Raw genomic sequence first — 42,728 nt, 5'->3', positions numbered from 1 at the left:
AGCGCGTTGTGGCCCGCGACGATCATGCAGATGCACCCGCACGCGACGGTGCTGGTCGACGACGCCGCGGCCTCGCGTCTGCAGCTCGCGGACTACTACCGCCAGACGTACGCGTCCAAGCCCGACTGGCAAGGCCTGTAGCCGATCTCTCGATGAACTCTCGCGGGCCGTCGCCCGCGAGGCACAGCCGCCCGTCGGCGCGCGGTCCACGCCCCTGGACCGCAGCGCCGGCGGGCTTCGTCGTCGTACGCCCCCATCCTTGGAGAATCGGCGGGAGGCGATCTGTAAGATCCGCTGACAATGTCTTGCATCTTGGTCGCGAGCCTGCCAAGGTCTCAGGTGGCACCAACGCCGGTGCCGTCCGATGTGGGGGTATGTCGATGAAGAAGAAGCTTGCCGGGCTCATGCTCGGCGCAGGTCTCGTCCTCGGTCTCGCGGTCGCCCCGGTGGGCGCGGCATACGCCAACGGTGGCGTGTCCTGCCCGTCCGGGCGGACGGTGTACTTCACGTCCTCGTCACCGTTCAAGGTCAGGGTGTACCCGCCCCAGGGTGGGCAGCTCTACTCGAGCACCAAGGTGGGCACGCAGTACCGGGTGTACACGGGCCGCCAGAGCATCCTCGAGTGGCACGCGGTGAGCGGCAATCCCTCGGTGGGCTGCGCGGTCTGAGGTCGTCGTCCGTGGGGCGGGAGGCCTGCCCCACGGACTCGCCCTCGGCAGCTGGTCGACACGCCCCCGTTGCATCTCTCCGGTCTCGCCCGGAGTCCGGTAGGGACTCGCGGCGGACAAACGGTCACGGGATGTCCAGGCTCGACTGTCGCCCCCACGCCGTAGACTTCGTCCATGATCGAACTCCGCGCGAGCACGCCCCCCGGGGGTCCCGAGGACCCGTTCCGGAACCCTGCGACCGAGCCGACCACCGGCACGTCGACCGGGGTGCTCGAGCGCGAGGAGACGCGCGAGCAGACCGAGCCGGGCGACCACGAGCGCTTCGCGCACTACGTGCGCAAGGAGAAGATCATGGAGTCGGCGCTGTCCGGCAAGCCCGTGATCGCGCTGTGCGGCAAGGTCTGGGTCCCGGGTCGCGACCCGAACAAGTTCCCCGTGTGCCCCACGTGCAAGGAGATCTACGACGGTCTGCGGGACCCGCAGGACGGCGAGGGTGACTCCGGCAAGTGAGCGGGGAGCACCACTCGACGTCCACCGGTCACTCCGCCCCCGACTCCCGTAGCAGGACCAGCCCGCCCGCGCCGCAGAGCCCCTCGTCGGCTGCGGCGTCGCACCTGTCGCCCGCGTTCCCGCGCCGTGCCCCGTGGGGCTCGGCGTCGAAGCTGCGCGCCTGGCAGGCGGAGGCGCTGGAGCTGTACCGCACGCGCGCGCCGCGCGACTTCCTCGCTGTGGCGACGCCAGGTGCCGGCAAGACGACGTTCGCGCTGCGGGTCGCGACCGAGCTGCTGGAGCAGGGCGTGGTGCGGCGTGTGACGGTCGTCGCGCCGACCGAGCACCTCAAGCACCAGTGGGCGGACGCGGCGGCGCGCGTCGGCATCCGGATCGACCCGAACTTCCGCAACAGCCAGGGCCGGCACGGCGCGCACTACGACGGCGTCGCGCTCACCTACGCGCAGATCGCCGCGAAGCCGGCGCTGCACGCGGCGCGCACGACCGCCGACCGCACGCTCGTCATCCTCGACGAGGTCCACCACGGCGGTGACGCGCTGTCGTGGGGCGACGCCGTGCGCGAGGCGTTCGAGGACGCGACCCGGCGCCTGGCGCTCACCGGCACACCCTTCCGCTCGGACACGGCCGCGATCCCGTTCGTCGAGTACGAGCGCGGGCCGGACGGCATCCGGCGGTCGCGCGCCGACTACACGTACGGCTACGGCGACGCGCTGCGCGACCACGTCGTGCGCCCGGTCCTGTTCCTGTCCTACTCCGGGAACATGCGCTGGCGCACGAAGTCGGGCGACGAGGTGAGCGCGCGCCTCGGCGAGGCGCTCACGAAGGACATGACGGGGCAGGCGTGGCGGACCGCGCTCGACCCGAACGGCGAGTGGATCCCGTCGGTGCTCGCGGCGGCGGACAAGCGACTCACGGAGGTGCGGCGCGCCATCCCGGACGCGGGCGGCCTCGTCATCGCGACCGACCAGACGGACGCGCGCGCCTACGCCGGCCACCTCGCGCGCATCACCGGTGAGTCGCCCACGGTCGTGCTCTCCGACGACGACGGCGCGAGCAGCCGCATCGAGGAGTTCTCCGACGGCCACGGGCGCTGGATGGTCGCGGTCCGCATGGTGTCGGAGGGCGTCGACGTCCCGCGGCTCGCGGTCGGCGTGTACGCGACCTCGACGGCGACGCCGCTGTTCTTCGCGCAGGCCGTCGGGCGCTTCGTCCGTGCGCGCCGCCGGGGCGAGACGGCGTCGGTCTTCCTGCCGAGCGTGCCGCACCTGCTGGAGCTCGCGAACGGCCTCGAGATCGAGCGCGACCACGCGCTCGACCGGCCGCTCACCGCCGAGGAGCAGGGCGAGGGGTTCAACCCCGAGGACGCGCTCATGGCGGAGGCGAACCGCGAGGAGAAGGCGTCGGGGGAGCTCGTCCAGGGCTCGTTCGAGGCGCTCGAGGCGCAGGCGTCGTTCGACCGCGTCCTCTTCGACGGCGGCGAGTTCGGCACGGGGGCGGACGTCGGCTCGGACGAGGAGCTCGACTTCCTCGGGCTCCCGGGGCTGCTCGACGCCGACCAGGTGACCACGCTGCTGCGCCAGCGCCAGGCGGACCAGATGAGCCAGCGCTCGAGGAGCGCACGGTCGGCGGAGCAGGAGCGTGCGGAGATGGACCACCGCCGCGCGGCCGAGCTGCGCAAGGAGCTCCAGCAGCTCGTCTCGGCGTGGGCGCGGCGCAGCGGGCAGCCGCACGGCTCGGTGCACAACGAGCTGCGACGCCGGTGCGGCGGCCCTGAGGTGCCGCTCGCGACGGTCGAGCAGCTCGACGCGCGCGTCGCGACCGTGCGCGGCTGGTTCGTCGGCAAGCGCTAGACGCCGCACCGCCCGGTGCGGCGGCACCACGGGGCGCGACGGACGCGGGTGAGCCCGGGCCCGACCGACGCCGCGGGGCCCCGAGCGAGCCCTCGCGAGCCGCTCAGGGGAGCGTGTGCACGACCGTGGGGATGGCCGGGTCGCCGGCGGAGAGACGCCGCGCGCCGCGCGGGAGCTCCGCACGGGCCTCGCGGTGGCGGTGCGCGGCGTTCTGCACGCCGTACGAGCCGACCCACCGCGAGTCGACGGCACCGTCGACGACGAGCGGCACCTGGAGGCGGCGCAGGTCGCCGTCGTCGGGCTCCCACTCCTGGACGGCGAGGTCGTCGCCGGTCACGACGACCTCCTCGACCGCGCGCCCGTCCACGTCGTAGCGGCGGGCGGCGCACTTGCGGCCGCCCGTGCTCGTCTTGGCGGTCGACGCCTTGGCGACCGGCTGGAGCACTCCTGAGGAGTCGGCGCGCGCGACGAGCTTGTAGACCATCCCGCACGTGGGAGCGCCCGAGCCGGTGACGAGCGACGTGCCGACGCCGTACGAGTCGACGGGCGCGGCGGCCAGCGACGCGATGGCGTACTCGTCGAGGTCTGATGTCACGGTGATCTTCGTGTCGTGGGCGCCGAGCGAGTCGAGCTGGCGGCGCACCTCGACGGCGAGGACGCCCAGGTCGCCCGAGTCGAGGCGCACGGCGCCGAGCCGTCCGCCGGCGGCGCGGACCGCGTTCTGCACGCCCTTGCGCACGTCGTAGGTGTCGACGAGGAGCGTGGTCCCGGGCCCGAGCGAGGCGACCTGCGACGCGAACGCCGACTCCTCGTCGTCGTGCAGGAGCGTGAAGGCGTGGGCTGCGGTGCCGATCGTCGTCAGGCCGTAGCGGCGGCCCGCCTCCAGGTTCGACGTCCCCGCGAACCCGCCCACGACGGCCGCACGGGCCGCGGCGACGGCCGCCTGCTCGTGCGCGCGGCGCGCGCCCATCTCCAGGCACGGCCGCTCGACGGCGGCGCTCGTCATGCGCGACGCGGCGGACGCGACCGCGGAGTCGTAGTTGAGGATCGACAGCACGAGCGTCTCGAGCAGCACGGCCTCGGCGAACGTGCCCTCGACGGTCATGACGGGGGACTGCGGGAAGAAGACCTCGCCCTCGGGGTACCCGGTGATCGAGCCCGTGAACCGGTAGTCGGCGAGGAACTCGAGCGTTCGCTCGTCCACGACGTCCTGCGACCGCAGCCAGTCGAGCTCCTCGGTCGAGAAGCGGAACGACGCGAGCGCCTCGAGGACGCGGCCCGTGCCGGCGAGGACCCCGTACCGCCGGCCCGGGGGCAGGCGGCGCGTGAAGACCTCGAACAGGCAGTGCCGCTCGGCGGTGCCGTCCGCGAGCGCGGCCTGGAGCATCGTCAGCTCGTACCGGTCCGTGAGGAGCGCGGTCGACGCCGACGGCCAGTAGGGCGGGCGCGGGGGCGAGGTGAGGCGGGCAGCGCTGTCGGCGGCGAGAGGGGCGACGCTGCCCGGGTCGGCGATGCTCATGCGGACCACGGTAGGGCAGCGGCGCCTGCCGTGGGTGCTGAGAACGCCCCGAATACAGTGGTGACGTGAGACCTCAGCCGATCTTCACCCGCGCCGGTGGCGCGCGGGCGTCCGTGACCGTGCCCGAGGAGGCGACGCGCGCCGACGAGGCGACCCGGCTCGACAGCCCGTGGGCGACCGTCGTGTGGAACGACCCGGTGAACCTCATGAGCTACGTCGCCTACGTGTTCGAGTCCTACTTCGGCTACCCGGCGGCGCGCGCGCACGAGCTCATGCTCCAGGTGCACCGGGAGGGGCGCGCCGTCGTCTCGACCGGCGACCGCGAGCGCATGGAGGTCGACGTGCAGGCGATGCACTCGTTCGGTCTGTGGGCCACGCTGCAGAAGGACGGCGAGCAGTGAGGCCGTTCCGCGCCGAGGCGCACGGGTACGTCGCGGAGCTCGAGCCGTCGGAGCGGATCGTGCTCGCGCAGCTCGCGGGCGACGTCGCGCAGATGCTCCAGGAGGGCGTGCCGGGTCGCGGCCCGGGAGGGGCCGGCCCGGGGGCGGGCGAGCCCGACGACGCGTGGTCGCCGCCCGGGTGGACCGGCCCGGTGCCGGGCAGGCCTGGTGATGGTGGGGGAGCGGCGACGCCCCCGCCCGACCCCGCGGTGCGGCGTCTGCTCCCGGACGCCTCCGACGACGCCGAGGTGGCCGCGGAGTTCCGGCGCTTCACGCAGGACGACCTCGCGGCGCGGAAGGTGGGCCGGCTCGTGCTGCTCGCGCGCAGCCTCGTGGACCACGAGCCGGCGGGGGCGGCGCCGTACGTCGTGGGCCGGGACGAGGCCGAGGACGTCGCGGGGGCGCTGACCGACGTGCGGCTCGTGCTCGCCGAGCGGCTGGGGCTGCGGACCGACGAGCAGGTCGAGGGGCTCTACGACGAGCTGGACCGGGAGGGGGACGACGGCCCGGACGACGGCGAGGTCGGCGGTGCGCCGCGCCGGTTCCTCGTGAGCGTGTTCCTCCTCACGGGGCTGCTGCAGGAGTCGCTCGTCGACGGGATGCTCGCGGACCTGCGTGCGGGGCGCGGGCGTCCCTGAGCAGCGCGGACCGTCGTCGGGCGCCCGTGCGTCGCGTCGCGGCTGCGGCACCCTGTGGGCGCTGCCACAGCGGTGCGGCGCGTCCGGGCGCGCCGCGCGCGCGGACCCGCCAGTAGGCTCGGGCGGGTGAACGACGCTCCCATCGGGATCTTCGACTCGGGCGTGGGCGGCCTGACCGTGGCACGCTCGATCCTCGACCAGCTCCCGAACGAGGCCCTCCACTACATCGGGGACACCGCGAACGGGCCCTACGGTCCCAAGCCGCTCGCGGCCGTCCGGGCGATGGCGCTGGCGATCATGGACCAGCTCGTCGACGACGGCGTGAAGATGCTCGTGATCGCGTGCAACTCGGCGTCGTCGGCGGTGCTGCGCGACGCGCGCGAGCGGTACACGCAGCGCCACGGGCTCCCCGTGGTCGAGGTGATCCTGCCGGCCGCGCGGCGCGCGGTCGCGGCGACGCGCACAGGCCGGATCGGGGTCATCGGGACGCGCGCGACGATCACGTCGCGCAGCTACGAGGACGCGTTCGCCGTGACGCCCGGGCTCAGCCTGACGACGCAGGCGTGCCCCGAGTTCGTGCCGCTCGTCGAGCAGGGCGTCACGTCCGGCCCGGAGGTCCTGGAGGTCGCGCACCGCTACCTCGACCCGGTGAGGGCGGCGGGCGTGGACACGCTCGTGCTCGGCTGCACGCACTACCCGCTGCTGACGGGCGCGATCTCCTACGTCATGGGCGAGGAGGTCACGCTCGTGTCGAGCGCGGAGGAGACGGCCAAGGACGTGTACCGCACGCTCGTCGCGCACGACCTCGAGCGGTCGCGCGACGCGGGGCCGCCGCAGCACCGGTTCCTCGCGACGGGGAGCGCGGAGCCCTTCGAGCACCTCGCGCGGCGGTTCCTCGGGCCCGAGGTGCTCAGCGTGGAGGCCCTCTGATGCGCCTCGTCACGGTCGGCTGCTCCGGGTCGTTCGCGGGCCCGGACTCGCCCGCGTCGTCGTACCTCGTCCAGGTCCCCGCCGCCGAGGCGGCCGCGGCGGGCGCCGAGGCGCGCGACTGGAACGTCGTGCTCGACCTCGGCAACGGCGCGCTGGGCGCGCTGCAGCGCTTCGTCGACCCGCTCGACGTGGACGCCGTCGCGCTGTCCCACCTGCACCCGGACCACTTCGTCGACGTGTGCGGGCTGTACGTCTACCTGCGGTACCACCCGGAGCGCGGGTCGGTGCGCACGGGCGTCCCGAGCCGCCTGCGGGTGCTGGGCCCCACCGGGACGGCGGCCCGGCTCGAGGCCGCGTACGGCGCGGAGCCCGGGGACGGCATGGGCGAGGAGCTCGACGTGCGCACGTGGGAGCCGGGCGCCCCGGTGCGGGTCGGGCCGCTCACGCTCGAGCCGTTCCGCGTGTTCCACCCGGTGGAGGCGTACGGCGTGCGCGTCACGGGCCCGTCGTCGCTGCGCCCGGGCGAGCAGGCCGTGCTCGCGTACACGGGGGACACCGACGCGTGCGACGGCGTCGTGGACCTCGCGCGCGACGCCGACCTGCTGCTCTCGGAGGCCGCGTTCCACGAGGGCCGGGACGACGGCGTCGAGCGGGGCATCCACCTCACGGGCCGCCGGGCGGGCGAGGTCGCGACGGCCGCGGGGGCGCGCCGCCTCGTCCTCACCCACCTGCCGGCGTGGAACGACCCGCAGCGCTCGCTCGCCGAGGCGCGCGAGGTCTACGACGGCCCGCTCGACGTCGCGAGCACGGGCGCGGTCTTCGACGTCTGACGCGCCCGGCGGGCGGGGGTGGTCGGTAGGGTTGGCGGCATGACCACCCCCGATCCCTCCGGCACGCCCGCGCCCGTCGTGCGCGCCGACGGCCGCGCGCCCGACCAGCTCCGCCCCGTGACCATCACCCGCCACTGGCTCGACCAGGCCGAGGGCAGCGTGCTCGTCGAGTTCGGGCGCACGCGCGTGCTGTGCGCGGCGTCGTTCACGGAGGGCGTGCCGCGCTGGCGCAAGGGGTCGGGCGAGGGCTGGGTCACGGCCGAGTACGCGATGCTGCCGCGCGCGACGAACGAGCGCAGCCAGCGCGAGTCCGTCAAGGGCAAGATCGGCGGGCGCACGCACGAGATCTCGCGCCTCATCGGCCGGTCCCTGCGCGCGATCATCGACGTCTCCGCGCTCGGCGAGAACACCATCGTGCTCGACTGCGACGTCCTGCAGGCCGACGGCGGCACGCGCACCGCCGCGATCACGGGCGCCTACGTGGCGCTCGCGGACGCCGTCGCGTGGGGCCAGCGGCACGGGCACGTCAAGGGCGGCAAGCCCGTCCTCACGGACTCGGTCGCGGCCGTGAGCGTCGGGATCATCGACGGCACCCCGATGCTCGACCTCCCGTACGTCGAGGACGTGCGGGCCGAGACGGACATGAACGTCGTGGTCACCGGGTCGGGCACGTTCGTCGAGGTGCAGGGCACGGCCGAGCACGCGCCGTTCGACCGCGCCGAGCTCGACGCGCTGCTCGACCTCGCGGTCGCGGGCACTGCCGACCTCACCGCGATCCAGCGCGCCGCGCTCGCGCAGGACGCCCGGTGAGCGACGCCGTCGCGGGCGCCGGCGGGAGCGGCGTCGTCGTGCCCGACGGCGCGCGCCTCGTCCTCGCGACGCACAACCGGGGCAAGATCGCCGAGCTGCGCGCGATCCTCGCGGCCGAGCTCGACGCGCACCCGGGTCTCGAGCTCGCGCCCGGGGCGATCGTCGGCGCCGGCGACGTGGGTGCGCCCGAGCCCGTGGAGGACGGCGTGACGTTCGCCGAGAACGCGCTCCTCAAGGCGCGCGCGCTCGTCGCCGCGACCGGGCTGCCCGCCGTGGCGGACGACTCCGGTCTCGCCGTCGACGTGCTGGGCGGCGCGCCGGGCATCTTCTCCGCGCGCTGGGCGGGGCGCCACGGCGACGACGCCGCGAACCTCGAGCTCCTGCTGGCCCAGCTCGCGGACGTGCGCGCCGAGCACCGCGCGGCCGGGTTCGTGTGCGCGGCGGCGCTCGTCGCGCCGGACGGCACCGAGGTCGTGCGCACGGGCGAGATGCGCGGGACGCTGCTCACCGCGCCGCGCGGCACGAACGGGTTCGGCTACGACCCGATCCTGCTGCCCGACGAGCAGCCGGGCGACGGGGCGGGCCGGTCCGCCGCAGAGCTGAGCCCGGCCGAGAAGAACGCCATCAGTCACCGCGGCAAGGCGTTCCGCGCGCTCGCGCCCGACGTCGTGGCCGTCCTCGGCGCACGCTAGGGGACGCGCGACAGGGGAGCGGGGCGGTGACGCGCGCGCCCGCCCGGTCCCGTCAGCGGGACGGGCGGGCGCCGTCGCGCGGGGCGCGGCCCGCGAGCTCCGCGGCCCGGCGGCGCCGCTCGGCGGGCCGGAGCACGCCGACGAGCGCGACGACGCCCCGCCAGCCGAGCATCGTCACGGCGAGGAAGCCGAACGACACGACCTGGAAGGCCGGCGCGACGCCCTGCCCCGTGAGGACCCGCAGGAGCACCCCGAGCGCCCACGCGCAGCCCCACACCACGACGCCCGTCGGCCACGGCCGTGCGGGGTGCCGCCACGCACGCGTGACGAGCCAGCCGACCGCGGCTCCCGCCGCGAACGGCCACGCGACGACGAGCAGCCGCGCCGCACCCTCGTCGGCCGCGTGCGTCGCGAGACCGCCGCTCGCGAGCGCGAGGACGCACGCGACGTCGGCGAGGGCGGCGAGGGCGACGACCGCGGGACGCGCGCGGCCCGCAGGAGCGGTGCTCATGCCGTCGACGCTACCGCCTGCCGAGGCCCGCCACGGCCGCGCCGACGTGGCGTGCGACACCCCCGCGAACACCCCTCACAGGGGGAGCAGCCCCGGGACCTGCCACGCGCCGTCGAGCACCTCGGGGCGCGGCCGGTAGAGCCGGACGAGGAAGTTCCAGCCGTCGGGCACGGGGATCGCGTTCGGCTCGTCCGCCGGGTCGTCCGGCGGGACGAACCGCACCGTGACCGCGCCGTCGGCGTCGCGGACGCCCGTGATGTTGTTGACGGAGTAGCGGCCCTGCGGGTTGGGCGCGAAGAAGCCCTGCGCGTCGTACACGGACACCGACCAGAACGCGTCGACCGGGACGTCGCGCAGCGTCAGCGCGTACCGCCCGACGGGCAGCCCCGGGTCGACCCCGACGTACGACGCCTCGCTCGTCGGCAGCCCGCCCCAGCCCGCGGCGGTCCCGACGAGATGCCGCACGGGGTCCACCTGCTCGCGCGTGCCGAACATGCGGTCGAACCCGCGCAGCCCCGCGGCGAGCCGCAGGAGCGCGCCCCGCGTCGCGTCGAGGCTCGCGGCGTCCCAGTCCGGCGCGACGAACGGCTCGGCCGATCCCGCGGTGAGGGTCAGCGCGTCCTGGAGCGCGGTCACGGCCGCGACGTCGCCCGGGTCCTGAGGGTCGACGAGGACGCGGACCGCCACGACCGCGTACCGCGTGCCGACCCGGGCGGCGTCGAGCGGGTACGTGCCCGGGTCGTGCAGCACGTCGCGCACGAGGTGGTCGTTGTCCAGCACCATCGCGGACAGGTAGCGCCCGCCCGCGTCCGGCAGCGTGAGGGTCGCGCCGCCGGCGAGGTCCACGACGGCGAAGCTGTAGAGCGTGTCCCGGTTGAGGCGCACCACGGTCTGGCGGTCCACCGGCGCGGGCTCGCGGTTGTGCCGGAACCGGTTGACCCCGCCCGCGTCGCGCTGCAGGTCGGCAAACATGCGGTCGGTCTCGGCGCGGACGAACGTGTCCACGTCGACGTGGTGGGACATGGCGCCTCCTGGGCGGACGGTGCGGGCGGGAGAAGCGAAGCACACGGGCCGTCGTCGTGCGCGCCGAGGACGGCACCTAGGGTGGTCCCCGTGCACCTCGCGGCCGACGACCTCGCCTTCTCCTACCCCGGACGCCCCGTCCTCGACGGCGTGGGGCTGCGCGTCGCGCCCGGGACCCGGCTCGGCGTCGTGGGCGAGAACGGCACGGGCAAGTCGACGCTCCTGCACGTGCTCGCGGGCGACCTCGTGCCGAGCCGCGGCGAGGTGCGCCGCGCGGGCTCGCTCGCGCTCGTCGAGCAGGAGCTCGCGATCGAGCCCGGGCAGACCGTGGGCACGCTCGTCGCCGGGACCCTCGCGGGGCTGCGCGCCGTCGCCGCCGAGCTGGAGGCCGCGGCCCGCGAGTTCGACCACGAGGCGGGCGACCTCGCCGAGCTCACCGAGATCCTCGCCCGCGCCGAGCACCTCGCCGTGTGGGACGCCGACCGCCGGGTCGACGTCGCGCTCTCGCGCCTCGGCGCGTGCCGCGACCGCGACCGCGAGCTCGCCACGCTGTCCGTGGGCGAGCGCTACCGCGTGCGCCTCGCGTGCCGGCTCGCCGGGCGCGCCGACCTGCTGCTCCTCGACGAGCCCACCAACCACCTCGACGCCGGCGGCATCGACTTCCTCACGGGCGAGCTCGTCGCGTGGCGCGGCGGCGTGGTCATGGTCACGCACGACCGGCAGCTGCTCGACGACGTCGCGACCGAGATCCTCGACCTCGACCCGTCGATGGACGGCAGGCCCGTGCTCTACGGGCAGCCGGGCTACCTCTCCTACCGCTTCGCGAAGAACCAGGCGCTGCACCGCTGGCGCCAGCGGTTCCGGGCCGAGCAGAAGCGCGCCGAGAAGCTCGCCGCCGTGCTCGACGCGTCGTACGAGGGGCTGTCGGACGAGTGGCGCCCGCCCAAGGGCAGCCAGAAGCACCGCCGCGCGACGCGCGCGCGGATCCACGTCAAGGCCGCCGACCGGCGCCTGCAGCAGCTCGAGGCCGAGGCCGTCGAGGTGCCCGTGCCGCCGCTCCAGCTCGTGTTCCCCGAGCTGCCCGCGATGTCTCCGGGCTGGGACCCGGGCGACCCGGTGCTCGAGCTGCGCAGCCCGCGCGTCGGGCCCGACGGCGCTGCGCGCCTCGACCTGCCCGGCACCCGGGTCGCGCTCCCGCCCTCCGGGCGCCTGCTCGTGACGGGCCCCAACGGGAGCGGGAAGTCGACGTTCCTCGCGGCGCTCGCGGGCCTCGTGCCGCTCGACCGCGGGACGCGCACCGTGGTGGACGGCGCGCGGCTCGGCGTCGTCGCGCAGGAGGGCCCGTCGCTGCCCCCGGACGCGGAGGCGCGCACGGGCTTCGACGAGTACGCGCGCGAGGCGCTCGACCTGCTCGACGCGGGCCGCCTCGACCCCGACCACCTCGTGCCCGTCGCGTTCCTCGGCCTGCTCACCGAGGAGGACCTCGATCGCCCGCTGCGTGAGCTGTCCGCGGGCCAGCGCCGCCGGTTCGACCTCGCGCGCGCCCTGCTCGCGGCGCCGCACGTGCTCCTGCTCGACGAGCCGACGAACCACCTGTCGATCGACCTCGTCGACGAGCTCACGCAGGCGCTGCGGGTGACGCCCGCGGCCGTCGTCGTCGCGACGCACGACCGCCGCATGCGCGACGACCTCGAGGACTGGCCCCGGCTCGAGCTCGGCGGCTGACAGGGCCGGCGCCGTGGATCAGCGGCCCGCCGGGGCGCTCCCCGCGGGGACCAGCACGTGGCCCAGCGCACGGCCCCACGCGCGCGCCCGGTCGAGCTCGCCCTCGTCGAGCGGCCCCTCGACGTCGCCGACGTAGAACGACGCGGGCGGCACGACGAGCCGGAAGCCCGCCCGACGCAGCACCTTCGCCGCGCCGCGCGCGGCCGACCCGGGCAGCGGCTTGACCTTCGTGACGCGCGTGTCGAACGTCGCGGCGAGCCGCGGCTCGCTCTGGCGGGGGACGGACTCGACCCACTCGCGCAGCCCGGTCTCGCGGTCGGACACGGCGCCGCTCGCGCGCTGCACCGCCTCCGCGCGGGTCGACGGCCGGCTCATCCCGAACGCGTGCGTCGGCCCGCCGACGACGAGCAGCCGGACGTGGCGCAGCGCCTGCGGAGTCGCGGCAGCCTCCTCGACGTCGAGCACGGTGACGCGCACGGCGTCGCACAACCCCTCCGCGACCGCTCGCGCGACCTGCTCGCTGTTGCCGTACATCGACTCGTAGACCACTGCGGCGTCCATGGCGTCCCCTTCGTCACCACGCCGCCCCGACCCGGCGGCGCCTCTCCCTCCAGCGTCGGCCAGGGCCGGCCGCCGGACCCAGGGCCCGACGGGCCGGGGGCGGGGGCCGTTGGTCCCGTCCGGGCGCGAGCGTCAGGGAGCGGCGCGCAGGCGCGCGTCGACGACGCGCACGAGCCACGCGAGGCCGACGAGGACGACCGCCACGACCGCGGTGTTGAGGAGCGCCGGGCCGAGGCCGAGCGTCGTGACGTCGAGGAACGGGTACGGGTACCAGCCGACGACGGCGCCGCGCACGAACGTGTACGCGATCCACGCCAGCGGGTACGCGAGCGACCACCACACGGTCGCGGCGTCCACCCGCGGCCTCGGGCCGACCAGCACCCACGCGACGAGCGCGAGCAGCGGTGCGAGCAGGTGCAGGAGCAGGTCGGACACCTGGCCCGCGGCGCTGAGCTCCGCGATCCCTCGCAGCACCGTCTGGTAGACGACGCCCGTCACCGCGATGCACAGGAGCGCGTCGAGGCGCGCGACCCGGAAGACGGCGCCGTCGCGCGCGGGCCGCACCACGAGCAGCACGGACACGACCCCGACGAGGAGGTTCGACTGGACCGTGAAGTAGGAGAACAGGCGCACGAGCCGCTCGGCCTGGCTCGGCGCGGTGCCCGGGCCGTCGACGAGCGCGATGACGAGCTCCATGACCACGCCCGTGAGCGCCGCGAGCGCGACGAGCGCGTTCAGCACGCGCGCGACGACGAGCCGGCGACCGGGCGCGGCGACGCGCGGGGCGGGCGTCACGGGAGACGGCCGACGTACGCCATCGCCTGGCGCAGCAGCACGCCCTGCCCGCCGCGCATCTCGAGCTGGACCTCGTCGCTGCACGCCTGCTCGGGCGTGAGCCACGCGAGCTCCAGCGCGTTCTGCTGCGGGCGGCAGTCGCCCGTCACCGGCACGACGTACGCGAGGGACACCGCGTGCTGGCGCGGGTCGTGGTACGACGTGATGCCCGGCGTCGGGAAGTACTCGGCCACGGTGAACGGCTGCGGCGAGGCGGGCACCTGGGGGAGGGCGACGGGCCCGAGGTCCTTCTCGATGTGCCGCAGGAGCGCGTCGCGGATGCGCTCGTGGTACATGACGCGGCCCGAGACGAGCGCGCGCGTCATCATGCCGTCGGGCGTGACGCGCAGCAGGAGCCCGACGGCGACGACGTCGCCCGAGTCGTCGACCCGCACGGGCACGGCGTCGACGTAGACGAGCGGGAGCTGGGCGCGCGCGACCGCGATCTCCTCCGGGCTGAGCCAGCCCGCGGGTCGCGGGTTCTCGTGGGAGAAGTCGTCGGGCGGGAAGTCGGCGGTGTCGGTCACGCGACTGTTCTACCCCGAGCGGTGCGGCGGGGCGAGTCCGCTCAGCGCGGGGCGCCGTCCGGGGGCGGCTCGGCGACGCGCGCGACGATCTCGAGGAGGGCGCGCTCGGCGACCGGTCCGGGCAGCACCTCCAGGAGGGCCATGAGCGGGGCCAGGCTGTCGGGCAGCACGCCCACGCCGGGGTCGGCGTCGTCGCCGGCGGCGAGCAGCGGGCCGAGCGCCGCCCAGACCTCGTCGGAGGTCGGCGCGCCCGCGGCGGCCCCCGGCGCCGCGGCGAGCGAGCCGGCGACCGCGGCCAGCGCGGCGCCGACGTCGGGCCGGGGCGCGCCGCGCACGGCGTCGGCCCCGTCGACGAGCGCGGGGACGAGGCCGTCGAGCCCGGCCTCGGTCACGGGGGTCACGGTGAGGTGCGTCGTGTGCGGCAGGCGCGCGCCGTCCTCCTGGACGAGCCCGGGCTGCGGCTGGAGGACCCACCCGCGGGACCGGACGGCGTCGGCCCACAGGTGGGGGTCGACGCGGCGCTCGGGCGCCACGGACTCGTCGGTCGCGACGGCGACGAGCGGCCCCGTGGGGCGCCCGACCACGCGCAGTCCCTCGATCCCGTCGACGGCCGCGTGCAGGGCGCGCGTCGCACGCACGCAGCGCGCCGTCAGCGCCGTGTACCCGGCGGTGCCGAGGGCCTGGCTCACCGCCCACGCCGCGGCGAGCGGGGCCGCCGACCGCGAGCCGGAGATCGTGGGGTTGACGACGGGGTAGCCGGGCCAGCCCGTCGTCGCGAAGAACTGGCGGCGCTGCCGGTCGCGGCCGCGCACGAGCAGGACGGACGTGCCCTTGGGGGCGTAGCCGTACTTGTGCACGTCCGCGGAGATGCTCGTCACGCCCGGGACCGCGAAGTCGAACGGCGGCGGGGTGTCGCCGCCCGCGGCCGCCCAGAACGGCAGGACCCAGCCGCCGACGCACGCGTCGACGTGCACTGGGACGCCGCGCGCGTGCGCCGCCGCCGCCACGTCGGCCACCGGGTCGACCACGCCGTGCGGGTACGAGGGCGCGGACACCACGACGAGCGCGACGTCGTCGCCGAGCGCGGCGACGAGGTCGGCGGTGGCGGGCGTCCCCGTCCCCGGGTCGACGGGGACGAGCGTGAGGTCGACGTCGAGGTACCGGGCGGCCTTGCGGAACGCGGCGTGCACGCTCACGGGGGCCACCACGCGCGGGCGCGCACCCGGGTGCGCCTCGCGGAACGCGTCGCGCGCGATCTTCACGGCGAGCAGGCAGCTCTCGGTGCCGCCCGACGTCACGGAGCCCACGACGGCGTCCGGCCCGTCCGCGGGCCCGGACAGCATCTCGCGCGCGAGCGCGACCAGCTCGCCCTCCATGACCGCGACCGACGTGAACGTCGTCGGGTCGAGGCCGTTGACGGGCTGGACGGCGCGCGCCGCGGCGGCCGCGAGCTCGTCGAGCTCGGGGAGCCCCGGGTCGTAGACGTAGGACAGGACGCGGCCGCCGTGCGTCGGCGCGTCGGCCTCACGGAGCGCGGCGAGCCGGTCGAGGATCCCGTCGGTGCGCAGCGGGACGTCGCCGCCCGTCGCGGCCGCGGGGTGCGGTGCGTCGGCCGACGGGTCAGTCGCGGGATCGGTCGGTCCGTGCGGGGTGGTCACGCGGCAGCTCCGGTGCTGTGTCGTCGATGTCCCCCTTGCGAAGACCGTACCGTACGAGCGGGACCAGGCTCAGCAGCACGAGGACCGCCGGGACGACCGAGAACGCGAGCGCGATCCCGTCGACGGCGGCGGCGGGCTGCGTCGCGACCTCGTCCGCGCGCGTCGAGACGTAGCCCGTCACGCCGAGGACGAGCGACAGCACGGCTGCGCCGAGCGCCATGCCCGTGGTCTCGCCCGCCGTCCACACGCCGCTGAACGCCCCGCCGCGGCCCTCGCCGTGCGTCCGCGCGTCGTGCGCGATGACGTCGGGGAGCATCGCGAGGGGGAGCGCCTGCATGCCCGCGTACGCGACGCCGGCGAGCGCCGTGGGCACGTAGACCCACGCCCCGGGGACCCACAGGAGGGGGATCATCCCGAGCGCGGCGACGGCGAACAGGACGGTCGCGACGACGAAGCCGCGCTCCTTGCCGTCGCGGCGCGCGAGGCGGGTCCACAGCGGCATGCACAGCAGTGCGGGCGCGATGAGGGCGGCGAAGAGGTAGCTCACCGCGGCCTCGTCCTGCAGCACGTAGCGCGCGACGTACGCCGCGCCCGCGAGCATGAGGCCCGTGGCGACGGCCTGGAGGAAGAACGCGACGAGCAGCGTCCGGAAGGGCCGGGACCGGCGCAGGGCGTCGGCCGACTCGCGGACCGCGAGCGCCCACGCGCGCGAGGCGGTCGTCGAGGGCGGGGGAGTCGCGGGCGCGGCTGCCTCGCCGCGCGGCCGCCGGGGCGCGACGCGCGAGGCGACGAGCATGCCCGCTCCGATGACGACGCCGGACACGACGCCCATGACGAGGTAGCCCGTGGTCGAGTCGCCGCCGCCGCGCAGGGCGGGCCCGCCCGCGCCGAACAGGAGGATCGCGAACGCGAGCGCCGCGACGCGCCACGCGAGGAGCCGGGTGCGGCCGTCGTAGGTGGCGTCGAGCTCGGCGGGGAGCGCGATGTACGGGACCTGGAAGAGCGAGAAGGCCGTGGCGGCGAGGAGGAACGCGACGAGCACCCAGATCGCCGCGGCGGTGGGGCCCGCCCCCGCGGGCGCGGCGAACGTGAGCGCGAAGAGCACGGGGAGCGCGAGGGCGCCGACGGTCATGAACCGCCGTCGCGACCCGGTGCGCGCGAGGTCGCGGTCGGACCCGTACCCGATGAACGGGTCGATGAGGACGTCCCACACCTTGGCCCCGGTGACGATGAGCCCGGCGACGGCGGCGGGCACGGCGAGCGCGTCGGTGAGGTACACGAGGAGGACGAGGCCGGGCAGGGTGCCGAAGCCGCCGGTGCCGACGGAGCCCGCGGCGTAGCCCGCGATCGTGGCGCGCGAGAGTCGGGTCGTGGTGGTGGTCGTCACAGGGGCAGCGTAGAGGCTGGTGGGGCGCGCGGCCGGGCGTGCGCCCGTGCCTGCGGGGAATAGGTGGGGGACGATCGTTGCTCTACGAGGCAGAAACCCCACCGTCCAGGAGGATCCCCCATGGCCACGCAGGCACTGACCGAGTCCACGTTCGAGCAGACCATCACCGAGAACGACATCGTCCTCGTCGACTTCTGGGCGGACTGGTGCGGGCCGTGCAAGATGTTCGCGCCGGTGTTCGAGGCGTCGTCGGAGGAGAACCCCGACGTCGTGCACGCCAAGATCGACACGGAGGCGGAGCGCGGCCTGGCCGCGGCGGCGAACATCACGTCGATCCCCACGCTCATGGCCTTCCGCGAGGGCATCCTCGTCTTCTCGCAGCCGGGCGCGCTCCCGGCTCCCGCGCTCAAGCAGGTCGTGGACGCGGTGAAGGGTCTCGACATGGACGACGTGCGCCGGCAGATCGCCGCGGCGAGCGACGGGACGCCCGCGCAGGACGCCTGACGCGACCCGGGGCGCACCGCGCGCCCCAGCACGAACACGCACGGCCCGGCACCCTCGAGGGTGCCGGGCCGTGCGTCGTCTCGGTCAGAGCCGCCACGCGCGCGCAGGGTGCGTGTGGCAGAGAACCGGTGCCCGCACCGGCAGGGGGCAATGGTGCGGGCACCGGCTCTGCCGTCACGCTAGACGGTCAGTTGGACGGTCGTCCAGGTGAGGAGCGGGTGAAGTTTCCCGTTCAACTTTCTGAGAGAGCGCTTACCACCGACACTGGCGTCATGGGGCTGCACTGGAAGCACAAGGACGACGGTACGTACGAGGCGCAGGCGCGTGAGGGCGTCTACCGGATCGCGGCGCGGCGCGAGGAGTGGTGCCTCGAGAAGCCGCACCCGGTGCCGGGACGCATCGGCGGCTTCCGCTCACCCGCGGAGGCGATGGCGTGGGGCGAGGACCTGCACCTCGCCGCGACCGGTCCGCGCGTGCGCACGCCGCAGCCGGCGTGGCCGACGGTCGACGAGTTCGCGCGCGTCGTGGACGTGCAGCCGACCGTCCTGCGTGCGTGGATCGCCGTCCACGCGGGCGGCTCGACGAGCCCCCGCCGTCGGCTCGACCCGACCACGCAGGAGCGGATCAAGGCCTTCTTCGAGGTCAGCGTCGTCCGCTAGGGGTGCCGCGCCGCCCGCCGGGATCCGGCGGACCGACGCCCCGCCCGGCGTCGACAGGACGAGGCGCCGGCGTGCGGTTCCGGCGAGGTGCCGGCCTCAGGACCCCTGGAGGATCTCGTCGAGGGGCCCGACGTCGCGGGTCCCGCTCCGTGCGGCCTGGTCGACGATCACCCGGGCCACGTCCCGCAGGGGGACGTTGCGGTTGTTCGAGCAGTGGCGGATCCGGGCGAACGCCTCGTCCGCGTCGATCCCGTAGGCGCCCATGAGGACGCCCTTCGCCTGCTCGATCCCGCCGCGTGACCGGGCGGACGCCTCGATGTCGTGCCGCGCCCGCTCGTTCGCGAGCGCCGCGACCCGGGCGGTCACGTCGACGACGTAGCCCAGGAGCTCGACGACCTCGCCGCTCTCGCGCTCGCGGCGGCCCTGGCCGAGGAGGACGAGGTGCTTCTCGCGGCCGTGCGCGTCCATGATGCGGTGCATGCTCGCGAACGCCTCGCCGGTCTCCTGCGCCCTGCGGAGCATCGCGCGGACCCGGTCGCGGTCGTCGGGGTGCTTGTGGGCCAGGACCAGCTCGGTCGTCGGCACGACCTCGCCCGGCTCGAAGCCGTGCACCCGGTACGTCCCCGACGACCACCACCAGGTGCCGGTACCCAGGTCGAGGCGGTACTGGCCGATCTGCTGACCCGTGACGGGTGTCAGGAGGTGGTCGGTGGCATGGTCGTCCACGGACATGTCGTTGCTCCGGCTTCTGCAGAGAGATGAGGAGCCAGGTCCAGACTCGACCCTTCGACCGTACGCCCCTTCGGGGAGAAGCGACAGGCGAGACGCCGGCGTCCGTCGGGTTGCGCGGGGCGCCGCGGACCGCGGCGGAGGCTGCGTCGCAGGTGGGGGCGTCGGGCGACGTCCACGCGGTGCGCGAGGCGGGACTCGAACCCGCACGTCCGAGGACACCAGGACCTAAACCTGGCGCGGCTGCCAGTTACGCCACTCGCGCGCGGGGGTCAGTCTACGGCGCGAGCGCCGCGCCCCGGCCCGGTCGCTCCGCCCCGGGGGGCGGCGACCGGACGGCGGCGCGGCGCCCGCGCGGTGGGACTACTTCGGGTCGATGCCCAGGTCGCGGCGCAGCTTCGCGACGTGACCGGTGGCCTTGACGTTGTACTGCGCGAGCTCGACCGCGCCCTCGGGGTCGACGACGACCGTCGAGCGGATCACGCCCACGACCGTCTTGCCGTAGAGCTTCTTCTCGCCCCACGCCCCGTACGCCTCGAGCACCGTCCTGTCCACGTCGGAGACGAGCGGGAACGTCAGGTGCTCGGCCTCGGCGAACGCGGCGAGCTTGTCCACCGGGTCGGGGGAGACGCCGACGACCGCGTACCCGGCACCCTGGAGCGAGGCGAGGCTGTCGCGGAAGTCGCAGGCCTCGGTCGTGCAGCCGGGTGTGCCCGCCGCCGGGTAGAAGTAGACGACGACGTGCTTGCCGCGCAGGTCGGACAGCGTCACGGTGCTGCCGTCGGCGGCGGGCAGGGTGAAGTCGGGAGCGGTGTCGCCGACGGTGAGGCGCGTGGACATGGATCTCCTTCGGTCCGGCCAAGGGTGTGCTTCGAGCGTAGGTGAGGCTCCGCGGCACCGGTAGCGTTGTTGCTGTGAGCAAGACGACGTCCGCCCCCTCGACCACCGCGCGCCCGGCCCGCACGGCCGCGCGCGACCTGCCGATCCGCATGCTGCACGACCGCCTCCTCGTCGAGCCCGAGGTCGACGCGAGCGAGCGTCAGAGCTCGGCGGGCCTCGTGATCCCCGCGACCGCCGTGGGCCCGAAGCGGCTCGCGTGGGCCGTCGTCGTCGCAGCAGGTGAGCACGTGCGTCAGGTCGCGGTGGGCGACCGCGTCCTGTTCGACCCGGACGACCGTGCCGAGGTGGAGCTCGGCGGCAAGGACCTCGTGCTGCTGCGCGAGCGCGACGTGCACGCGGTGTCCCAGGACGTCGAGGAGGACGGGCCGACGGGCCTGTACCTGTAGTCCCGCGCCTGGTCCGGGCGTCGCGGCCGGTGTCGCCGACGTCACACGGGCCGGGGCGGAACGAATTTTCCCGGCGCGCCCGCGGCTGCTAGTGTTTTCTCTCGCGCGCCATTAGCTCAATTGGCAGAGCAGCTGACTCTTAATCAGCGGGTTCGGGGTTCGAGTCCCTGATGGCGCACCACCACCGACCGGGCCGTCCGCACGCGGGCGGCCCGAGCCGCGCCGGTCGAGAGCCGGTGCGGGCGGCGGTCCGGATCCCTCGCGGGACACGGGCCGGCCGCTGGTAGGGTTCCCTCTCGCGCGCCATTAGCTCAATTGGCAGAGCAGCTGACTCTTAATCAGCGGGTTCGGGGTTCGAGTCCCTGATGGCGCACCACCACCGACCGGGCCGTCCGCACGCGGGCGGCCCGAGCCGCGCCGGTCGAGAGCCGGTGCGGGCGGCGGTCCGGATCCCTCGCGGGACACGGGCCGGCCGCTGGTAGGGTTCCCTCTCGCGCGCCATTAGCTCAATTGGCAGAGCAGCTGACTCTTAATCAGCGGGTTCGGGGTTCGAGTCCCTGATGGCGCACCCCTCCTGACCAGGCCGTCCACCCTCGCGGTGGGCGGCCTTCGTCGTCGGTGCCGCCGTCGCCCTTCCCTCGTCCTGCGTGCCCGCCGCAACCGTCGCCGTCCGTTTCGCCGGAGTTCGCCCGGCACCGACCTCGCGTTCACCCCCGCCGGGAAGGGTCCGGTGCGGGCGTCGTCGCCGCTCGGCAGCGCCGCCCGTCGACCCGTTCGCCACGGAAGGGAACCACGATGGACACGTCCGTGCCCACGCACAGGACTTCGAGACGGACCGCGGGACGGACCGGCGGCGGGGCGCGGCGTCGCGCCGCGCTCGCGGGAGCGATCGGGACGGTGCTCGCCGCCGGGCTGATCGCGCCCGGAGCGACCGCCGCCTCGCCCACTCCCCGGACGGCCGCCGGCGGCACCGCCGTGACGGCCACGCAGGAACGACCCGCGCTGACCCCCACGACCGGCACCTACCTCGACGGCACCGTGCGCGTCGCGGGCGACCCGGTGCGCGCGGGCGATCCGGTCACGGCGCTCGCGGTCGACGGCACGGCGCTCGACGCGAGCGCGACGCCCGCGACCGCACGCCTGCTGTTCGACGTCGGCAGCAACTCGGTCGAGAAGCGGTACGGCAGCCACGTGCTCGTCAACGGCGAGCGCCTCGAGCTCGACCGCGACATGGTGTCCGAGCGCGTCGCGCTCGACGTCCCGGCGCAGTGGCTCGTGCAGGGCGAGAACCGGGTGCGGTTCGTCGTCGGCGCGGTGACGACGTCGTGCGGGACGAACTACGACGACTACGACCTCACGGACGTGTCGCTCGAGCTGCTCGGCGAGGTCGCCGACGGCTCCGCCAACGCCTTCTCCTACGCGTTCGGCGACGGCTCGTGCGGCACGAACACCGCCCGCGTGCTCAGCGCCGACCTCACGTTCGACCTCGACCAGGACCCGGCCGCGACGACCGGCCTCGCCGCGGACCTCGACACCACCACCCTCGAGAACGGCGCGCACACGCTCACCGCGACCACGCTCTCCGGTGCGGTCGCCACGAGCGCCGTCACCGTGAACAACGGCGCCCCGGGCGCCCCGGCGATCGTGCCCGCGGACGGCGCGCTCCTCACGGGGGAGCAGACCGTCCTGGCGACGCCGCCCGCGGGCGGCGACGCGCCCACCGGGATCGCGCTCGACGGGAACCCTCTCGAGACGGTCGCGACCCACGGCGCGGGCTCGTCCGCGTTCGTCTTCACGGTCGGGTCGAACTCGATCGAGGCCCGCTACACGAACCACCTGCTCGTCAACGGGCAGCGCATCGACCTCGTCGACCGGGACTACGTGAGCGAGACGGTCCGGGTCGACGTGCCCAACGCGTACCTGTCCCCGGGGCGCAACACGATCCGGTTCGTCACGGGCACGTACCCGACGTCGTGCGGCGACAACCGCGACGACTTCGCGATCTCCGGGATCGCGCTCGACCTCACCGACGGCACGGCGACGGGCGTGGGCGTCGCACCGTCGTACTCGCTGGGCGACGGCGACTGCGGCACGAGCACGACGAAGCCGCGCGAGGTCGACCTCGCGTTCGACGTCGTGCGCGACGCCGACGCGCCCGCGACCGGGCTGCGGGCCGACGTCGACACCGCGACGCTGGCCGACGGCGAGCACACGATCACGGCGGCGACGGCCGCCGGCGCGGCCGCGCGCCGTACCGTGACGACCGACAACACCGGACCCGCGGTCGTCTCCAGCACCCCGGCCGCGGGCGCCGAGCTCGCGAGCGCGACGAGCCTCGCGGTCGAGCTCGCGGACGCCGCGGGCGTCCTGTCCGGCCCCGACGTGACGCTCGACGGCGAGCCGGTCGCGCTCGGCGCTCCCGTCGGCCCCGGGCTCGCCCCGGGCGCGCACACGCTCGTCGTCACCGCGACGGACGTGCTCGGCAACGCGAGCACGCACGAGATCGGGTTCACGAGCCTCGGCGTGCCGGACGTCCCGACCGACCTCGCGCCCGCGCACGGCACGCGCGACGTCGCGGGGAGCGTCGACCTGTCCGCGCGCGTCGCGGCGCCCGGCGGCGGCGACGTCACCGCCACGTTCTCCCGCGCCGACGTCACCGCCCCCGTGCTCGTCGCGCAGGGCGAGTCGGCCGAGGTCCCGACGACGCTCCCCGTCGAGGGCGAGCAGCCCGCCGGGGCCGACGCGCTCGCCCCGGGCGACGACCTGACGCTCGACTCCCCGCAGAGCCGCGACGTCACCTACCAGCGCTTCGAGCTGCCCGCCGACGGCACGACCGCCGGCCAGGTCGTGCGCTGGGAGGGCGTCGTCGACCCGCAGCGGCTCGCGACCCTGCACGTGTGGGACGGCGAGCGGTGGGAGCCGCTCGCGTCCGCGCGCGGCGCGGTGGAGGGTGCGACGTCGCTGAGCACCGTGCTCCGCGACGGTGCCGCGGTCGACGGGACCGTCCACGTCCTCGTCACGGGCACCGACCCCTTCGCCGACGACATCGTGGCGGGAGGGTCGCGCGAGGAGACCGAGTTCGCGCCGCGCGACGCCTACGACTTCTCGCTCGTGCACCTCACCGACACGCAGTACCTCTCCGAGGGCGCGGTCGAGCAGGAGACGGCCGAGGAGCGCGCCGTGTGGGCCCGGGCGTACACCGACGTCACGCAGTGGGTCGTCGACAACGCCGAGGAGCGGGGCATCGCGTACGTCGCCCACACGGGTGACGTGAACGAGAACTACACCCGCGTGCCCGCCGACGACGCGGCGGTGGAGCAGATCCGCGGCGAGTACGCGTTCTCCTCGTCCGCGCAGCGGATCCTCGACGACGCGAACATCCCCAACGGCGTGCTCGCGGGCAACCACGACAACCTCACCGGCCAGGACAACGGGCCCGGGGCGCTGTTCAACGAGTTCTACGGCCCCGAGCGCTACGAGGCCCTGTCCGCGGGGTGGGAGGACGCCTCCTACGGCGGCCCGTGGCGCGAGGGCGACAACCAGAACCACTACGACCTGTTCAGCGCGGGCGGGCTCGACTTCGTCGCCGTGTACCTGTCGTACGGCGTGACGGACGAGGAGGCGGCGTGGGCGGACGGCGTCCTCAAGCAGTTCCCCGACCGCAACGCGATCGTGCTCACGCACGACTACCTCGTGCCGAGCACGAACCCCGACGGTCGTGACTCCGAGATCTCGACGCCCGACGGCCGCCTCGTGCACGCGAAGGTCGTCGAGCCCAACCCGAACGTGTTCCTCGTCCTCGCGGGGCACCGGCACGGCGTGGGCATCAACGTGCGGCAGGACGTCGGCACGCCGGGCAGCGGCGCCGTCGAGCTGCTCGCCGACTACCAGTTCTACGAGGTCACGGCCGAGGAGGCGGGGCTCACCGAGATCGGCGGCTACGCGCCCGACGAGGGCCTGCGGCTCGGCGCGAGCTTCCTGCGGCTGCTGCAGTTCGACGTCGACCGCTCCGAGATGATCGTCGACACCTACTCGCCGTGGCTCGCGAACTTCGGCGCCACCGAGTACGACGACGAGCAGCGCTACGACGGTCGCGAGGACGACTTCACCGTCCCCGTCGACCTCACGACGCGCGTGACGAGCCTCGCGACCGACGCCGTGTCGCTCTACGCGCCGGGCGAGGAGATCGGCAGCGTGACCGTCCCGTCGGGCGAGGTCGCGACCGTCCCGTGGGACGGGCTGGTGCCGGGAGCGCTGCACGCGTGGACCGTCACCGCCACGAGCGCGGGCGGCGGCACGGCCGTGTCGCCGGTGAGCACGTTCACCACCGCGCCCGTCGAGGGCGGCCTCGTCGTCGAGACGACGGCGCGCGCCCAGTGCCTGGCCGGCACGGCGTACGTCGCGGTGCGCGCGACCAACGCGGACACCGTCCCCGTGGACGTCACGCTCAGCACGCCGTTCGGCGAGCGCACCGTCCCGGGCGTGCGGCCCGGTGCGTCGGCGTACCAGGCGTTCTCCGTCCGGGCGTCCGACGTCGTGGCGGGCACCGCGCACGTCACCGCGAGCGGGGACGGCCGGTCCTTCGCCGCGGACGTCGCGTACGACGCGCTCGGGTGCGGCTGACACGTCGCTGACCCGTCGCCCGCGCACCGCCGACCCGGTGCCGACGGCATGACGGCGGCCCCCGGACCTCACGGTCCGGGGGCCGCTGCGTCGCTCGCCCGGTCCGGGGGCCGGTGGTCCGGACCGCGACCGGGCGGTAGGGTCTGCCCCGTGACGCACCCGTCCGTGACCTCCTGGTGGCCGACCGCCTGACGGCCGGTGACCTCCTCCGGCCGTGCCCCGACGACGTGGGCGGCCTCGGCAGACCCCGGTGCGCACGTCGTCGGCCCAGCGGCCGTCCCCCGAGCTGGAGCCCCCCATGACGACACAGCAGACCACGCCGACCTCCCTGCCCGTCCGGTCCCTCGAGCCGACCGGCGCCGAGGTGCCCTCGACCGTCCCGACGCACTGGTACAACCTCGCGGCGGACCTGCCCGAGCCGGTGCCGCCGCACCTGCACCCGGGCACGCGCGAGCCGCTGACGCCCGACGACCTCGCGCCGCTGTTCCCGCTCTCGCTCGTGCAACAGGAGGTGACGACCGAGCGCTACGTCGAGATCCCGCAGACCGTCCGCGAGATCTACGCGCTGTGGAGGCCGTCGCCGCTCGTGCGCGCGCGCCGCCTCGAGCGGGCCCTGGGCACCCCGGCCCGCGTGTACTACAAGTACGAGGGCGTGAGCCCGGTCGGCTCGCACAAGCCGAACACGGCCGTCGCGCAGGCGTACTACAACGCCCTCGAGGGCACGACGAAGCTCACGACGGAGACCGGGGCGGGTCAGTGGGGCGCGTCGCTGTCGTTCGCGGGCGCGCTGCTCGGGCTCGAGGTCGAGGTGTGGCAGGTGCGGGCGTCGTACGACGCGAAGCCGTACCGGCGCGCGCAGATGGAGGTCTACGGCGGGGTGTGCCACCCGTCGCCGTCGGATCTCACCGAGGCCGGGCGCGCGATGCTCGCCGCGGACCCGGACACCACCGGCTCGCTCGGCATGGCGATCAGCGAGGCCGTCGAGACGGCCGCGAAGGACCCCGCGGCCCACTACGCGCTCGGCAGCGTGCTCAACCACGTCATGCTGCACCAGAGCGTCATCGGCCAGGAGGCGCTCGTGCAGCTCGACGAGGCGGGCGAGGGCGCGCCGGACGTCGTGTTCGGGTGCGCGGGCGGCGGGTCGAACCTCGCGGGCCTGACGTTCCCGTTCCTCGGCCGCAACCTGCGCGAGGGCACGACGACGCGCCTCGTGGCGTGCGAGCCGGCGGCCTGCCCGTCGCTCACGCAGGGCGAGTACCGCTACGACTTCGGCGACGTCGCGGGCCTGACGCCGCTGCTCAAGATGCACACGCTCGGCAAGGACTTCGTGCCGCCGGCGATCCACGCAGGCGGGCTGCGCTACCACGGCATGTCGCCGATGGTGTCGCACGCGGTGAACCTCGGCCTCATGGAGGCGACCGCCGTCGAGCAGGACGACGCCTTCGCCGCGGGGACGCTGTTCGCGCGCGCCGAGGGCATCATCCCGGCGCCGGAGTCGACGCACGCCGTGGCCGCCGCGATCGCGCACGCGCGCGCCGCGACGGAGCCCGAGGTGATCGTGCTCGGCCTGTCCGGCAACGGCGTGCTCGACCTGCCCGCGTACGCCGCGTACGTGTGACGGACGGGGCGCCCCGCGCACGGCGCGCGCGGGGCGCCCCGTACCCTGGTGCGGTGCCCGAGCCGACCCCCGAGACCCTCGACGACGTCCCGACCGACGTGACCGCGCCCGATCCTGGCGCGAGCGACCCGACCGGCCCCGCCCGGCCGCGATACCGCACGCAGCCCGTGTCGTTCGTGCGGCGCAGCGGCCGCCTCGCGCCGCGCCAGCAGCGCGCGTGGGACGCGCACCGCGACCGCTACGTCGTCGACGTGCCGCGCGACGTCGCGCGCACGTCCGTCGACCCGGCGTGGGTGCTCGACGTGCCCGGCACGTTCGGTCGCTCCGCACGGCTCGTCGTCGAGATCGGCTCCGGCCAGGGCGAGGCCGTGGTCGCGGCCGCCGAGCGCGAGCCCGACACCGACTTCCTCGCCGTCGAGGTGTACACGCCCGGCCTCGCCCAGACCGTGCTCCGCGCGTCGCAGCGCGGCCTCACCAACCTCCGGCTCCTGCAGGCCAACGCGGCCGAGGTGCTCGCCACGACCCTCCCCGAGGGCAGCGTCGACGAGCTCTGGGTGTTCTTCCCCGACCCGTGGCACAAGTCCCGGCACCGCAAGCGGCGCCTCGTGACGCCGTCGTTCGCGGCGCTCGCGGAGCGCGTCCTGCGCGCCCCGGACGCCGACGGCGAGCGGCCGGGCGGGGTCCTGCGCCTCGCCACGGACTGGGCCGAGTACGCCGAGCAGATGCTCGAGGTGCTCGACGCCGCACCGGGCCTGCGCAACGTGCACGGCCCCGGGGGCGTGGCGCCGCGCTTCGAGGGGCGCGTCCTCACCGGCTTCGAGCGCAAGGGCGAGCGTGCCGGTCGTGCGATCACCGACCTGGAGTACGTGCGCGTCTGACGCGCGCCGCGCTCGGTCCTTGCGGGCAGAAGTGATCTACGGCACATTGTGCCGGGGGTGAAACGTCGCCCCGGGCACGCAGTGTCGCGTGCGGTCGTTCCCGAGGCGGCCGTCGGGGCCTCGCGAGTCCTCCATGAGCCAACGGAGGCGTCATGACCGACGTATCGGCCGTCCCCGGACCGGGACCCGCCGAAGAGACCGACTACCAGCGCGTGCAACGCTCGCCCGAGTTCCAGGACCTGCGCAGACGCTTCCGGAACTTCGTGTTCCCGATGACGGCGCTGTTCCTCGTGTGGTACTTCCTCTACGTCCTGCTCGCGAACTACGCGCACGACCTCATGAGCACCAAGGTCTGGGGGAACATCACCGTCGGGCTGCTCCTCGGCCTGGGGCAGTTCGTGTCCACGTTCGCGATCACGATGATCTACGCGCGCTGGGCCAACAGGCGCTTCGACGCCGCGGCGGACGAGCTGCGCCGCGAGATCGAGGAGGACGAGCTGTGAGCCCCCACCTGACGGCCGCGGAGGCCACCGACGTCGGGAACCCGGTCGTCAACATCGCGATCTTCGGCGTCTTCGTCGCCGTGACGCTCGTGATCGTGCTGCGCGCGTCGCGGCAGAACAAGTCGGCCGCGGACTACTACGCGGGCGGGCGCTCGTTCACCGGGCCGCAGAACGGCACGGCGATCGCGGGCGACTACCTGTCCGCCGCGAGCTTCCTCGGCATCTGCGGCGCGATCGCGATCAACGGCTACGACGGCTTCCTCTACTCGATCGGCTTCCTCGTCGCGTGGCTCGTCGCGCTCCTGCTCGTGGCCGAGCTCCTGCGCAACACGGGCAAGTTCACGATGGCCGACGTGCTGTCGTTCCGGCTCAAGCAGCGCCCCGTGCGCATGGCGGCGGCGCTCGCGACGCTCGCCGTCGTGTTCTTCTACCTGCTCGCGCAGATGGCGGGCGCCGGTGGGCTCGTGGCGCTCCTGCTCGGCATCGACTCGACCGCGGGCCAGAGCCTCGTCGTCGCCGTCGTGGGAGCGCTCATGATCCTCTACGTGCTCGTCGGTGGCATGAAGGGCACCACGTGGGTGCAGATCATCAAGGCCGTGCTGCTCATCGCGGGCGCCGCCGTCATGACGCTGTGGGTGCTCGCGAAGTTCGGGTTCAACCTCTCCGAGCTGCTGCAGGGGGCGATCGACACGGCGGGCGCGGGCGGCGAGGCGCTCATCGAGCCCGGCAAGCAGTACGGCGCGACGGGCACCACGAAGCTCGACTTCCTCTCGCTCGCCCTCGCGCTCGTGCTCGGCACGGCGGGCCTGCCGCACGTGCTCATGCGCTTCTACACCGTGCCGTCGGCCAAGGAGGCCCGCCGGTCGGTCGTGTGGGCGATCTGGCTCATCGGCATCTTCTACCTGTTCACGCTCGTGCTCGGGTACGGCGCCGGAGCCCTCGTCGGGCCGGAGACGATCAGCTCGGCGCCGGGGGGCGTGAACTCCGCCGCACCGCTGCTCGCGTTCGCGCTCGGCGGCGAGATCCTCCTCGGGTTCATCTCGGCGGTCGCGTTCGCCACGATCCTCGCGGTCGTCGCGGGCCTGACCATCACCGCCGCGGCGAGCTTCGCGCACGACATCTACGCCAACGTCATCAAGAAGGGCGAGGTCAAGCCCGACGGCGAGGTCAAGGTCGCGCGGATCACGGTCGTCGTCATCGGCGTGCTCGCGATCCTCGGCGGTATCTTCGCGCAGGGCCAGAACGTCGCGTTCCTCGTGGCGCTCGCGTTCGCCGTCGCGGCGAGCGCGAACCTGCCGACGATCCTCTACTCGCTGTTCTGGAAGCGGTTCAACACGTCCGGCGCGCTGTGGAGCATGTACGGCGGGCTGATCTCGTGCGTCGTGCTCATCGCGTTCTCGCCCGTGGTGTCCGGCAAGGTGGACCCGGTCACGGGCGCGAGCCTGTCGATGATCAAGGACACGAGCATCGACTTCGCGATCTTCCCGCTGAGCAACCCGGGCATCGTCTCGATCCCGCTCGCGTTCCTGCTCGGTATCGTCGGGACGCTCCTGAGCAAGGAGAAGCCGCACCCCGAGAAGTTCGCCGAGATGGAGGTCCGCTCGCTCACCGGTGCCGGCGCCGAGAAGGCGGTCGTGCACTAGCGGTGGACCCCGCGCCGTGCGGCGTCCCGACCCTGCCGGGCCGGGGCGCCGCGCGTCGTCCGGCCCGGAGACAAGCGACGCCCGCCGCGCCCGGCACGACGTACCGTCCTGTGCTTGCCCACCCCCGCCGTGCCCGACGCCGTCGCCGCGCCGAGGGGCGCCGATCGCCGCCGCGCGTGAGGATGGGCCCATGACGAACGACACGGAGCAGGAGACGGCTGCCGACGAGACGTTCGACGTGATCGTGATCGGCGGCGGCCCCGTCGGCGAGAACGTGGCCGACCGCGCGGGCCGCACCGGGCTGAGCGTCGCGCTGGTCGAGGCCGAGCTCGTGGGCGGCGAGTGCTCGTACTGGGCGTGCATCCCGTCGAAGACCCTGCTGCGCCCGGGCGCGGTGCGCGCCGAGGCGCGCGGCGTGCCGGGCGCGGACGTCGCCGACGGGCTCGACGTCCCCGCGATCCTCGCGCGCCGCGACACGATGGTCGCCGACTGGGACGACGCCGGGCAGGTCTCGTGGGTCGAGGGCGCGGGCATCACGCTCGTGCGAGGGCTCGGGCGGATCGTCGGGCCGCGCCTCGTCGAGGTCGTCCCCGAGGACGCCGACGCCGACCCGGACGGGCTTCCGCGGGCCCGCCGGCTCGCGGCGCGGCACGCGGTGGTCGTCGCGACGGGCAGCGTCCCGGTGCTGCCCGACGTCCCCGGGCTCGCCGACGTCAACCCGTGGACGAGCCGCGAGGCGACCTCCGTCGAGGAGGTGCCGGAGTCGATCGCGATCGTCGGCGGCGGGGTCGTCGCCGCGGAGATGGCGTTCGCGTTCACGGACCTCGGGTCGCGCGTCACCGTGCTCTCGCGCGGGGGGATGCTCGGGCGCACCGAGCCGTGGGCGGGCGAGGCCGTCACGGCGTCGCTGCGCGACCTGGGCGTCGACGTGCGGCTCGGCGTCACCACCGAGTCCGTCGAGCCGCTGCCCGACGGCGGCGCGCGCCTCACGCTCGCCGCGGCACGCTCGCGCGGGGACGACGCGCCGGACCTCTCGCCCGTCTCCGCCGCGCGCGTGCTCGTCGCGACGGGGCGCGTCCCGCGCACGCACGACCTCGGCGTCGACGCCGTCGGGCTCGCCCCCGGGCGCGCGCTCACGGTCGACGACACGATGCTCGTCCAGGGGCTCGCCGAGGACGCCGGGACCGGGTGGCTCTACGCGGCGGGCGACGTCACCGGGCGCGTCGCGACGACCCACCAGGGCAAGTACCAGGGCCGCGTCGTCGGCGACGTCGTCGCGGCGCGCTTCGGCGACGCCGGCACCGAGGGAGCCCCGACCGCGGGGGAGGAGCCGCCCGCCGTCGGCGCCGCGCCCGAGCCGTGGTCACGCTTCGCCGCGACGGCCGACGCCGTGGCCTCGCCCCAGGTCGTCTTCACGCGGCCCGAGGTCGCCGCCGTCGGGCACACCGAGGCGTCGGCGCGCGACGCCGGGATCGACGTGCGCGTCGTGCGCTACGACCTCGCGAACGTCGCGGGCGCGTCGGTGCGCGCCGCGGACTACGCGGGGAGCGCCCAGCTCGTCGTGGACGCCGCGCGCGAGGTCGTCGTCGGGGCGACGTTCGTGGGCCCGGACGCCGCGGAGATGCTGCACGCCGCGACGGTCGCCGTCGTCGGCGAGGTCCCGCTGCGGCGCCTGTGGCACGCGGTGCCGTCGTACCCGACCGTGAGCGAGGTCTGGCTGCGCTTCCTCGAGGAGTACGGGCTGTAGCCGCCGGACGACGTCCGTGGGCCGGTCGCCCGCGCGCGCCCGCGGTCGCCTAGGCTCGGGTGCGTGACGACCGAGACCTCCGCCCCGCGCGTCGCCCTCGCGACGTGCTCCGTCCTCCCGCACCTCGACCCCGACGACGCCCCGCTCGTGCGCGCGCTCGACGCGCGCGGGGTCGCCGCCGAGCCCGCGGTGTGGGACGACCCCGACGTCGACTGGTCGGCGTTCGACGCCGTCGTCGTGCGCTCGACGTGGGACTACTCCGCCCGTCGCGACGAGTTCGTCGCGTGGGCGGCGCGCGTCCCGCGCATCCTCAACACCGAGGCCGTGCTGCGCTGGAACACCGACAAGGGGTACCTGCGCGAGCTCGAGGCCGCGGGTGTGCCCGTCATCCCGACGCTCTGGCTCGACCCGGCGCGCAACCTGTCCTCGCGCGCGATCCACACGCGCCTGCCCGCGCAGGGCGACTTCGTCATCAAGCCCGTCGTGAGCGCCGGCGCGAAGGACACCGGCCGCTACCAGGCGGGCGAGGCGCACTCGCGAGGGCTCGCGATCCAGCACGCGAAGAACCTGCTGGTCTCGGGCCGAGAGGTCATGGTGCAGCCGTACGTGACGAGCGTCGACACCGCGGGCGAGACCGGGCTCGTGTTCGTCGACGGCGAGTTCTCCCACGCCGTGCGCAAGAACGCGCTCCTCACGGGCCCGCACCGCCCCACGCGCGGGCTCTACCAGGAGGAGGAGATGAGCTCGTTCACCGCGAGCGAGGAGCAGCTCGACGTCGCGCGCCGGGCGCTCGCGGTCGCGGCGGGAGCCGTCGGCGGCGGGGACGTGAAGGGCTTCCTCTACGCGCGCGTCGACGTCGTCACCGGCAACGACGGGGGCGTCGTCGTCATCGAGCTCGAGCTCACCGAGCCGTCGCTCTTCCTCTCCCTCGCCCCGGGCTCGCTCGACCGGTTCGCCGACGCGATCGCGGCACGCGCCGCGCGCTGAACCGCTCCCGACCTCGCGTCCAGCCGCACGCGCCACGGCGGCCCGCCCCGGGCCCGGGACGGGCCGCCGTGGCGCGTGCGGGGACGGCTCAGGCGAGGCCGTTCTCCGCGAGCCAGTCGGCCGCGATGTCCGCGGACGAGCGCTGCTCCTCGGTGGACTGCACGTTGAGGGCGACGAGGCCCTCAGGCGTGAGCGCCGCGCTCACGGGGTTGATGACGTCCGCGATCTCGTCGGCGAGGTCGGCGTTGACGAGCGGCACGACGTTCGACGCGAGGAACAGGCCCTCGGGGTCCTCGAGCGTGACGAGGTTCTCGGTCTGGATGCGCGGGTCGGCGCTGAACACGTTCGCCACGTTCACCGTGCCGGCGACGAGGTCCTGCACGGTCGTGTCGCCCGTCGCGACGAACGACACGTCGACGCCGTACACGTCCTTGAGCCCCTGCGGGCCGTACGGGCGCTGCTCGAGCTCGGCGGGGCCGCCGAGCGTGAGCGGCACGTCGAGGTCCGCGAGGTCCGCGATGCTCGTCAGGCCGTTCTCCGTGGCGAACGACTCGGTGACGTTGTAGGAGTCCTGGTCGGTCGCGCTCGACTGGTCGAGCACGGTCAGCCCGTCGGGCAGCGCCTCCTGCAGCGCGGCGTACACGTCCTCGGGCGAGGTCGCCGTGGCGTCGGGGTCGAAGAACTGCAGGAGGTTGCCCGTGTACTCGGGGAAGAGCTGGACCTCGCCGTCCTCGAGCGCGGGCATGTACGCGTCGCGCTGGCCGATCGAGAAGTTGCGCTCGACGGTGAAGCCCTCGGCCTCGAGCGCCTGGGCGTAGATCTCGGCGATGATCTCGTTCGAGTAGTACGCCTGGGAGCCCACGACGATCGCGTCGGACGAGGCGCTGCCGCCGTCGAGCGGGTCGGAGCCGCTGCAGGCGCCGAGGGCGAGGACGGCGGTCGCGGCGGTCGCGACGAGGGCGGTGCGTCGGATGGTGCGCATGTGTCTGCCTTTCTGAGGGCCGTCCCGGGACCGGGAGGGGAGTGGGTCGGGGCCGCGGCGCGGTCGGCGGGGGAGCGCCGCGGGTCAGGCGGTCGTGGGGTCGGGGAGGCGCCGCCTGCGCCGTGCCGGGGCGTCGTCCGGGGCGCGGCCGGCGGCCACGCCGCGCGGCACGACGACCCGTCGCAGGATCGCGAACAGCGCGTCGAGGACGACGGCGAGCACCACGATGAGGAGGGCCGCCCCGAGGATCTGGGAGAAGTCGCGGATCTGGATGCCCTGGACGATGTAGAAGCCGAGGCCCCAGTTGCCGACGTAGCCGGCGAGCGTGACGGTCGCGACCACCTGGAGCGTCGCGGACCGGAGCCCGCCGATGAGCAGCGGGAGCCCGAGCGGGACCTCCGCCTTGAACAGGACCTGGCGACCGGTCATGCCGACGGACCGCGCGCCGTCGACCACGCGCCGCTCGACGGCCTCGACGCCCGCGTAGGCGCCCGCGAGGATCGGCGGGATCGCGAGCAGCACGAACGCCGTGACGGACGCGGCGACCTTGTGCGTCACGCCGAGCACGAGCACCAGGAGCAGCACGAGGCCGAACGAGGGGACCGCCCGCGCGGCGCCCGAGAGCGCGACGGCGATCTCGCGCCCCCGCCCGGTGTGGCCGATCGCCCAGCCCGCGGGGATCGCGACCGCCGCGGCGATCAGCACCGCGACGAACGTGAACGCGAGGTGCGTCCAGATCGCCTCCGGCAGCGGGAGCGCGCCGGTGAGCCGGTCGGGGGAGAAGATCCAGGCGACCGCGTCGGCGAAGACGTTCATGCGCGCACCTTCCGGGACCAGGGCATGAGCGCTCGCCCGGTGAGCACGAGCAGCAGGTCGACCACGAGCGCCACGAGCACGACCGCCACGACGCCCGCGAGGATCTCGGCGACGATCTGGCGCTGGTAGCCGTTGGTGAACAGGTAGCCGAGGTTGTCGATGCCGATGAGGATGCCGACGGTCGCGAGCGAGATCGTGGAGACGGCCGTGACGCGCAGCCCCGCGAGCACGACCGGCCCGGCGAGCGGCAGGTCGACCTGCCAGAAGCGCCGCCACGGGCCGTAGCCCACGGCGAGCGCCGCCTGCCGGACCGTCGGGTCGACGGACGCGAGCGCGTCCGCGACGAACCGCGTCATGATCGCGACCGCGTAGATCGTCAGCGCGACGACGAGGTTGACCTCGGACAGGAAGCTGATCCCGAGCAGCGGGGGCAGGAGCGCGAACAGCGCGAGCGACGGGATCGTGTAGAGCAGCCCGACGACCGTGAGCACGAGCCCGCGCGTGAGGCGGAACCGGAACGCGAGCCAGCCCGCGGGGATCGACACGAGGAACCCCAGCACGATGGGCAGCACGCACTGGCGCAGGTGCTCGACCGTGAGGCGGCCGATCAGGTCGAGGTTGTCGAGCACCCAGGTCATGCGCCGTCCTCGACGAGGTCGTCCACCAGCACGCCCTGGGTGCGGCCGCGGCCGTCGACGAGCACCGTCCCGTGGTCGGTGTGCTTGGTGCGCAGCGCCCGGGCGCCGCGGTCGGCGCCGATGAAGCTCGCGACGAACTCGCTCGCGGGGTTCTCGAGGATCTCGCTCGGGGACCCGATCTGCGCGACCTGCGCGCCCTTCTCGAGGATGACGACCTGGTCGCCGAGCAGGAACGCCTCGTCGACGTCGTGCGTGACGAACACGACGGTCTTCTCCAGCTCGCGCTGCAGCCGGATCGTCTCGGTCTGCAGCTCGGCCCGGACGATCGGGTCGACGGCGCCGAACGGCTCGTCCATGAGCAGGATGTTCGGGTCCGCGGCGAGCGCGCGCGCCACGCCGACGCGCTGCTGCTGGCCACCCGAGAGCTGGCTCGGGTAGCGGTCCGCGAGGCCGCGGTCGAGGCCGACCGTGTCGAGGAGCTCGAGCGCGCGCTCGCGCGCGGGCCCGCGCGGCGTGCCCTCGAGGCGCAGGACGGTCGTGACGTTGTCCACGACCTTGTGGTGGGGGAGGAGCCCGCCGTTCTGCAGGACGTACCCGATGCTCCGGCGCAGCTTCACCGGGTCGCGGTCGAGGATCGACGCGCCGTCGATCTCGATGACGCCCGAGGTCGGCTCGACCATGCGGTTGATCATCCGCAGGAGCGTCGTCTTGCCGCTCCCCGAGGACCCGACGAGCACCGTGGTGCGGTGCGGCGGGATGACGAGGTCGAAGTCGGCGACCGCCGCCGTGCCGTCGGGGTACGTCTTGGTGACCGATCGGAACTCGATCATGGGGCGCTGCCTCCCGACAGTCGGTGAACGGCTTCCACCCAACCACGACCGCGACGCGGTCTGCGAGCGCAATGCGTCGCCTGCCTCAGACCGTACGACGCCCCACCGACACGCCGCACTCGCACCGGTACGTCGGCTTCGCGCCCTCGACGGCGCCGCGGCCGTCCGGAACTCCCGTGACGCGCGTCACCGGGAGACCTATCGTGAGCGTGTGCCGCCGCCGGACGCCCTGCTCGCCTTCGCGCTCGCGTCGCTCGTGATCGTCGTGGTCCCGGGCCCCAGCGTGCTCTTCGTCGTGGGCCGCTCGCTCTCGCTCGGGCCCCGGGGCGGCGTCCTCAGCGTGCTCGGCAACGAGCTCGGCGCGCTCACGCTCGTCGCCGCCGTCGCGCTCGGCGTGGGCACCGTCGTCGCGACGTCCGTCGCGGTGTTCACGGCCGTCAAGTTCGTCGGCGCCGCCTACCTCGTCTACCTCGGCGTCCAGGCGGTCCGGCACCGGCGGGACGGTGCGGTCGACGTCGCCGTCGCGCCCGCGCGCGAGCCGTGGTGGCGCGTCGTGCGGCAGGGCTACGTCGTCGGCGCGACGAACCCCAAGACCATCGTGTTCTTCGTCGCCGTCCTGCCCCAGTTCACGGACTTCCACGCCGGGCGGGTGCCGGCCCAGATGATGGTGCTCGGCCTCGTCTTCACCGTGATCGCGTTCGTGTGCGACGGCGCGTGGGCGCTCGCGGCCGGGGCGGCCCGGGCCTGGTTCGCGTCCTCGCCCGGGCGCCTGAGCGCGGTGCGCGCCACGGGCGGCGGCATGATGGTCGGCCTCGGCGGCCTCCTCGCCGTCGCGACGCACCGCAGCGCCTGAGCCGCCGGGACGTCCCGGGACGCGACACGGCAGGACGCGACGAGGGCCGGTCTCCGTACGGAGACGGGCCCTCGTCGTCTGGGGTGAGTAACGGGACTTGAACCCGCGACCCCCTGGACCACAACCAGGTGCTCTACCAGCTGAGCTATACCCACCATGCGGGACGTGCCCACGCGACCGGCGCGTGGAGCACCGGCCGTCGAAAAGTGTACCCGTTCCGCGGGGTGCTCCAGGACGCCCCGGCCGGGTCAGGCGTCGGTCGTCCCTGTGACGGTGGCCACGGACTCGTCCGCGGCCGGTCGGGTGCGTCCCCGGGCCACGCTCGTCGCCACGACCTCCTCGGCGAGGCGGCGCGCCGTCGCGGAGTCCGGGCCGGGCTGGGGGACGAACACGGCGGCGCGGTAGTACCGCAGCTCGTCGATGCTCTCGAGGATGTCCGCGAGCGCGCGGTGCCCGCCCTGCTTCTCGGGCGACGCGAAGTACGCGCGCGGGTACCAGCGGCGCGAGAGCTCCTTGACGGACGAGACGTCGATGATCCGGTAGTGCAGGTGGCTCATCAGAGCCGGCATGTCGCGGTCGAGGAAGCCCTTGTCGGTCCCGACCGAGTTGCCCGCGAGGGGCGCCCTGCCGGGCTCCGGGACCCACGTGCGGACGTAGTCGAGCACGCGCTGCTCGGCCTCGGCGAGCGTGAGCCCCTCGTCGAGCTCGTCGAGCAGGCCCGACGTCGTGTGCATCTGGCGCACGAAGTCGCCCATCTGCGCGAGCGCCTCCGCGGGCGGTCGGACCAGGACGTCCACCCCCTCGCCGAGCACGTTGAGCTCCGAGTCGGTCACGACGGCGGCGACCTCGACGAGGGCGTCGGCGCCCAGGTCGAGCCCGGTCATCTCGCAGTCGATCCAGACGATGCGTTCGTTCGCGTTCACAGGACTCACCCGCACAGCCTAGTCGTGGCGTGCGGCCCGTCCCCGCGCGCGCCCGGCTCCGCCGCGAGGGCCGGTACGACGAAGGCCCCGGCGGTCCGGTCCACGGTGGGTCCGGACGGCCGAGGCCTTCGACGAGGTGCGCCGCCGCCTGTCGGGGTCGGACCCCGGCCCGGCGAGCGGTCGGTGCGCGTCATGCGGAGCGGCGCGGCAGGCGGGCCTGCCGGGTGTGCGCCGGGACGCGGGTCGTGGTGCGGCGCAGCTGCGACCGGCGCAGGGTCTGCTCCTGCAGCTGCTCGCGACGGCTGAGGGCCGCCACGTCGTACGTGATCAAGGGATGCATGGTGAGTGCTCTCGTGACGCTGGGTTTCGTGGGTCTGGCCGGACCCTCCACCGCCCGGTACGGACCGGACGGACGCCACCGCGGTGTGCTCCTAGAGGACCACGCGCGGCGGGGGCGGCGCACGGCTTTTCCGCCACGAGCGTCGGAGTGCCCCGCACGACGCCGCCCGGCCGGCCTGCGTGGTCGGTCCACCCTGCGTAGCCTCCGGGCATGAGTCCGAGAGGCGGGGGAGCGGGAGGCGCGCCGGTGCGCGAGGTGCTCGCACGGGTGTGGCCGGGGCTCGTGCTGGTCCTCGTCGGCGCCGTGGGCTTCGTCGTCCTGCTCGACGCCGTGCGCGACCAGGACGACCTCTGGCTGCTCGACGACCCCCTGCTCGCCTGGATGGTCGCGCAGCGCTCGCCCGTCGCGACGACGGTCCTCACCGTCGTGACGACCGTGTCCGGGCCGTACGTGCTCCCCGTCCTCGTCGCGCTGGGCTGCGCGCTCTGGGCCTGGCGCTCGGGCACGTGGTGGGAGCCCGGCATGCTCGCGGGGGCGATGGTGCTGTCCACGCTCGTCTCGACGGTGCTCAAGGCGGTGGTCGCGCGCCCGCGGCCGCCCGACGCGTCGATGGTCGTCGCGGGCGTCGAGCGCTCGTTCTCCTTCCCGTCCGGCCACACGATCGGTGCCGCGACGCTCGTGCTCGTCGGGGGCTACCTCGTGTGGCACCGGCACCACGACGGGCGGGTGCTCGCCGTCTGGGTGGCCGTGTCGGTGGTCGTCGTGGGCGCGGTCGCCCTGAGCCGGCTCTACCTCGGGTACCACTTCCTCACGGACGTCCTGGCGGGGATGGCGCTCGCGGTGGCGGTCCTCGGCGTCGTGGTCGTCGTCACACGCCTGCACGACGCGCGGGCGGGCGGGCGCCGGCGCGTGGCCGCCCGGCCGGCGGGAACGGACGGCGGCGTTCGCTAAAGAAGTCTTGCGCAAGAACCCTTTCGTGAACTAGCGTGCTCGCATGAGCACGTCAGGAGCCGCGCCGTCCGGCCCGCGGCAGACCGCCGGTCAAGTCGTCGCCACCGACCCCGCGAGCATCCGGGCCCTCGCCCACCCGCTGCGCCTGCGCATCCTCGCGATCCTCGACGACGAGGGCGAGGTCACCGCGACGCGCTGCGCCGAGGTCACGGGCGAGTCCGTCGCGAGCTGCTCGTTCCACCTCCGCATGCTCGCTAAGTACGGCTACGTCGAACCCGCAGAGCGGCGCGGCAAGGAGCGCCCGTGGCGCTCCGTCGGACGCGGCCGCCAGACGCGCTTCGACCCCGACGTCCCGGAGTCGCTGCACGCGGCCGGCGCCGTGGCGGGCCTCGTGCTCGACCAGGAGGCCGACCGGGTCCGCGCGTGGCTCGCCGCGGCGCCCGCCGAGGACCCGCAGTGGCTCCTCGCCTCGACGATGAGCGGTGCGTCGTTCTACGCGACGCGCGAGGAGCTCGACGCGCTCGCGCGCGAGGTCGAGGCGCTCACCGACCGCTTCGCCGGCCGCTGGGACGACCCCTCCCTGCGACCCGCGGGCGCACGCCCCGCGCGCCTGTTCGCCGTCGTCAACGCCGACCCCCGCAGGACCCCCCGATGAGCGCACCGGACGGACCGGCGGGCACCACCCCGACCGGCACGAGCGCGAGCGGCACGGCGGCGAGCGGCGTCGCGCCGACCGGGACGACGGCCGGTCCGGCCGAGGACGCCGCCGCAGGCCCCGCGCGCGCCGCGCTGCGCGGCCGCCCGTTCCGCCTGCTGTCGGTGGCGTGGGCGTTCACGAACTTCGCCGACTCCGTCCTCGCGATCATCCTCGCCGTGTGGGTCAAGGACCTCACGGGGTCCAACGGCGCCGCCGGCCTCGTGTTCGCCGCGCTCGGCCTGCCGGCGCTCGCGTCGCCGTTCCTCGGGCAGCTCGCCGACCGGGTCTCGCGGCGCCGGATGCTCGTCGGGGCGTACGCCGTCGGGGCGCTGAGCGTGCTCGCGCTGCTCGCCGTGCGGGGCCCCGGGCAGGTGTGGCTCGTGTTCGTCGTCACGGTGCTCTACTCGACCGTCGGCTTCGCGACGGCCGCTGCCCAGTCGGGTCTCGTGCGAGACATGCTGCCCGACGACGCGCTCGCGCCCGCGAACGGCCGCCTCACGACGATCGACCAGGTGTTCCGCCTCCTCATGCCGGTCGTCGGCGCCGGCGCGTACGCGCTCGCGGGGGTGTGGCCGCTCGTCGCCGCGGCGTCCGTCGCGTTCACGGTCGCGGCCGTGCTCGTCGGGCGCATCCGGGTCGCCGAGACCCCGCCGACCCCGGCCGACGAGCGCGAGCCCTACCTCGGCGAGGTCACCGCGGGCTTCCGGCACCTCGTGCGGACCGCGCCGCTCGGCGTCCTCACGCTCGCGCTCGTCGTCGCGTTCGCGGCCGTCGGCTTGCTCAACGCGGTGAGCCTCGCGATCGTCGAGCACGGCCTCGGCCTCCCCGCGGCGCTCCTCGGCCCCATCGCGTCCGTCCAGGCGCTCGGGGCGATCGTCGCCGGGCTCACCGCGGCCCGGCTCGTCGCCCGCTGGGGCGCGCAGCGCGTCGTCGCGCTCGGCCTGCTCGTGCTCGCGCTGGGCATCGTCCCGACGACGGGCACGAGCGTCGCCGCGATCGTCGTGGGGCTCGGCGGGGTCGGGCTGGGCGTGACGTGGGCGGTCGTCGGGTTCGTCACCGAGCGCCAGCTCCGCACGCCCGGCACCCTCCAGGGCCGTGTCGCCGCCGCGAGCACGATGCTGCTCAACGTCCCGCAGCTCGTCCTCACCGTCGTGGGCGCGGCGCTCCTCGGGGTGCTCGACTACCGCGTGCTGCTCGTCGTCACGGTCGCCGGGGTCGTCGTCGCCTCGGGTCTCGCGCTGCGCGGCCGCCGCGCCGCCGCGGCGGTCGCCGAGTAGGGCGCGGCGTCGGCCCCGGGTTCAGTCGTCGAGACCGCGGGCGCGCAGCGCGTCCCCGAGCGCGTCGGCCTGACGCAGGGCCCCGACGACGAGCGGGACGGCGTAGGCGCGCACGTCGCGCTCGCGGCCGCGGGCCCGGCACGCGTCGCGCACGCGGTGCGCGAGCGCGGTCACCACGGGGACGCACCGCACGGCGAGCGACAGGACGAGCGCGAGCCGGCCGACGTCGACCCCCACGCGCGCGAGCGGGCGCAGGCCCCGGCCGATCGCGGCGAGCACGGCGGACGTGCGCGTCGTGAGCAGCACGAGGCCCGCGAGCGCGACGAGCGCGACGAGGCGGGACGTGAGGACGAGCGCGGGCACGGGACCGAGGGTGAGCCACTGCACCGCGAGCAGCACGGGCACCACGAGACGCAGGGGCCGCACCTGCGCCCAGGCCGCGCGCAGGCCCACGCCCGCGACGGCGTACAGGGCCGCGACGGCGCCGACGACGGCCGCGACCGTCCCGGGCGACGTCGCCGCGAGCGCGACGGCGGACACGCCCGCGAGCCCGGCGAGCTTGGCCCCCGCGGGCGCGCGGTGCACGAGCGACGTGCCCGGGCGGTACGTGCCGGGCGTCACGACGGCCGCCCGTGCGGCGCGACGTGCACGGCGGGCCTCGGCGCGGGCGAACCCGTCACGACGCGCCCCGGCGGCTCGCGGGTGCGGCCTCGTCGACGAGGCGCCGGTAGTGCGCGACGGCCGGCCCGGGTGCGTCGTCCGCCACGACCCGCCCGTCGTCGACGACGAGGACGCGGTCCATCGCGTCCATGAGGGTCAGGTCGTGCGAGACGAGGACGACCTGCTGGGGCAGGGCCGCGAGCTCGGCGGCGAACCGGCGCGTGTTGCGCAGGTCGAGGAGCGTCGTCGGCTCGTCGGCGACCACGAGGCGAGGGCGCGCCGCGAGGACGGACGTGAGCGCGAGGAGCTGCTTCTGCCCGCCGGACAGGAGGTGGGCGGGGTGGTCGGCGTGGTGGGCGAGGCCGCGCGCCGCGAGCGCGTCCCGCACGATCCGGTCGCGCTCGGAGGCGGGCACGCCGCGCACCGAGTACGCGACGTCCTCGGCGACGGTCGGCATGACGATCTGCGCGTCCGGGTCCGTGAACACGAACCCGGCGCGGCGCCGGACCGCCGCGCCGTCGCGACGTGTGTCGAGCCCGTCGACGAGCACGCGTCCCGCCGTGGGGACCACGAGCCCGTTGAGCAGGCGCGCGAGCGTGCTCTTGCCCGAGCCGTTGGCGCCGACGATCCCGACGCGGCGCTCGGTGAGCTCGACGTCCACCCCGCGCAGGACGTCGCGCTCGCCGAGCCGCACGTGCACGTCCTCCAGCCGGACGACGCACCCCGTCGCCGCGTCGGCGGTCACGGCGCCGGCGGGCACGACGCCCGAGGGCACGGCGTCGGCCGGGACCGGGGGAGCGGCGCCGGGCGTGCGCGCCCCCCGGTCGGCGTTCCGGCGGCGGGCGGCCGCGACCGCGCGCGCGATCACCGGACCACCTCCACGAGCGCGGCGACGCCGAGCCCGCCGCCCACGGCCGCGGTCGCGAGGCCGAGCGTCCCGGCGGGGGCGCCCGCGCGCACGAGCCGCGAGAACAGCCGGACGATGACGAGCGCACCGCTCGCGCCCCACGGGTGCCCGAGCGCGAGCGCGCCGCCGTCGGCGCACACGCGCGCGTCGTCCGCGGCGTCGCCGAGCGGGTCGAGCCCCAGCGCGTCCGTGACCGCGAGCACCTGTGCGGCGAACGCCTCGACGACCTCGACGGCCGCCACGTCGTCGAGCGCGACGCCCGCGCGGGCGAGCACGGCCCGGACGGCGGGCACGGGCCCCCAGCCGGGCAGCGCGGGGTCGCAACCGACCGTCGCGGACGCGAGCACGCGCAGGCCTGGTGCGCCCAGGTCGCGGCGCACTCGCTCGGGCACGACCGCGACGGCCGCGGCCCCGTCGCTCACGGGGCTCGCCGTCGCCGCGGTCACGGTCCCGTCGGGCGAGAACGCGGGCACGAGCCGGGCGAGCACGGCGGGGTCGAGGCGGCGCGCCCGCTCGTCGCGCGCGAGCGCCCGCCGCGGCGCGCCGAGCCGCACGGTCTCCGCG

General features: G+C 75.0%; 43 protein-coding genes, 5 tRNA genes and 1 pseudogene. 28 read left to right on the top strand and 21 right to left on the bottom strand.

The window, feature by feature from the left end:
- The 4 genes and pseudogenes from GYH36_RS19735 to GYH36_RS12130 form a co-directional block, all read left to right on the top strand.
- Positions 1-141 (top strand): annotated as a pseudogene (locus tag GYH36_RS19735) (glucosamine-6-phosphate deaminase); the annotation flags it as partial.
- Between the two features lie 239 nt (positions 142-380).
- Positions 381-668 carry a hypothetical protein gene (locus tag GYH36_RS12140; protein ID WP_143314521.1) on the top strand — a complete coding sequence of 96 codons (288 nt, stop codon included), beginning with the start codon at positions 381-383 and terminating at the stop codon, positions 666-668.
- Positions 669-842: 174 nt separating this feature from the next.
- Positions 843-1,178, top strand: coding sequence for a DUF3039 domain-containing protein (locus tag GYH36_RS12135; RefSeq protein ID WP_034605677.1), 336 nt, complete (start codon positions 843-845; stop codon positions 1,176-1,178).
- A gap of 104 nt (positions 1,179-1,282) precedes the next feature.
- Positions 1,283-3,028 carry a DEAD/DEAH box helicase gene (locus GYH36_RS12130; protein ID WP_203231803.1) on the top strand — a complete coding sequence of 582 codons (1,746 nt, stop codon included), beginning with the start codon at positions 1,283-1,285 and terminating at the stop codon, positions 3,026-3,028.
- Between the two features lie 103 nt (positions 3,029-3,131).
- Here GYH36_RS12130 and GYH36_RS12125 read toward each other — a convergent pair whose 3' ends face one another.
- Entirely contained in the window at positions 3,132-4,547 is a 1,416-nt protein-coding gene (locus GYH36_RS12125) for a nicotinate phosphoribosyltransferase (RefSeq protein ID WP_024842311.1), read from the bottom strand.
- Between the two features lie 113 nt (positions 4,548-4,660).
- Here GYH36_RS12125 and clpS point away from each other — a divergent pair, with 113 nt between their 5' ends.
- From clpS to rdgB, 6 genes are all read left to right on the top strand, one after another.
- On the top strand, positions 4,661-4,948 hold the full coding sequence (gene clpS / locus GYH36_RS19325; protein ID WP_024842312.1) for an ATP-dependent Clp protease adapter ClpS: 288 nt from the start codon (positions 4,661-4,663) through the stop codon (positions 4,946-4,948).
- Positions 4,945-5,625, top strand: a complete 681-nt coding sequence (locus GYH36_RS12115) for a DUF2017 family protein (RefSeq protein ID WP_162289961.1) — start codon at positions 4,945-4,947, stop codon at positions 5,623-5,625. Before clpS ends, GYH36_RS12115 begins: the two co-directional genes overlap by 4 nt.
- A gap of 126 nt (positions 5,626-5,751) precedes the next feature.
- Positions 5,752-6,555 (top strand): glutamate racemase, encoded by an 804-nt coding sequence (gene murI / locus GYH36_RS12110; RefSeq protein WP_115942290.1) that lies wholly within the window; start codon positions 5,752-5,754, stop codon positions 6,553-6,555.
- Positions 6,555-7,385 (top strand): MBL fold metallo-hydrolase, encoded by an 831-nt coding sequence (locus tag GYH36_RS12105; RefSeq protein ID WP_115942291.1) that lies wholly within the window; start codon positions 6,555-6,557, stop codon positions 7,383-7,385. The genes murI and GYH36_RS12105 overlap by 1 nt, the downstream gene beginning before the upstream one ends.
- 39 nt (positions 7,386-7,424) lie before the next feature.
- Positions 7,425-8,195 (top strand): ribonuclease PH, encoded by a 771-nt coding sequence (rph, locus tag GYH36_RS12100; RefSeq protein WP_024842316.1) that lies wholly within the window; start codon positions 7,425-7,427, stop codon positions 8,193-8,195.
- On the top strand, positions 8,192-8,887 hold the full coding sequence (gene rdgB, locus GYH36_RS12095; RefSeq protein WP_115942292.1) for an RdgB/HAM1 family non-canonical purine NTP pyrophosphatase: 696 nt from the start codon (positions 8,192-8,194) through the stop codon (positions 8,885-8,887). Before rph ends, rdgB begins: the two co-directional genes overlap by 4 nt.
- Positions 8,888-8,939: 52 nt before the next feature.
- Here the strand turns inward: rdgB and GYH36_RS12090 are convergent, their stop codons facing one another.
- Together GYH36_RS12090 and GYH36_RS12085 are read right to left on the bottom strand one after the other, a co-directional pair.
- The gene (locus GYH36_RS12090) at positions 8,940-9,398 is read right to left on the bottom strand and encodes a DUF3054 domain-containing protein (RefSeq protein ID WP_162289960.1); all 459 of its coding nucleotides are present in this window, start codon (positions 9,396-9,398) and stop codon (positions 8,940-8,942) included.
- Positions 9,399-9,473: 75 nt separating this feature from the next.
- Positions 9,474-10,421 (bottom strand): DUF1254 domain-containing protein, encoded by a 948-nt coding sequence (locus GYH36_RS12085; RefSeq protein ID WP_162289959.1) that lies wholly within the window; start codon positions 10,419-10,421, stop codon positions 9,474-9,476.
- Between the two features lie 90 nt (positions 10,422-10,511).
- On the opposite strand from GYH36_RS12085, the gene GYH36_RS12080 reads away from it, so the two are divergent.
- On the top strand, positions 10,512-12,146 hold the full coding sequence (locus GYH36_RS12080; protein WP_162289958.1) for an ABC-F family ATP-binding cassette domain-containing protein: 1,635 nt from the start codon (positions 10,512-10,514) through the stop codon (positions 12,144-12,146).
- Between the two features lie 18 nt (positions 12,147-12,164).
- Here the strand turns inward: GYH36_RS12080 and GYH36_RS12075 are convergent, their stop codons facing one another.
- The 5 genes from GYH36_RS12075 to GYH36_RS12055 all read right to left on the bottom strand — a co-directional run bounded on the left by GYH36_RS12075 (position 12,165) and on the right by GYH36_RS12055 (position 17,113).
- Entirely contained in the window at positions 12,165-12,707 is a 543-nt protein-coding gene (locus tag GYH36_RS12075; RefSeq protein WP_162289957.1) for a flavodoxin family protein, read from the bottom strand.
- Between the two features lie 132 nt (positions 12,708-12,839).
- The gene (locus GYH36_RS12070; protein ID WP_162289956.1) at positions 12,840-13,502 is read right to left on the bottom strand and encodes a Pr6Pr family membrane protein; all 663 of its coding nucleotides are present in this window, start codon (positions 13,500-13,502) and stop codon (positions 12,840-12,842) included.
- Positions 13,499-14,068: an NUDIX hydrolase family protein gene (locus GYH36_RS12065; protein WP_024842323.1), complete on the bottom strand. Its 570-nt coding sequence runs from the start codon at positions 14,066-14,068 to the stop codon at positions 13,499-13,501. Before GYH36_RS12065 ends, GYH36_RS12070 begins: the two co-directional genes overlap by 4 nt.
- 41 nt (positions 14,069-14,109) lie before the next feature.
- Positions 14,110-15,726 (bottom strand): pyridoxal phosphate-dependent decarboxylase family protein, encoded by a 1,617-nt coding sequence (locus GYH36_RS12060; RefSeq protein WP_312028615.1) that lies wholly within the window; start codon positions 15,724-15,726, stop codon positions 14,110-14,112.
- On the bottom strand, positions 15,689-17,113 hold the full coding sequence (locus GYH36_RS12055; RefSeq protein ID WP_162289955.1) for an MFS transporter: 1,425 nt from the start codon (positions 17,111-17,113) through the stop codon (positions 15,689-15,691). Before GYH36_RS12055 ends, GYH36_RS12060 begins: the two co-directional genes overlap by 38 nt.
- 120 nt (positions 17,114-17,233) lie before the next feature.
- Between GYH36_RS12055 and trxA the strand changes: the two genes are divergently transcribed.
- The gene (gene trxA, locus GYH36_RS12050; protein ID WP_024842326.1) at positions 17,234-17,617 is read left to right on the top strand and encodes a thioredoxin; all 384 of its coding nucleotides are present in this window, start codon (positions 17,234-17,236) and stop codon (positions 17,615-17,617) included.
- Positions 17,618-17,889: 272 nt separating this feature from the next.
- Positions 17,890-18,276: a hypothetical protein gene (locus tag GYH36_RS12045; RefSeq protein WP_115942297.1), complete on the top strand. Its 387-nt coding sequence runs from the start codon at positions 17,890-17,892 to the stop codon at positions 18,274-18,276.
- Positions 18,277-18,372: 96 nt separating this feature from the next.
- Here GYH36_RS12045 and GYH36_RS12040 read toward each other — a convergent pair whose 3' ends face one another.
- The 3 genes from GYH36_RS12040 to bcp form a co-directional block, all read right to left on the bottom strand.
- The gene (locus GYH36_RS12040; RefSeq protein WP_162289954.1) at positions 18,373-19,002 is read right to left on the bottom strand and encodes a PAS and ANTAR domain-containing protein; all 630 of its coding nucleotides are present in this window, start codon (positions 19,000-19,002) and stop codon (positions 18,373-18,375) included.
- Positions 19,003-19,188: 186 nt separating this feature from the next.
- A tRNA-Leu gene (locus GYH36_RS12035) sits at positions 19,189-19,270 on the bottom strand.
- 98 nt (positions 19,271-19,368) lie between these two features.
- Positions 19,369-19,845: a thioredoxin-dependent thiol peroxidase gene (bcp, locus tag GYH36_RS12030; protein ID WP_024842144.1), complete on the bottom strand. Its 477-nt coding sequence runs from the start codon at positions 19,843-19,845 to the stop codon at positions 19,369-19,371.
- 149 nt (positions 19,846-19,994) lie between these two features.
- Between bcp and GYH36_RS12025 the strand changes: the two genes are divergently transcribed.
- The 11 genes from GYH36_RS12025 (at position 19,995) to GYH36_RS11975 (ending at position 32,290) form a co-directional block, all read left to right on the top strand.
- A complete protein-coding gene (locus GYH36_RS12025) occupies positions 19,995-20,291 on the top strand; it encodes a GroES family chaperonin (protein WP_081772514.1) in 297 nt (98 codons plus the stop codon).
- A 105-nt stretch (positions 20,292-20,396) separates the two neighbouring features.
- Positions 20,397-20,472 (top strand) — tRNA-Lys (locus GYH36_RS12020).
- Positions 20,473-20,591: 119 nt separating this feature from the next.
- Positions 20,592-20,667: transfer RNA gene (locus tag GYH36_RS12015), tRNA-Lys, on the top strand.
- A gap of 119 nt (positions 20,668-20,786) precedes the next feature.
- Positions 20,787-20,859, top strand: a tRNA-Lys gene (locus tag GYH36_RS12010).
- Positions 20,860-21,086: 227 nt separating this feature from the next.
- On the top strand, positions 21,087-24,914 hold the full coding sequence (locus GYH36_RS12005; protein ID WP_162289953.1) for a metallophosphoesterase family protein: 3,828 nt from the start codon (positions 21,087-21,089) through the stop codon (positions 24,912-24,914).
- Between the two features lie 298 nt (positions 24,915-25,212).
- The gene (locus GYH36_RS12000) at positions 25,213-26,532 is read left to right on the top strand and encodes a TrpB-like pyridoxal phosphate-dependent enzyme (RefSeq protein WP_024842148.1); all 1,320 of its coding nucleotides are present in this window, start codon (positions 25,213-25,215) and stop codon (positions 26,530-26,532) included.
- A 53-nt stretch (positions 26,533-26,585) separates the two neighbouring features.
- Positions 26,586-27,410: a tRNA (guanosine(46)-N7)-methyltransferase TrmB gene (trmB, locus tag GYH36_RS11995; RefSeq protein ID WP_376739824.1), complete on the top strand. Its 825-nt coding sequence runs from the start codon at positions 26,586-26,588 to the stop codon at positions 27,408-27,410.
- A 152-nt stretch (positions 27,411-27,562) separates the two neighbouring features.
- A complete protein-coding gene (locus GYH36_RS11990) occupies positions 27,563-27,913 on the top strand; it encodes a DUF485 domain-containing protein (RefSeq protein WP_155099259.1) in 351 nt (116 codons plus the stop codon).
- Positions 27,910-29,556, top strand: a complete 1,647-nt coding sequence (locus GYH36_RS11985) for a monocarboxylic acid transporter (protein WP_162289952.1) — start codon at positions 27,910-27,912, stop codon at positions 29,554-29,556. Before GYH36_RS11990 ends, GYH36_RS11985 begins: the two co-directional genes overlap by 4 nt.
- A gap of 190 nt (positions 29,557-29,746) precedes the next feature.
- Entirely contained in the window at positions 29,747-31,303 is a 1,557-nt protein-coding gene (locus tag GYH36_RS11980) for a dihydrolipoyl dehydrogenase family protein (protein WP_162289951.1), read from the top strand.
- 63 nt (positions 31,304-31,366) lie between these two features.
- Positions 31,367-32,290, top strand: a complete 924-nt coding sequence (locus GYH36_RS11975) for an ATP-grasp domain-containing protein (protein ID WP_162289950.1) — start codon at positions 31,367-31,369, stop codon at positions 32,288-32,290.
- Positions 32,291-32,378: 88 nt separating this feature from the next.
- On the opposite strand, the gene GYH36_RS11970 is transcribed toward GYH36_RS11975, so the two are convergent.
- The 4 genes from GYH36_RS11970 to GYH36_RS11955 form a co-directional block, all read right to left on the bottom strand.
- Positions 32,379-33,272, bottom strand: a complete 894-nt coding sequence (locus GYH36_RS11970) for an ABC transporter substrate-binding protein (protein WP_162289949.1) — start codon at positions 33,270-33,272, stop codon at positions 32,379-32,381.
- 84 nt (positions 33,273-33,356) lie between these two features.
- Positions 33,357-34,088: an ABC transporter permease gene (locus GYH36_RS11965; RefSeq protein WP_162289948.1), complete on the bottom strand. Its 732-nt coding sequence runs from the start codon at positions 34,086-34,088 to the stop codon at positions 33,357-33,359.
- Entirely contained in the window at positions 34,085-34,726 is a 642-nt protein-coding gene (locus GYH36_RS11960) for an ABC transporter permease (RefSeq protein WP_155099262.1), read from the bottom strand. Before GYH36_RS11960 ends, GYH36_RS11965 begins: the two co-directional genes overlap by 4 nt.
- Entirely contained in the window at positions 34,723-35,556 is an 834-nt protein-coding gene (locus GYH36_RS11955; RefSeq protein ID WP_155099263.1) for an ABC transporter ATP-binding protein, read from the bottom strand. Before GYH36_RS11955 ends, GYH36_RS11960 begins: the two co-directional genes overlap by 4 nt.
- 211 nt (positions 35,557-35,767) lie before the next feature.
- Here GYH36_RS11955 and GYH36_RS11950 point away from each other — a divergent pair, with 211 nt between their 5' ends.
- Positions 35,768-36,409, top strand: coding sequence for a LysE family translocator (locus GYH36_RS11950; protein ID WP_312028614.1), 642 nt, complete (start codon positions 35,768-35,770; stop codon positions 36,407-36,409).
- Positions 36,410-36,488: 79 nt separating this feature from the next.
- Here GYH36_RS11950 and GYH36_RS11945 read toward each other — a convergent pair.
- The 3 genes from GYH36_RS11945 to GYH36_RS11935 all read right to left on the bottom strand — a co-directional run bounded on the left by GYH36_RS11945 (position 36,489) and on the right by GYH36_RS11935 (position 37,672).
- Positions 36,489-36,564: transfer RNA gene (locus GYH36_RS11945), tRNA-His, on the bottom strand.
- A gap of 93 nt (positions 36,565-36,657) precedes the next feature.
- Entirely contained in the window at positions 36,658-37,341 is a 684-nt protein-coding gene (gene orn / locus GYH36_RS11940; protein ID WP_024842159.1) for an oligoribonuclease, read from the bottom strand.
- A gap of 181 nt (positions 37,342-37,522) precedes the next feature.
- Complete coding sequence (locus GYH36_RS11935; protein WP_155858612.1) at positions 37,523-37,672, bottom strand: hypothetical protein; 150 nt, start codon at positions 37,670-37,672, stop codon at positions 37,523-37,525.
- A gap of 210 nt (positions 37,673-37,882) precedes the next feature.
- Here GYH36_RS11935 and GYH36_RS11930 point away from each other — a divergent pair, with 210 nt between their 5' ends.
- Genes GYH36_RS11930 through GYH36_RS11920 form a run of 3 tightly spaced genes read left to right on the top strand, consistent with a single transcriptional unit; the run spans position 37,883 to position 40,597 of the window.
- The gene (locus GYH36_RS11930; RefSeq protein ID WP_162289947.1) at positions 37,883-38,623 is read left to right on the top strand and encodes a phosphatase PAP2 family protein; all 741 of its coding nucleotides are present in this window, start codon (positions 37,883-37,885) and stop codon (positions 38,621-38,623) included.
- A 43-nt stretch (positions 38,624-38,666) separates the two neighbouring features.
- The gene (locus GYH36_RS19320; RefSeq protein ID WP_203231795.1) at positions 38,667-39,278 is read left to right on the top strand and encodes an ArsR/SmtB family transcription factor; all 612 of its coding nucleotides are present in this window, start codon (positions 38,667-38,669) and stop codon (positions 39,276-39,278) included.
- Positions 39,275-40,597 carry an MFS transporter gene (locus tag GYH36_RS11920; protein WP_162289946.1) on the top strand — a complete coding sequence of 441 codons (1,323 nt, stop codon included), beginning with the start codon at positions 39,275-39,277 and terminating at the stop codon, positions 40,595-40,597. The genes GYH36_RS19320 and GYH36_RS11920 overlap by 4 nt, the downstream gene beginning before the upstream one ends.
- Before the next feature lie 21 nt (positions 40,598-40,618).
- Here GYH36_RS11920 and GYH36_RS11915 read toward each other — a convergent pair whose 3' ends face one another.
- The 3 genes from GYH36_RS11915 to GYH36_RS11905 form a co-directional block, all read right to left on the bottom strand.
- Complete coding sequence (locus GYH36_RS11915; protein WP_162289945.1) at positions 40,619-41,218, bottom strand: energy-coupling factor transporter transmembrane component T family protein; 600 nt, start codon at positions 41,216-41,218, stop codon at positions 40,619-40,621.
- A 55-nt stretch (positions 41,219-41,273) separates the two neighbouring features.
- Entirely contained in the window at positions 41,274-41,966 is a 693-nt protein-coding gene (locus tag GYH36_RS11910; RefSeq protein ID WP_162289963.1) for an energy-coupling factor ABC transporter ATP-binding protein, read from the bottom strand.
- Between the two features lie 155 nt (positions 41,967-42,121).
- Positions 42,122-42,728: thiolase family protein (locus tag GYH36_RS11905; RefSeq protein ID WP_446661272.1), on the bottom strand; the 607-nt coding region annotated here is incomplete at its 5' end.

This window comes from Cellulosimicrobium composti, assembly GCF_010287905.1.
Lineage (GTDB): Bacteria > Actinomycetota > Actinomycetes > Actinomycetales > Cellulomonadaceae > Cellulosimicrobium > Cellulosimicrobium composti.
The sequence above is the reverse complement of the archived record's forward strand: the minus strand, read 5'-3'. Positions and strand labels throughout refer to the sequence as shown.

What these genes read in the sequence shown, in the direction of transcription:
- GYH36_RS12140 (WP_143314521.1), top strand. Translation starts at nt 381, where the DNA reads ATGAAGAAGAAGCTTGCCGGGCTCATGCTCGGCGCAGGTCTCGTCCTC.
- GYH36_RS12135 (WP_034605677.1), top strand. Translation starts at nt 843, where the DNA reads ATGATCGAACTCCGCGCGAGCACGCCCCCCGGGGGTCCCGAGGACCCG.
- GYH36_RS12125 (WP_024842311.1), bottom strand. Translation starts at nt 4,547, where the DNA reads ATGAGCATCGCCGACCCGGGCAGCGTCGCCCCTCTCGCCGCCGACAGC.
- GYH36_RS12105 (WP_115942291.1), top strand. Translation starts at nt 6,555, where the DNA reads ATGCGCCTCGTCACGGTCGGCTGCTCCGGGTCGTTCGCGGGCCCGGAC.
- rph (WP_024842316.1), top strand. Translation starts at nt 7,425, where the DNA reads ATGACCACCCCCGATCCCTCCGGCACGCCCGCGCCCGTCGTGCGCGCC.
- GYH36_RS12090 (WP_162289960.1), bottom strand. Translation starts at nt 9,398, where the DNA reads ATGAGCACCGCTCCTGCGGGCCGCGCGCGTCCCGCGGTCGTCGCCCTC.
- GYH36_RS12085 (WP_162289959.1), bottom strand. Translation starts at nt 10,421, where the DNA reads ATGTCCCACCACGTCGACGTGGACACGTTCGTCCGCGCCGAGACCGAC.
- GYH36_RS12075 (WP_162289957.1), bottom strand. Translation starts at nt 12,707, where the DNA reads ATGGACGCCGCAGTGGTCTACGAGTCGATGTACGGCAACAGCGAGCAG.
- trxA (WP_024842326.1), top strand. Translation starts at nt 17,234, where the DNA reads ATGGCCACGCAGGCACTGACCGAGTCCACGTTCGAGCAGACCATCACC.
- GYH36_RS12045 (WP_115942297.1), top strand. Translation starts at nt 17,890, where the DNA reads ATGGGGCTGCACTGGAAGCACAAGGACGACGGTACGTACGAGGCGCAG.
- bcp (WP_024842144.1), bottom strand. Translation starts at nt 19,845, where the DNA reads ATGTCCACGCGCCTCACCGTCGGCGACACCGCTCCCGACTTCACCCTG.
- GYH36_RS12025 (WP_081772514.1), top strand. Translation starts at nt 19,995, where the DNA reads ATGCTGCACGACCGCCTCCTCGTCGAGCCCGAGGTCGACGCGAGCGAG.
- GYH36_RS12005 (WP_162289953.1), top strand. Translation starts at nt 21,087, where the DNA reads ATGGACACGTCCGTGCCCACGCACAGGACTTCGAGACGGACCGCGGGA.
- GYH36_RS12000 (WP_024842148.1), top strand. Translation starts at nt 25,213, where the DNA reads ATGACGACACAGCAGACCACGCCGACCTCCCTGCCCGTCCGGTCCCTC.
- GYH36_RS11990 (WP_155099259.1), top strand. Translation starts at nt 27,563, where the DNA reads ATGACCGACGTATCGGCCGTCCCCGGACCGGGACCCGCCGAAGAGACC.
- GYH36_RS11980 (WP_162289951.1), top strand. Translation starts at nt 29,747, where the DNA reads ATGACGAACGACACGGAGCAGGAGACGGCTGCCGACGAGACGTTCGAC.
- GYH36_RS11970 (WP_162289949.1), bottom strand. Translation starts at nt 33,272, where the DNA reads ATGCGCACCATCCGACGCACCGCCCTCGTCGCGACCGCCGCGACCGCC.
- GYH36_RS11965 (WP_162289948.1), bottom strand. Translation starts at nt 34,088, where the DNA reads ATGAACGTCTTCGCCGACGCGGTCGCCTGGATCTTCTCCCCCGACCGG.
- GYH36_RS11960 (WP_155099262.1), bottom strand. Translation starts at nt 34,726, where the DNA reads ATGACCTGGGTGCTCGACAACCTCGACCTGATCGGCCGCCTCACGGTC.
- GYH36_RS11955 (WP_155099263.1), bottom strand. Translation starts at nt 35,556, where the DNA reads ATGATCGAGTTCCGATCGGTCACCAAGACGTACCCCGACGGCACGGCG.
- GYH36_RS11935 (WP_155858612.1), bottom strand. Translation starts at nt 37,672, where the DNA reads ATGCATCCCTTGATCACGTACGACGTGGCGGCCCTCAGCCGTCGCGAG.
- GYH36_RS11930 (WP_162289947.1), top strand. Translation starts at nt 37,883, where the DNA reads ATGAGTCCGAGAGGCGGGGGAGCGGGAGGCGCGCCGGTGCGCGAGGTG.
- GYH36_RS19320 (WP_203231795.1), top strand. Translation starts at nt 38,667, where the DNA reads ATGAGCACGTCAGGAGCCGCGCCGTCCGGCCCGCGGCAGACCGCCGGT.
- GYH36_RS11920 (WP_162289946.1), top strand. Translation starts at nt 39,275, where the DNA reads ATGAGCGCACCGGACGGACCGGCGGGCACCACCCCGACCGGCACGAGC.